Here is a 40391-nt window from a genome sequence, read left to right on the forward strand (position 1 = left end):
CACAACAGGTGTCGTAGGAGGAATCATCTTCGGTTTGGCTTATGCACCGATTGTTATTACAGGTATGCACCACAGCTTTATAGCCGTAGAAACACAATTACTTGCGGATGTCGTTAAAACGGGTGGATCATTTATCTTCGTTATCGCGGCGATGTCAAACATTGCGCAGGGAGCAGCTACACTTGCAGTACTAAAGGCAACAAAAAACGGCAAGATCAAAGGAACGGCTTCAGCTGCCGGAATCTCGGCATTATTAGGAATTACGGAACCAGCGATGTTCGGGGTTAACTTGAAATTACGCTATCCATTTATCGGTGCCATTATTGGTTCTGCCATCGGATCAGGCTTTGTAACAATGTTCAAGGTTAAAGCCACTGCACTAGGAGCTGCTGGTATCCCAGGAATTATCTCGATTCGCCCAGATTCCATTATTTCATATATCATCGGTATGGCGATCGCATTTATCACAGCATTTATCGTCACAATTGTTTTAGCAAAAAGAGACGAAAAAAAAGCAGTTAAACAATCATCTGGTCAAGCAGCAGCATAGTAAAAAAGAATGAAAAGGAGAATCCCGTGATTCTCCTTTCTGTATTAGGAGTGAATCACCATGGAATGGACAAAAGAGCAGCGATATAGAAGCATGGATGACGTGACCGATGAAGAAATACAAGCATTAGCCAAACTAGTGAATCAATGCCCATGGCGGCAGTCTTTTCATATTCAGCCGGTGACAGGATTGTTAAACGATCCGAATGGCTTTAGTTATTTTAACGGGGAGTATCATTTATTCTATCAATGGTTTCCGCTTGGGCCAGTTCATGGGTTGAAGCATTGGTATCATACGAAGTCTAAAGACCTCGTTCACTGGGAGAATGTTGGAATGGCCATTGAGCCGTCGAATGAATTTGACAGCCATGGGGCATATTCCGGAAGTGGAATTGAGCATGAGGGGAAATTATACTTACTGTACACGGGCAATACGCGCGATGAAAATTGGGATCGACACCCCTATCAATGTCTGGCTATAATGGATTCGAATGGAAGCATCGTCAAAATGGATGCGCCTGTGATTGCAGATGCTCCAAGCGGCTATACCGATCATTTTCGCGATCCAAAGGTTTGGAAACAGGGGGATCTCTTTTATACGGTAATTGGAGCCCAAAGGGAAAATGAGACTGGATCTGTCGTTTTATACCGGTCCAGGGATTTAAAAGATTGGCAGTTTGCGGGTGAAGTGAAGACAGGGTTAGGTGAAGATTTCGGTTATATGTGGGAATGTCCGGATTACTTTGAGCTGGATGGACAAGGTGTGTTCCTTTTCTCTCCACAAGGGTTAAAAGCGGAGGGTGAAAGCTGCCAAAATATTTATCAATCAGGGTATGTAGTTGGAAGACCAATAGATTTAGAGAATATCGAATTAAAGCATGGGCCATTCTATGAGCTGGATCGCGGTTTTGATTTTTACGCGCCGCAAACAACGGTAGATCATCAAGGGCGCAGGATTTTAGTCGGCTGGATGGGATTGCCGGAAATTGACTATCCTACTGATAAAAATGGCTGGGCACACTGTCTAACAATTCCTCGAGAATTAACAGTTAAAGAAGGAAAACTCGTCCAGCAGCCAGTCGATGAGCTGAAAATGCTGCGTGGGGAAAAGGTAGAAACAAGCCGAAAGGTTGAGAATGAAACGGTTTGTTTGGATAACTTTAAGGGAGACGTGTATGAGCTTCATGTAGAATTCTCTGATAGTACGGCTGAGGAGTTTGGTTTGGAACTCCGGGTTGGAGAAAATGAGAAAACTATTATTAAATATGATTGTGCTGCGAAAAAGGTTGTGTTTGATCGGACTGAGTCAGGCGAACCCTTTGCTGAGGAATTTGGTACGATTCGGAAATGTAAATTGGACGCTGAAAAGATTTCGTTCCGTATCTTTGTTGATGTTTCCTCTATTGAAGTGTTTGTAAATGGTGGAGAGGAAGTATTTACAGGAAGGATTTTCCCTGGTAAAAATAGTAATGGAGTCCGTGTATTTTCCTGTGGCGGCCAAACGAATGTACAGGCTGTTAAATGGGATATTAAGTAGGCTATTCAATGTACGAGAGGTGAAAAAAATGGGAAAGCTTTATTCAATTGGTGAAGTGTTGATTGATTTTATTCCCCTTCAAAAAGGGGTTGCCTTAAAGGATGTTGTCTCCTTTGAGAGGGCACCAGGAGGGGCACCGGCAAATGTCGCTGCTGCCGTAGCCAAATATGGACAGAAAGCAGCGATGATTTCTAAATTAGGCAATGATGCGTTTGGCAGCTTTTTAGTCGAAAAGCTTGTCGAGGCTGGTGTTGAGACAGACAAAGTATATCGCACTGGTGAGGCGAATACGGCCTTGGCTTTTGTTTCGTTAAAAGAAAACGGGGAACGTGATTTTTCGTTTTACCGTAATCCTTCCGCTGATTTGCTGTTAAGCGAGGATGAAATCGACGCAGCATGGTTCCAAGCAGGGGATATTCTCCACTTTTGTTCGGTTGATTTAGTAGAAAGTCCGATGAAACAGGCACATAAGAAAGCAATCGAAGCTGTTTCAAATGCTGGCGGATTGGTCAGTTTTGACCCAAATGTGCGACTTCCGCTATGGAAAGACCCAGAGGACTGCCGTAAGGCTATTCTCGAATTTTTGCCGACTGCTGATATCGTAAAGGTTTCCGATGAAGAACTTGAGTTTATTACGGGAATAAAAGATGAGTCGGCTGCGGTACAATCTTTGTTCGTTGGAAACGTGAAAGCAGTTGTCTTCACTAAGGGAGCTGCCGGAGCAGATTTGATTTTAAAAGATCAGAAGTTTGAATCGAGCGGATACTCTGTTGAACCAGTGGACACAACTGGAGCCGGTGATGCGTTCATCGGCGGGTTTTTATATCAATTACTAGAATTGCATGCGAATCCGGAAAATATTGAGGAAGTGCTGCGAAACCACCAGGCCTCTATCCTCCAATTTGCTAATGCCAGTGGCGCCCTTACTACAACAGGAAAAGGAGCTATCTCTGCATTGCCAACAAAGGGGGAAGTTGAGGAACTTATAGGATAGTGATACAGGGATACATTATAATTTGATCAATGGGCTGCAAAATGAACTAAGCTTTATAAGGCCTAAATCTATCAACATCCGATTGAAGAGCTTGAAGAGAACTTTGAGAAGTTTAATGTGTGACGGGTTCGGTGGAGGATGATTGTTAATTTTTCCATGGAGCTTTTTTGAAAGGAACCTATGGCAATATAAGCATAGGTTCCTTTTCTTTTGTCCTTTTTAGTGAATGATTAATTTTTTATCCTAAACTTTTCTTTCTAGTAAAGCGTAAACTACTGAATATCTAAGTGCTTTTTAATCGTCTCGGACAGCTTTGTTCGTTCTGTCTCAGGGACAATGTAGTAGTAAACACCCTTTTCTTCTTTGCCGCTTCCATTTATTTGGATTTGTTCAAGGTTGTGTCGTGTTTCGGAATAGTTTGTCTGAATTTCTTTCATTTCCTCAAACGTTAAATTTGTTTTTACATTATCGCCAATTACTTCTAATATGCTACCATAGTTTGTGAGAGTTTCAATTTGTACCGCTTCTTTGATGAAAGCTTGAATGATTTTACGCTGGCGTTCTTGTCGGCCAATATCACCCTGTGGATCAAAAGCGCGCATACGAGAATACTTCAGTGCATCTTCACCGTTCAATTCCAGTTGACCGACAGGGAAATCTGTCCCTTCATAGGAAAAGTCTAAAGTGTTTTCCACGGTCACACCGCCAACTACATCTACAAGATCCTTAAAACCATCCATGTTTACTTCCACGTAGTAGTCAATCGGGACATCTAGAAAATTTTCTATGGTTTTAATGGACATATCAACTCCTCCGTAAGTATACGAATGATTGATTTTATCCTTTATACCCTTGCCGATAATTTCGGTGTATGTATCACGAGGAATGCTTACCATTTGAATCGATTTATCTTCCGGGTTTGCCGTTAATAGAATTAATGAGTCTGGACGCCCGCGGTCTCCCTCGCGCTGGTCTACTCCAAATAATAAGATGGAAATCGGATCTCCATCTGCTAACTTAATAACACGCTGCTCTGATTCAGAACGTTTCAGTGGTTCATGTGTTTTTTTGAGCGTGCCGGCAACAGAGTTATAAACGGAAAATCCGTATGCGCCTGCACCTATAATAAGAAGGAAAATGACTCCAAGTGTTATTTTTAAGCCCAGCTTTCTTTTTTTAGGAGGCGGGGATATCTGTTCCTTTTCCATTTAAACACCTTCCTTTGCAGTAATATCGTTTATTTTAGCATCTAAAAAAATTTACTTGTATTCGACAAAATAACTAGAGAAGCGACAAAATAACAATAATCCTCTTTAACAGTAGATTTTACCTAGTCTGGAGGAACCTTTTTTATTAACAAAACATTTCTGCTATATTAATGGTCTATTACATAAACATTAAAGATTGTGATTTAACTGAAATAATTGCTGTGCCCCACTTGATTTTCCTTCGTTAGAAATAAAAAGGGGAAGTTGAAATAGGTATATTGGTAAATAATTAATTCGTTTTTAGGTAATTATGCATAGGAGATTCTTTTGAAGTGGTAATTCCCATGAAAATTAGATAAATTAGCTTATTTCTTCTCGTAAGTCCTCTTGTTACTCTTGTAATGGATTGGAATACTGGCAGAATTTACGACTTTGTTTGCAGCTGTTTCCTTTCAACTTAAAAAACTACGCTATCATTGTGAAATGATGAACAAATTAGTCTGCTTAAATAGCAAATAGGAGGATCCTAATAAGTCGATCTTATAGAAGAAAAAATGATATGAGGGAGGTAACAAAATGACAAAAAGGACCTTCCGTAGCCGAAGTAAAAATAATAAAACCCATTTGCACCTTGAACCCGGCCAAACAGATTTTATTTTTGAAAGTGAATCTAGTAAAAGATGGAATCTGCTGATTATTTTCTTTGCTCTTCTAGCTATTCTATTCTGTCTGGTGATCTTTTTTTCTGGTTTAGGCCTTTATGCAAATCCCCAGATTCCTAAATTGGAGACAACTGAAACGGATGAATTTTCGCACATTATTCCATCTGAGACCATGACTTCCCCTCAGGTTGCATCTTTAAATACCGATATGAATAAAAAATTTCTCCAGCAGGACGTTGCCTTTAAGGATGATGTTTTTGCATTTTATGTGAACTGGGACAGCAACAGTAAGCAATCGTTAATGGGAAATATTGACACTATCGATGTTCTAATCCCGCAGTGGTTGAGTTTAAATGCTGATCTAGAACTTGAAAGTGATATTCAACCGGATATAGTAGAGCTCGCTAAGAAGAATGATGTTAAGATTGTGCCGTTAATTCACAACATACAGAATGGCAAGTGGAATCAGGAGACAGTTCATCAACTTTTAAATTCTCCTGAAGCAAAAGCGAAATTAATTCAAAAACTGCATGAAATGATAAAAAAGCAGGGCTTTGATGGAATCAATATCGATTTTGAGAATCTAAACAAGAATGACCGGGATTTATTAACCCTGTTTATAAAGGAACTATACACGGTATTTCAGGCTGACGGTCTCTCTGTTTCCATTGATGTTCCGGCTGCCAGCGAGGCGTTTGATTACAAAGAGCTGGAAAAGTACGTTGATCAGTTGATTGTGATGGCTTACGATGAGCATGTGAACAATCCAGGCACCATTGCTTCTTCATCCTGGTTTAAAAAAATTCTCGCAAAATTACCAAAGGAAAAGCTGATAGTTGCGCTTGGAAATTATGGATATGACTGGGAATGGGAAAGCCAGCAGCCTGGAGAAGTCGTTTCCTTTGATGACGTCACAAGACTGGCTGAAAAAGCCGACTTAAACATCCAATGGGATGATATGAGCCATACTCCTTATCTTAAATATATGGACAACAACAAAGTGCATGAAATATGGTTCCTAGACAGTGCAACTTTCTACAACCAATTGAAAATGTCTGCCGAGGCAGGAGCGCAGGGAATTGCACTTTGGAGGCTGGGATCGGAGGATCCATCTGTTTGGGATATTCTTAAAGGACATAAAACGGAAGAATTGCTAACTGTCAAGAATGGAGGAAATATATACAGCACTGGAGAAGGGAATATCTACCGGGCAAAAGAGAGTTGGAAAGAGGGGGAACGCAGCCTTCGGTTTGATAACGCTGGCTTTATTACAAGTGAAATCTATATTACCAACCCAGTATCCTCCGAGTTTGAACGTTTAAGCCAACCGGAAGACAAAGAGATTGTCCTTACCTTTGATGACGGGCCCGATCCTAAATATACAGAACGTATTCTAGAGATCCTGAAACAATACCAGGTTAAGGCTTCGTTCTTTGTCATTGGCGATAAAGCAATACAAAATCAGGATATTGTTGAACAAATTTATCGGGATGGCCATGAGATTGGTAATCATACGTTTTCCCATCCAAAAACAATTGGAATGTCCGATGAGGAGTTAAAGCTTGAACTCAATAGTACTCAACGCATCATTCAAGGAATTACTGGACGTACCACCTCGTTATATCGGTCTCCATATGGAGATGAAGAGGCAAAGTATATGCCATCACATTTTCAAAAATTACTGAATGTGACCCAAATGGGGTACGTCACCGTCAATTATGATATAGATTCAAAGGACTGGAAGCTGCGTGATAGCAAAGAAATTGTCGAGAATGTTTTGAGTCAGGCATCAAGCGGCGATATTATTTTACTTCACGACGGCGGCGGAGATAGGCAGGCAACCGTTGAGGCACTGCCTGAAATCATCGAACAGTTGCAGAATAAAGGATATAAATTTGTTACAGTCAGCGACCTAATGGATAAAGCTAAAAGTGATATCATGCCCTCTGTCCAAGAGGTGGAGAAACCGATTATACAAAGCTATAAAGTGATGCTGTTCAATATAGCAAACTTCAAAGAGGGTATTTCCTTTTTGCTTTACGGTGTGATGTTCATTCTAGCTCTGCGCCTTTTGCTTATAGGCAGTTTAGCTATTATACATAAGAAACATGTCAGTCATCCTGTCGGGCAGATTACACCGTTTGTAAGTGTCATTATTGCGGCCTACAATGAAGAGAAGGTCATAGGTAGAACCATCGAGTCAATCCTGAAAAGCGATTATCCTAACCTAGAAGTTATTGTAGTCGATGATGGTTCCAAAGATCAGACTTCCTTGGTTGTAAACAGTAAGTACGAAACTAATAAAAAGGTTCTTCTTTTGCAAAAGAAGAACGAGGGAAAAGCCTCTGCTATCAATCTTGGAGTTACGAAGGCAAAGGGAGATATCATTGTTGCCATTGATGCAGATACCATTATTCCTCCTGATTCGATTTCAATGCTTATTCGGCATTTTGCTGATGAGAATATTGCCGCGGTATCTGGAAATGTGAGGGTTGGGAACAGGGAAAACCTGTTAACTGCCTGGCAGCATATTGAGTATGTGACTGGATTTAATTTGGAGAAGCGCGGCTTTGCCACTCTTAATTGTGTCCCAGTCGTCCCGGGTGCTCTAGGGGCGTGGCGCAAACAAGTGGTAAAAGAGCTAGGCTATTTTACCAATGATACTCTTGCGGAAGATACTGATATGACATTGAAAATCCTCCGCCAAGGCTATAAAGTTGTGATTGATGAACGGGCCTATGCATATACGGAGGCGCCTAGAACCATTAGAGATTTCCTAAAACAGCGATTCAGGTGGACTTTTGGAATTTTACAATGTTTTTGGAAGCATAAGAAAGCCATTGGGGGAATAAAGCATAAATCACTCGGATTCATTGCCCTCCCGAATTTACTTATATTTCAATTTATTGTTCCTTTCTTTGCTCCGCTTTTAGATATATTGTTTATTTTAGGAATTCTAGCAGGTGATGTCCAAAAATCCTTATTGATTTTTACCTGTTACTTATTGGTCGATTTCCTTATTTGCTTAGTTGCTTTTAGGATGGAGAAGTTAAGCTTTAAACCGCTCATTTCTCTGTTTTTGCAAAGAATTGTCTACCGCTACTTATTACTATGGGTAACGTGGAAATCCATTTTTGCTGCACTAAAAGGAACCCGTGTTGGCTGGGGGAAATTAAAGCGGGCAGGAAATTTGACGGTAGAGCCACGATTGAAAGAAAAACAGATTATCTAGATTTCCAAGGCATTTATAATATCTACGGGGAAGGTGAAGGTCACCTTCCTTCTATTTTACTTAAACCCTGATGGTACTATTACTATTTTCATCTCAAATTACCTCCAAATCCTTTTAATCCATTTGAATATACGCTACTAAACTTAAAGGGATTTTAAGAGGGAACAAATGAGTTTCTTCGAAGGATTTGAACCGGTTAATGGCGAAGTACTTAAGCGGAGTCAATCCCTTTTTGGAATTATGAGGTGCATAAATTGGAAAAAAGAACGAGTTTAAGAGTTTACATCATGACAATAGCGGGTGCGGTATGTTGGGGGCTTATTGGTGTATTTATTACTCCATTATATAACCGCGGCTTCACGGCTTGGGACGTAGTAGCCATTCGAGGTGTTTTTACTTTTGTTATTTTGATTCTAGTTATGTCTGTATTTTATCGAGATCAGCTGCGTACTAGATTAAAAGATCATATTTTTTTCGCGTGTGCAGGAATTTTTAGTATCGCATTCTTTAATTTCTTTTATTTTGAAGTTTTTTCTCAATCGAGTTTATCTCTTGCCGTTACACTTTTATATACCGGTCCACTGTTTGTAACCATCCTGTCCCGCCTGTTTTTTAAAGAACCCCTGACAGTTCGTAAAGGCTGGGCGCTGGCTCTTGCTATTACAGGCTGTGCATTTGTTGTCGGCCTGCTGCCTCTCGGCCAAGAAGGTATACAGATGAAAACCTTGTTAATGGGGATTCTATCTGGATTTTGTTATGCATTGTACAGTATTTTCTGTAAACCTATTACGAAGCGGTATTCTGCATTGACCATTACAACTTACACTTTTTTTTATACGAGTATATTCATGTTACTTACAAGTGACATCCTAAAGAAAACCGGTCAATTTAAATATGCAGATGTTTGGATATCAGCAGTGTTGTTATCGTTGGTGGCAACGATTGCCGCTTTTGTTCTGTACACTACAGGTCTAAAGCATTTAGAAGCTAGTAAGGCTTCCATTTTAGCCACAATCGAACCCATAATTGCCGTACTATCGGGAGTACTTTTTCTAGGGGAACATCTGAATGGATGGCAGGTATTAGGAATCGCATTGGTTTTATATTCTGCCATTCTTGTCGCAGATAGCAGGGCAAAGGCGAAGAAACCTGTTGATACGATTATAAAAGAGGAAACGACAATATAATACGACTAGAACAGGAAAAATGCGTATATGATGTATTAGAAAAACTAGTTATTTCCTTTTCAACTAACAATCAATTCTTTCCACATCTCCAAAATAGAGATAGCCTTCCATCGTTTTCTAAACTGAAGGGAGGCTTTTTATTATTGTCCACTTTTTTCAACTAACGGAGCTTATGGTCTCATTTTTGTTTTAACAAGGAACGAACTTTCCATTAACTCAGTATAAATAAGGAATAGGAGTGAGATGGATGGATTTTTCAAGTGAAAATCGAAACCTGATTCTAAAGGAAATGGCACAAGAGAAATATGATGTCCTTGTTATTGGAGGGGGTATAACAGGCTGTGGAATTGCATTAGATGCAGCCACGCGTGGAATCAAGACAGCTATAGTTGAAATGCAAGACTTTGCAGCGGGTACATCAAGTAGATCAACGAAATTAGTTCATGGCGGTTTGCGTTATTTGAAACAATTTGAGGTAAAAATGGTCGCGGAAGTTGGAAAAGAAAGAGCCGTTGTTTATGAAAATGGCCCACATGTGACCAGCCCGGAGTGGATGCTCCTTCCGATTCATCAAGGAGGTACCTTTGGTAAGTTCTCTACATCTTTAGGTTTATTCGTTTATGATATTTTAGCAGGTGTTAAGAGCGGGGAGCGCCGAAAAATGTTTAGTGCTGAAGAAACACTTAAACATGAGCCTTTGCTCAAAAAGGAAGGGCTTAAAGGCGGAGGTTATTATGTGGAATATAAAACGGATGATGCACGGTTAACGATTGAGGTTATAAAAGAAGCAGTGAAGCAAGGTGCTGTTGCTGTTAATTATACAAAAGTCGAAGAGTTTATCTATGAAAATGGTAAAGTAAAAGGTGTTAAAGTTGTTGATCAAGTAACAAAGTATTCCTATGTCATTCATGCAAATAAGATTGTCAATGCTGCTGGACCTTGGGTAGATTCATTGCGTGAAAAGGATCAATCAAGAAAAGGAAAATCACTACAGTTAACAAAGGGTATTCACTTAGTAGTTGACCAAAGTCGTTTCCCTCTCAACCAAGCAATCTACTTTGATACACCAGATGGTCGAATGGTATTTGCAATACCTAGGGAAGGAAAAACCTATGTAGGTACAACAGATACGGTGTATAAGGGGGATCTTATCTATCCAAGAATGACAACTGAAGACCGTCAGTATGTAATAAATGCCATTAACTATATGTTTCCTTCATTGAATATAACGGCAAAAGATATTGAATCCAGTTGGGCAGGATTACGCCCATTAATTCATGAAGATGGAAAAAGCCCATCCGAAATTTCACGTAAGGATGAAATCTGGACATCTGATTCAGGACTTATTACGATTGCTGGCGGGAAACTTACAGGGTATCGTAAAATGGCTGAGTTAGTAGTAGATTTACTAGTAAAGAAATTTAAGGAAGAAGAAAATAGAACGTTTCCTTCATGCCTTACCAAAACATTACCGATTTCAGGCGGAGATGTTGGAGGTTCAAAGAAATTCCAAAGATTTGTAACCGAAAAGGTCAAAAAGGGAATGGCTTATGGCCTGACAAGGAAAGAAGCCGAGAAGCTTGTAACAAGGTATGGCTCGAATATCGATAAGGTGCTTGAGTATAGAAGTGGTTATGATGCTGAAAGTGATATACCGCTGTATGTATACTTACAAATTATCTATTCCATTAAACACGAAATGACTACAAAACCTATCGACTTTTTCTCCAGAAGAACAGGTACTCTGCTTTTCGATATTCATTGGGCAAAAGAGTGGAAGGGCAAAGTGGTTGATACAATGGCTTCTGTTTTAAGATGGGAGGCAGAACAGAAAGTGTTATATCAAAATGAGCTGGAAAAGCACTTAAACGATGCAAATACAGCGATTGATGAGGAAGCTGAGTAGAGGGTAAGCTGAAAATTAGTTTTTCCATTTACAGCCTATTTTGTTATGTAAAAACACCTCCGATAAATGTACTTGATGAATGCTACATTTTCGAAGGTGTTATACTTTTTAAATGGTATCTGCTTTTTTTACTATTATAATTCTTGCCCGTTTGTAGCGATCACGTTTTTATACCAGAAGAACGATTTCTTCTTACTACGCTCAAGTGTTCCACTTCCATCATCATGCTTATCAACATAGATAAATCCATAACGCTTGGACATTTCGCCTGTTGATGCACTCACTAGGTCGATACAGCCCCATGGAGTGTATCCCATTAAATCTACACCATCTTCAATGGCTTCACCCATTGCTTCGATATGGCTTCTTAAATAATCAATACGATAATCATCATTGATTGAGCCATCCTCTTCCACTTTATCATAAGCGCCAAGTCCATTTTCTACGATAAATAACGGCTTTTGGTAACGGTCATATAATTGGTTAAGAGCAATCCGAAGTCCAGTAGGGTCAATTTCCCAGCCCCAATCACTTGCGCTTAAGAATGGGTTTTTAACACCGCCAATTAGATTGCCTTGTCCGATTTCCTCTGGTGTTTTATTCTTTTTATCTGTACGTGACATATAGTAACTAAATGAAATGAAGTCAACAGTGCCTTCCTTAATAATTTCTAGGTCACCATCTTTGATTTCCAGATTAATGCCGTTTTCTTTAAAGAAACGTTTTGCAAACGCTGGATATGCTCCTCTAATCTGAACATCTCCACAATAATTGTTAAAAAGGCGCTCCTCTTGTAGGGCATGCATAATGTTTTCAGGGTTGCAATCATAGGAATATGTCGGTGCATAAATAAGCATGCAGCCGATTTGGCTTCCTGGAATAATTTCATGACCTGCTTTTACTGCAAGGGCACTTGCTACGAATTGATGGTGAAGACCTTGGAAGCTATCTTGGAGTTTAGTTTCTTCTGTCTCTGGTGAGAAACCAAGTCCAAGAAGCGGCATATGTGTTGCACCGTTGATTTCGTTAAATGTTAACCAGTATTTTACTTTGTTTTTGTAGCGGTTGAACAAGGTTGTTGCATAACGCTCGAAGAAACCGATCACTTCGCGGTTACGCCAGCCGCCATATTCTGTGATTAAATGAAGCGGAATCTCATAGTGAGAAATGGTTACAACCGGTTCAATATCATATTTTTTCAATTCATCGAATACACGGTCATAAAATGCTAATCCTTCTTCATTAGGCTGCAGCTCATCACCTTTAGGAAAAATACGGCTCCAAGCAATACTCATGCGATATGTCTTGAATCCCATTTCAGCAAAAAGAGCGATATCTTCTTTGAAACGGTGATAGAAGTCAATACCATCATGGTTCGGATAGACATATTTTTCTTTATTGATCTTAAAGTCAAAACCAGTTTCTCCAATAACCTTTAATCTTACCTTTCCACCAGGCATTACATCTGCGAGGTTCATTCCTTTGCCGCCTTCAAGATAGGCACCTTCTAATTGGTTAGCAGCTGTTGCGCCGCCCCATAAAAATCCTTCTGGAAATTGATAGGTTGATTTATTCATCTAAAATCCCTCCATTTTTTTGGTTACGCTTACGGCTTACCTAAAAAAGCAAATAAAAAAACCTAAACCACGTAATGAAGACATAATAGTCTCATAGATAACGTGATTTAGGTTTTGCCTGCATAACCAGTAACAATCCTAAAAGGTTGTTTTGTTTAATTGCGTCTACTATAACATCATTTTTTTGATCTAGCAAGGATTTTTGTAAACGGTTATTTTTTAAAAATTTATATATATATAAGAGACTTCCTGGTAATCTATAAAATTATTATTTTTTTAAAAAGAAAGCGTTGACACGTACCAAATACCCGTGATAAATTACACGTATCAAATAAAACTTAACAAAATTCCTTCGCAGGAATGTTACCTTAAGTGGGCATAACCTGATCTGATTAGAATACGACACGCTCTTTGCTATGAGTGTGTGCTGTATCTAATCAGGTCAGGTTTTTTATTTGATAAAAATTAAATTCAGATAAAAATAAAATCAAATAAAGAAGGAAGGGTCAAAAAATGAAATATGAGCAATTAGCAAAAGATATTCTCACGAATGTCGGCGGAAAAGAAAACGTTTCCAGTGTTGTTCACTGTGTTACACGCTTGCGTTTTAAGTTAAAAGATGAAAGTAAAGCAAACACAGAAGTGTTAAAGAATATGGATGGTGTTGTAACCGTCATGAAAAGCGGCGGCCAATATCAAGTTGTTATTGGTAACCATGTCCCTGACGTGTATGCCGCTGTTTTATCAGTAGGAAATCTAGGGGCTGCGAGTGAAAACAGTGATTCAAGCAGTGATGAAAAAATGAGTTTAGGTGCAAGATTTATTGACTTGATTTCAGGTGTTTTCCAGCCAATTCTTGGCGTATTGGCTGCAACTGGTATGATCAAAGGGTTTGCTGCTTTAATTTTAGCGTTAGGTTGGGTTGAAGCAACTTCAGGAACTTACCAACTAATGAACATTGCCGGAGATGGGTTATTTAACTTCTTGCCAATCTTTTTAGGATATACAGCAATGAAGAAATTTGGCGGTTCACCGTTTATTGGGATGGCGATCGCTGCAGCATTGGTACACCCAACATTAGCGACATTAACGACAGGAGAAGTTTCTAAGACGCTTTTCCAAGGTACAATCTTTGAATCGCCAATTCATATTACATTCTTAGGAATTCCTGTTATTTTGATGAGTTATGCATCAAGTGTTATTCCAATCATTCTTTCTACCTTTGTAGCGTCAAGAGTAGAAAAAGGCTTAAAGAAGATTATTCCAGATGTAGTAAAAACTTTCGTAGTTCCATTCTTTACAATTGTTATTATGGTACCGTTAACATTCTTGGCTATCGGACCAGTCTCTACATGGGCTGGCAGCTTGTTAGGTGCAGCGACTTTATGGATTTATGAATTAAGCCCAATCGTAGCAGGTTTAGTTCTAGGTGGATTCTGGCAAGTGTTTGTTATTTTCGGTCTTCATTGGGGCCTTGTTCCAATCGCTATTAACAACTTGACTACTATGGGTAACGACCCAGTTTTAGCAACAACTGTTATGGTATGTTTTGCACAAATCGGTGCAGTATTAGCAGTTATGCTAAAAACTAAAAACAAATCATTAAAATCACTTAGCGTTTCATCTTTCATTTCAGGTATTTTTGGTGTTACAGAACCAGCTATTTATGGTGTTACATTACCGCTTAAAAAACCATTTATCATGAGCTGTATTGGTGGTGCAGTCGGTGGTGGTATCATTGGTGCTACAGCAGGTAAATTATGGATGTTTGGTGGAATGGGTATATTCGTTTTCCCGGCCTTTATCAAACCAGGTTCAGGACTTGATATGAGTTTCTATGGATCGATTATTGCATTGGTTGCAGGTTTTGCAGTTGCATTTGTTTTAACGTATTTGTTTGGTGGAATTAATCAAGAGAAATCTTCAAAGACAGCAACTGAAACAACAGCAGCTTCCAAGGAAGTGGCAGTAACAAAAGCTCAACTTGAAGAAGTAGTAAGTCCATTAAATGGAGAAGTAAAGGCTTTAGCAGAAATTGAAGATGCTGCATTTTCTTCCGGTGCTCTTGGACATGGTGTAGCAATTGAGCCTAGCCAAGGCAAGTTATTTGCTCCTGTATCCGGAACGGTATCAGCATTATTCCCAACGAATCATGCGATTGGCATTACAACTGATTCTGGTGCAGACATTTTAATCCATATTGGAATGGACACCGTTCAATTAGAAGGAAAGTACTTTAAAGCACATACTACTCAAGGTGAATATGTGAAAAAGGGTCAATTACTAATTGAATTCGATATGGAGCAAATTAAAAAAGCAGGCAAGCCGTTAACAACGCCGGTCGTTGTGACGAATCATAAGGAATTTGGCTTAGTGCTGACAAATCACAAGCGTGTACAATTCGGAGATTCGTTATTTAACTTAGCAGTAAAATAATAACCCTGCAGGAGAAAGGAAAGGTTTATCTTCCTTTCTTCCTGTTGTTTAGAGAAAGGTAGGATATAATGGCATTTCCAAAAGGATTTTTATGGGGCGGCGCGATTGCTGCTAACCAAGCAGAAGGTGCATATCTAGCAGATGGAAAGGGACTCACAACGGTGGACTTGTTGCCAACAGGGAACAAACGCTGGGAGATTATGTTTGGGAATCTGCCTTCATATGAACCACTTGAAGGGGAATTTTATCCATCACACGAAGCAATCGATTTCTACCATCGTTATAAAGAGGATATTGCCCTTTTTGCCGAAATGGGTTTCAAAGCATTGCGTTTATCAATCTCATGGGCACGTATCTTTCCAAATGGTGATGACGCTGAACCGAATGAAGCGGGACTTCAATTCTATGATAACGTGTTTGATGAATTATTGAAGTGCGGGATTGAGCCAGTGGTTACGATCGCTCACTTTGACGTACCGGTTAACTTAGTGAAGAACTATGGCAGCTGGAGAAATCGGAAGTTGGTTACTTTCTTCGAAAGATATGCAACAACTCTTTTTAACAGATACAAGGACAAAGTAAAGTATTGGATGACCTTTAATGAAATCAATATGCTGCTGCATTTGCCGTTTGTTGGAGCAGGCCTTGTCTTTAAAGAGGGAGAAGATAAAAAGCAGGTAAAGTACCAAGCTGCGCATCACCAATTGGTGGCAAGTAGCTTAGCAGTTAAAATTGGCCACGAAATCAATCCTGAAATGAAAATCGGCTGTATGCTTGCAGCGGGACAAACGTATCCTTACTCATGTAACCCGGATGATGTGTTCGACGCGATGGAAAAAGACCGCGATTCGTTCTTCTTTATCGATGTTCAATCTCGCGGCCAATACCCGGGTTATGCAAAGAGATTTTTTAAGGATAATAACCTAACGATTGAAATGGATGATCAGGATGAAGAACTTTTAAAGAATCACACGGTAGATTACATCGGGTTCAGCTATTATGCGAGCCGAACAACCAGTACGGATCCAGAAATCAATAAGACGACCGCAGGCAATGTATTTGGTTCAATAGAAAATCCTTACCTTGAAAAGTCTGAGTGGGGTTGGACGATTGACCCGAAGGGCTTCCGTATTACGGCAAATCAGTTATATGACCGCTATCAAAAACCTCTTTTCGTTGTTGAAAATGGCCTAGGTGCGGTCGACATTCCAACGGATGATGGACAGGTTAACGACGATTACCGTATTGAGTACTTACGAAAGCACATGGCAGAAATGTCCGAAGCGATTGAAGACGGAGTTGAAATTATCGGCTATACTAGCTGGGGTCCCATCGACCTTGTTAGTGCTTCTACTGGGGAAATGAAAAAGCGCTATGGCTACATTTATGTGGACAAGGATAATGAAGGAAATGGAACGCTCAAACGTTTAAATAAGAAGAGCTTCAACTGGTATCAGGATGTCATTGCTTCGAATGGGGAAAGACTATAGTATATAATGAAGGAAAGCTCGTATGTGGCTTTCCTTCTTTTGAATTATTCCGATCACACTTCTATAAAAAAAGTATAAATACGATATTTGAACATAAAGGTGATCCAATGAAAATAGCCAAAGTATATAATAACAATGTCATCAGCGCATTTAATGAGAAAAACCAAGAGTTAGTGGTCATGGGAAGAGGTCTTGCTTTTCAAAAAAAGCCAGGAGATTTTGTTGACGAAGAAAAAATTGAAAAGACCTTTGTTTTAAAAAATAATGATCTATCAGAAAGATTCAAAACTCTTTTATATGAAGTGCCTATGGAATACATGGAAGTGACAGAGGGTATTATCCAACTTGCCAGAAGCAGGTTAGGCAGAAAGCTTAACGACAGCATTTATGTCTCATTAACGGATCATATTCACTTTGCTGTAGATCGGCACAACAAAGGCTACGATATAAAAAATGCTTTATTATGGGAGATCAAAAGGTTTTATAAGGATGAGTTTTCAATTGGGATGGAGGCACTCAAAATAGTTGAGGAGAAAATAGGTGTCCTCTTGCCGGAAGATGAAGCTGGTTTTATTGCTATGCACATTGTTAACTCAGGATTGAATGAGGAAATGCCAAATGTCGCTAATATTACGAGAGTCATGCAAGATATCCTAAACATAGTAAAATACCATTATAAAATCAGCTTTGATGAGGAGTCCTTGAATTATTTCCGATTTGTGACACACTTGAAATTTTTCGCACAGAGACTATACAGTAAGAACTATATAGAAGACGATGACCCATTCCTGTATGAGTCCTTTAAGCAAAAGCATAAAGAGGCAATAGAATGTGCAGAAAAAATCAATGATTATATCCAGAATCAATTTGACTATAGTCTCACGAATAATGAAAAATTATACTTGGCTATCCATATACAGAGAGTGGTAAATCGTTAGAAAAGGCCTTTCAACAGTTTTTAAGCTGGTGGAAGGCCTTTTTTATAAGCCTGTGTTAAGCTAATTGTTGATTTTGCACCCTGTTGATTGGCGCGGAAGGTAGTGCCGATAAGCCAAGTCTCCATATCCCCCTCCCTAGAACCCCAGCACGTAGTTTTTGAATATTTCGTTTCTTTTTACAGGAATTTCCGAAGAAAAATAGAATACGTGAGATATAATGTTCTATATCAATAGAACAATTGAGGAGGATATAATGTGGCACGTGAACAAATGAATCCAATAATAGAAAAAATTCTTTTAAACATTGAAAAAGTTATGATTGGAAAAAGGAACGTCGCTGAACTCAGCCTGATTGCCTTGTTAGCCGAAGGTCATGTGCTGCTAGAAGATGTTCCTGGTGTCGGGAAAACCATGATGGTCCGTGCTCTCGCAAAATCTGTAAATGCTAACTTCCGCAGGATTCAGTTTACTCCCGACTTACTCCCATCTGATGTAACGGGAATATCGATTTATAACCCGAAGGAAATGGAATTTCAATTCCGCCCGGGACCGTTGATGGGGAACATTATTCTCGCGGATGAAATTAACCGAACTTCACCAAAGACCCAGTCAGCACTGCTTGAGGGAATGGAAGAGGCAAGTGTTACGATAGACGGCGTTACCCATCGACTGCAAAAGCCATTCTTTGTAATGGCGACACAAAATCCAATTGAGTATGAAGGTACGTATCCGCTGCCAGAAGCACAGCTGGATCGCTTCTTGTTGAAAATGAAAATGGGTTACCCCGAAGTGGATGAAGAGATTGAAGTTTTAAATCGAGCACAAAAAATCCCTCCAATTGAAGACCTCCATCCAGTGATTGACCTAGAGGGATTAATCGCTTTGCAGAAGGAAATCAAAGAAGTCTATGTGGACCCAACGATTAAGCGCTATATCGTTGATATTGTTAACCTTACCAGAAAATTTGCCGGAGTGTACCTTGGCGCCAGTCCAAGGGGTTCGATTGCCCTCATGAAAACGGCGCAGGCATATGCCTTTATGTATGGCCGGGACTACATCCTTCCCGACGATATTCAATACCTAGCTCCGTTCGTTCTATCACATCGGATTATTTTGAAATCAGAAGCAAAATTTGAAGGGATTTCGGCAGAAGAAATTGTCAACCGAATCATTGCTAGAATTCCTGTTCCAATTCAAAGGCTTGTGAGGTAATGATGAAAAAGGTATGGATTCCATTCAAAAAAGTATGGAAGTTTGTCGTTTTACTAATTTTGATTCTGCTTACCTTTTCTTATGCTATGTTTCAAGGAGGATTTGTAAGTTGGTTTTTATTTTATAGCTTTCTGCCGTTTGCCCTTTATTGTGTCGGCTTATCCTTTTACTCTTTGAAAGAGCTGGAAATAACTCGACACATACCCAAAAATGATTACAGTGCCGGTGAAGCGCTAAAGGTTACGGTAAATGTAAAGCGAAACTCGTTTTTTCCAATATTTTATCTGCTCATTGAGGATGATTTAGAAGAATCGCTAAAGCATTCCCCGCAGAAAAAGAAAGCAAAGGCATTAGTGTTGCCGGGTTTTAGGAAGCAATTTTCCTATGAATATGTCATTGACGAACTTCCACGGGGAGAACATTTTTTTCATGGTTTTATCGTCAAAACCGGTGATATTCTTGGTTTAGTCGAGAAAGAAAAATCGCAGACAAACGAAAGTAAAATTATTGTCTACCCAGCTTATACAGAAATACTGTACCGCCCTTTTGAAACCCACTTTGATCAAGGCATGACAGCGTCAAGGGAACGGGTACAGCGTGATACTACATTGGCAATCGGTGTCCGGGACTACCAGCCCGGTGATCGATTTTCATGGATAAACTGGAAGGCCTCTGCTAAACGTAATGAAATTATGACAAAGGAATTTGAACAGCGTCAATCTCATGATGTGTTTGTAGTGATGGATTGTGTAGCTGATAAGCATTTTGAAGTTATCGTTTCCTTTACGGCTTCTTTATTACGTGCCGTTCTGAAGAAAGGAGCACAAATAGGGCTCTTAACTATAAGTCGAGATAGAGCATCGTTTCCTATAAGGGGCGGGGAAAATCAACTGCACGAGCTGTTCTACCATTTAGCAAAGATAGAAGCTGCGAGCCCTTCCTCATTTGAAAAAGTGTTAGAGACCGAGGGGATGTTTACCCAGCAAACAGTATCCTTCTTACTTGTATCGGCTCAATTATCGAAGCCTTTAATAGAGAAGGCTGGCTTCCTAGGACAAAGAAAAGGAAAGATTACGCTATTTCTTATAAAAGGAGAAAAGGAGTACCCTACACAACAGGAAAGATCTTTAATTGCCCTGGCAAACGCACGAAATGTACGGATAGTAATGGTTCATGAAGGGCATTTTGATTCAGCCTTTTCGGAGGTGAATGTGCGATGAAAAGAGATTTTCAATCTTTTCTACTGTACATGTTTGGTTTTTTGCTTTTATGGGAATGGCTCCGTCCCATCGAGCAATTAACTACTACTGATCATGTTGAAATGTTTGTCATCTTTATTCTGTTATCCTTTACACTAGCCTTTCTTAGAATGAAGTGGATTTGGCAGATGATCATTAAGGTGTGGTTTATCGCCTTTTCAATTAATATGTTTCATTATGGGGAAGGCTTTTATCAATTTAGTTGGTTATCTTCTTTTACTAATGACTTAACCACTAATGTTACTATGATTGTCTCTCGCAATTGGTTAGGGTTGACCAATGAATTTAGATCATTTTTGTTGTTTATCCTCCTTTGGTTAATGGTGTACTTAGTCCGCTATTGGCTTTTGAACCGAAAAAGAATTTTCATTTTCTTCTTTATGACTCTGATTTATATAACCGTTTTAGATACATTTACATTATATAGTGCAAAAACGTCCATTATCCGGACTGTTGTAGTCGGTTTTGCAGTGATGGGAATGTTAACTTATTACCGGATTCTTGTTAAGGAAAATGTTAATAGTAATTCTATTGCTGCGCGAAAATGGATGAGACCATTAGTTTTAATGATTGCTTTTAGTGTAATTATTGGCATTATTGCTCCAAAATTTGCACCAATATGGCCGGATCCCGTTCCATACCTTAAGGCTGCCAGTAATAAAGGCGGGGAAGAGGGGCCGGGCAATGGGATTGCTAAAGTGGGTTACGGTACAGATGATTCCCGTCTAGGGGGTCCTTTTATTGGGGATGATAGTATCGTATTTCGGAGCGAAGCAGAAGAAAAGAATTATTGGAAGGTAGAAACGAAGGACCATTATACAGGTAAAGGCTGGATCCCTTCAGAATTGAATCCGTACCGAATAGGAGGAGAGGATTTAATACCTGTTTCTCCTATCCCTGCAACTGTTGAAACCCGGGATGAGAGTGCCTCCTTATTTATGTTTATGGATTATGATCACCTCATTTATCCCGCTGGTATCCAAAGGGTACAATTTCAACGTAATTATATTTTAGAGATTGAGGCAACAAAGGAAAAAATCTCAATATTAAACGGCTTCGACTCTTCTCCAGTCGCTCCTGATTCCTATTCAGTGGAGTATAAGGTACCGGAATATCGGGCATCTGAACTAAGGGAAACAACAACGGCAGATCAAGGACAGATAGACGCAGAATTTCTCGCAAGATATACGCAATTGCCTGAAAATATTCCTAAACGGGTGAGAGAGCTGGCTCAGAGTATAACGGAAAAAGAAACAAACTGGTTTGATAAAGCAAGAGCTGTGGAGCGTCATTTTGGCGATTCGGGCTTCACCTACAGTCAAAGTGATGTAGCCGTTCCGGGAGAAGATGATGATTACGTTGACCAATTTCTATTTGACACCAAAATAGGGTATTGTGATAATTTTTCCACTTCCATGGCGGTTATGCTCCGATCGATTGGAATTCCAACACGCTGGGTAAAAGGTTATACGGGCGGGAAGTTTCTAGAATATAGCGAAGAACATTCTTCAAAACAGATTTATGAAATTACCAATAATAATGCCCATTCCTGGGTTGAAGTCTATTTTCCTAACCAAGGATGGGTTCCATTTGAACCAACAAAGGGATTCAGCAATAGTGTTTCAATTGATTTTACAAATGATGATGGAACAACTCCTGCAGCCGAAACTACTGCTCCTCCAGCACCAAAGCCGCAGCAGAATGCAGAGGAAAATAGCGGCAGTTCCCAGAAAACAGAAACAACTTTTTCATTTAATGGTTTCTGGCTTAACCTAGAATCAGTTTTCCGCAAAAACTGGAAATTAGTGCTATTTGTGGTTGTGGTAATTATTGGTGCTGCAGGTCTAATGTATAGATTACGAGGAAAGTGGATCCCGCGTTTATATTTGCTTCAGTTCCGATTAAGAAAAAAAGATGAAAATATCGGTAAAGCATATCTTATCCTTTTAGATCAATTAGAGCGTTATGGCTTAAAGCGTAATCAGAATCAAACATTGAGAAGTTATGCCCGATACATCGACACCTTCTTTGCCTCTAGAGAGATGTCTAAGCTGACGGATAGATATGAGCAATATCTATACCATCAAAAACTCACTGAGGGAAGTTGGAAGGATTCACGTGAATTATGGGAAAATTTAATTAAAAAGACAATTGCTTGACCGATAAAACAACCTATTGTTACAATAAGGCGTAAATTTGTAAATTTAATCGGTTTTCCTTCATATATCCTCGAAGATAGGGTTCGAGAGTCTCTACCGGGTTACCTTAAATAACCTGACTATGAAGGCAGAAATTTCTGCTATAGCAATTGTGAGAAAGCTAGAATTCTGCCTTCCTTATTTATTTGGAGGGGGAATTCTAGTTTTTTTTTGTTATTAAAGCAAATACTAACCTTATTATTTCGGAAGAGGTGGACGTGTTGACAAATAATACAGATATGATTGTGGTTTTAGACTTTGGAAGCCAGTATAACCAGTTAATTACACGCAGAATTCGTGAGTTCGGTGTTTACAGTGAACTTCATCCTCATACAATTACGGCTGAGGAAATTAGAAAAATGAATCCAAAGGGAATCATTTTTTCAGGCGGGCCGAATAGTGTTTACGATGAAAATTCTTTCCGCTGTGATGAGGAAATCTTTGAAATGGGTCTTCCTATCTTAGGAATTTGCTATGGAATGCAATTAATGACAGTTCACTTTGACGGTAAGGTGGAAAAAGCCAAGAACCGCGAGTACGGAAAAGCTGTCATGAATATCCAAAATCAAAATAAACTGTTCCATGACTTACCTGGGGAGCAAGTGGTTTGGATGAGTCATGGGGATTTAGTGGTGGAAGCACCAGCCGGTTTTACGGTGGATGGAACAAACCCACACTGTCCGATCGCGGCAATGAGTGATGAGGCGAGAAAGCTTTATGCCGTTCAATTTCATCCAGAAGTTCGTCATTCCGTATATGGAAATGAACTTCTAAAGAATTTCGTCTTTAATGTATGTGACTGTAAAGGCGATTGGTCTATGGAAAATTTCATTGAAATGGAAATGGCAAAAATTCGTGAGCAGGTCGGCAACAAAAAAGTACTATGTGCGCTTAGTGGCGGTGTAGATTCATCTGTTGTAGCTGTTCTTATTCACAAAGCAATCGGAGATCAATTAACATGTATTTTCGTTGATCATGGTTTACTTCGTAAGAATGAAGCAGAAAGTGTTATGAAGACCTTTGCTGAAGGCTTCCATATGAATGTGATTAAAGTCGACGCAAAAGAACGCTTCTTATCTAAATTAGAAGGCGTATCTGATCCTGAGAGAAAACGAAAAATTATCGGCAACGAATTCATTTATGTATTCGATGATGAAGCAACTAAGCTTGAAGGAATTGAGTTTTTAGCTCAAGGAACACTTTATACAGATATTATTGAAAGTGGAACTGCCACTGCACAAACGATTAAATCCCACCATAATGTCGGCGGGTTACCTGAAGATATGCAATTCAAATTAATCGAACCGTTGAATACATTGTTTAAGGATGAGGTTCGTGCGCTTGGTACAGAGCTTGGAATTCCGGATGATATTGTTTGGAGACAGCCTTTCCCTGGACCAGGTCTTGGAATTCGTGTCTTAGGAGCAATTTCTGAAGATAAGCTTGAAATTGTTCGTGAATCTGATTGGATCCTCCGTGAAGAAATTAAGAAGGCAGGACTTGATCGTGAAATCTGGCAATACTTTACGGTGCTTCCTGACATCCGCAGTGTTGGAGTTATGGGCGACGCGCGTACTTATGATTATACAATTGGAATCCGTGCCGTTACGTCCATTGATGGGATGACATCTGATTGGGCACGTATCCCATGGGATGTGCTCGAAAAAATTTCAACTCGCATTGTTAACGAAGTAGCTCATGTTAACCGAGTGGTTTATGATATTACCAGCAAGCCGCCTGCAACTATTGAGTGGGAATAATTAAAAATCACACTTCTAAAAACGAACGTTTTTAAATATAATTTTAAAAACGTTCGTTTTTTATGTTTACAAGCGAGGGGATCCCTGATAAGATTAAGGAGAAGTAAATAATTTGTCGAATAAACTCGTATAATCTTGGGAATTGGCCCAAAAGTTTCTACCGAGCCACCGTAAATGGCTTGACTACGAGGCAGTGTTTAAACGGAGGGTAATCCTCTTTATTTCACTAGCCCTAAGTCAAGCGTTCCGGTAGATTTCGGAACGTTTTTTTGTTTTTAATAAAGATAGATTCCTAGGGGGAAGAAAAAATGCAAAAATATTTCATGTTTAAGGAATTAGGGACGAATTATCGCCGTGAAATTATTGGCGGCGTGACCACCTTCTTGGCAATGGCCTATATATTAGTGGTTAACCCGCTGACATTAACACTATCAAGTGTACCGGATTTACCAGATGCAATGCGAATGGATTACGGGGCAGTCTTTGTAGCGACAGCATTGGCTGCAGCGATTGGTTCCATTGTTATGGGACTTCTAGGGAAATTCCCGATCGCCTTAGCGCCTGGTATGGGATTGAACGCGTTCTTTGCCTATACAATCGTGTTAGCTAGCGGCATTCCATGGCAGCATGCATTAGGTGCGGTATTTATTTCAGGTGTATTTTTCTTTTTATTAACATTAACTGGTTTACGTGAGAAACTAATCAACGCAATTCCAATCGAGCTAAAGCACGCCGTTGGCGCAGGTATTGGTTTATATATTACTTTTATTGGATTGCAGAGTGCAGGTATTGTAGTAAACAATGATGCGACACTTGTTGGATTGGGTGATTTGACAGCCGGACCAACATTACTGGCTATTTTCGGAATAATTGTTACGGTCATTATGATGACTAGAGGAATTAATGGTGCAGTATTTTTTGGAATGATTATTACTGTTATTGTGGGAATGATATTTAATTTAATTGACACACCAGAGAAAATCGTCGATACTGTCCCAAGTTTAGCACCTACATTTGGAGCTGCATTTTCTTCGTTAACAGATAGTTCGTTTTACACAATGACCATGCTCGGAATTATCTTGACTCTATTGTTTGTTGACTTCTTCGACAATGCTGGAACACTTGTAGCAGTAGCGAATCAAGCGGGTATGATCAAAGACAATAAATTACCACGTGCAGGCAGAGCATTACTTGCTGACTCAGTAGCGACAACTGTCGGTGCAGTACTTGGTACTTCTACAACAACATCTTATATTGAATCATCTGCTGGGGTAGCGGCAGGGGCGAGAACAGGATTTGCTTCACTTGTTACTGCAGCATTGTTTATACTATCACTGTTTTTCTTCCCATTATTATCAGTGGTTACGGCAGCAGTTACAGCGCCAGCGTTAATTATTGTTGGGGCATTGATGGTGGGTTCGTTAGGGAAAATTGAATGGACAAAATTCGAAGTGGCTGTTCCAGCCTTCCTTACAATGATTGCCATGCCTTTGACGTACAGCATTGCTACAGGGATTGCAATTGGGTTTATCTTTTACCCAATTACAATGATTGTTAAAGGGCGTATGAAAGAAATACATCCAATTATGTACTTTTTCTTTGTTATTTTCGTTTTATACTTCTTATTCCTATAAGTAAGTTAAGGGAGCCTGTGAGCAAACACAGGTTCTTTTTTTATAATTGAATTATTAATCCAAAACGAGAAGCATTAAGTATAAGTGATAGCTGTCGAATATTGTCGTTGACTTCTTGTTTTGTCTCTTATAACATGAGAATTATAAGGTAATTCGGACAAAATGAGGAGGAAGGCAGTGGTAAAGCTATTAATTGATAAAGTATTAAATAACAATGTTTTAATTGCCGAACATCCTTCCTATGAAGAAGTTGTCTTAATCGGTAAAGGAATAGGCTTTAATCGAAAACATGGGGATTTTATTGAAACAGATTCAGTTGAAAAACTGTTTGTACTTAAAAATGAAAAGGAACAACAAAATTATATTAAATTGCTTCCTTTTATTGATAATGATCTGCTAGAAGTTATTATTTCTGCTATTGGATTAATCAAGCAAAGAACCCAAACTCAGTTGGATGAGCATATCCATGTTGCCTTAACTGATCACTTAATGTTTGCAATCAATAGAGTTTCGAAAGGCATGGAAATGAGTAATCCATTCTTGGTAGAAACAAAAACGCTTTATCGCCATGAATACGAAATTGCAGCTGAGGTTGTTGAATTTATTAATAAAAAAACAGGGATATCTCTGCCAGTAGGGGAGATTGGTTTTATTGCTCTTCATATTCACAGTGCCATGACAAATAGAAATTTATCTGAAGTTAATCAGCATTCACAGCTAGTCAGCAGGCTGGTAAAAATGGTGGAAGAACAGTTTGAAATCGATATTGATAAAGAAAGTATTGATTACATGAGGCTTGTGCGACACCTTCGATTCACCATTGAAAGAGTGGTTAAAGGGGAGAAGGTAGATGAGCCAGAAAAAATATCTTTTCTATTGAAACAAGAATATCCTGTGTGTTATAATCTATCATGGAAGCTCATTAAAGTGATGCAACAAACATTAAAAATGAAGGTATTTGATGCGGAGGCTGTTTATTTAACCATGCATTTGCAGAGAATACAGAAAAAATTTAAATAGCTATTATTTTTTACGTGTTACTGATTCGATCAGGCATGAGTGAAAAGTATTAATTGAAACCAAGACATTTGGGTAATCTATACCCATAGTCTAATTTTCAATTGAACTTTTACTCATGCCTTTTTTGTGTTTTTCGGTAAATGAAAACGCTTAATGAGCTATATAAAAATTGGAGGTATATAGTATGTTTAAAAAAGCTTTTGGCGTCTTGCAAAAAGTCGGTAAAGCATTAATGCTCCCGGTTGCGTTATTACCGGCTGCGGGTATATTACTTGCTTTAGGAGCTGCACTCCTAAATCCGGCACTTTTAGAAATAGCACCATTTTTAGATAATAGTACGGTTGCATTGATTGCTTCTGTTATGCAAAATGCCGGAAATATTATCTTTGGAAACTTACCGCTCTTGTTTGCAGTTGGTGTTGCTGTAGGGTTGGCTGGCGGCGAAGGTACCGCAGGTCTGGCGGCTATTATCGGTTACTTAGTTATGAATGTCACAATGGGAACAGTACTGGGTATTACAGCTGAGGATGTTAATGGCTTAAGCTATGCAAGTGTACTTGGGATACCTACTCTTCAAACAGGAGTATTTGGTGGTATCATCGTCGGGATATTAGCAGCTTCAATGTACAATAAGTTTTTTGAAATCGAACTTCCATCATATTTAGGTTTCTTTGCAGGTAAACGTTTTGTACCAATTATCACTGCGGCATCTGCTCTTGTTTTAGGGATTTTGATGATTTTCATCTGGCCGCCAATTCAAAATGGTTTAAATGCATTCTCACAAAACATGGTTCACGCAAACTTAACGATTTCTGCCTTTATTTTCGGTGTGATTGAACGATCATTAATTCCATTTGGTTTACACCATATTTTCTATTCTCCGTTCTGGTATGAATTTGGAGAATATGCAACAAAAGCAGGGGAAGTGGTTCGTGGAGATCAACGTATCTTCATGGCACAAATCACAGATAATGTTCAAAATTTAACGGCTGGAACATTTATGACTGGTAAATTCCCATTCATGATGTTTGGACTGCCAGCAGCAGCGCTAGCGATTTATCATGAAGCTAAGCCTGAAAAGAAAGTTTTTGTCGGAGGATTAATGGCATCTGCTGCTCTAACTTCTTTCTTAACAGGTATTACAGAACCGATTGAATTCTCATTCTTATTCGTAGCACCAATTCTATTTGCTATCCACGCGATTTTCGCAGGATTCTCGTTTATGATTATGCATATTTTAGATGTTAAAATCGGGATGACGTTCTCGGGTGGTTTAATTGATTACATCTTATTTGGATTAATTAACCCGCAAACAAATGCGTGGATTGTTATACCGGTAGGTCTTGTTTTTGCAGTTGTATATTACTTCGGTTTCCGATTTGCAATCCGAAAGTTTAATTTGAAAACTCCAGGACGTGAGTTAGAAGAAGAAGAATCACAAACAACAGCAGGTAAAGCTGGTTCGGGCGATTTGGCTTCTAACATTTTGGAGGCAATGGGTGGTAAAGGAAATATTGCTCACCTGGATGCATGTATTACTCGTCTTCGTGTTTCTGTTAATGACATTAAAAATGTTGATAAAGACCAATTAAAACGATTAGGTGCTGCGGGTGTTTTAGAGGTAGGAAATAATATACAAGCCATCTTTGGACCTCGTTCCGAAACCATTAAGGGTCAAATGAAAGATATAATGAATGGTAAAAAACCGAGTGCAACTGTACAGGCGCCTGAAAAAGGTGTGGAGCAGCAAGTTGAGGAAATTAATCCAAAGGCACTTCAAACTGCACGCAGTAATGAAGATGAAGGAATTATGGCTCCGTTAAAAGGTGAATTGAAGCCAATTACAGAAGTGCCAGACCAAGTATTTGCAGGGAAAATGATGGGTGACGGCTTTGCGATTGTCCCGGCAGAAGGTACAGTTGTATCGCCTGTTAACGGGAAAATAGTTAACCTATTCCCGACTAAACATGCGATTGGGATTCTTTCTGACACAGGACGTGAAATTCTAATCCATGTTGGAATTGATACGGTAAACCTTAAGGGTCAAGGGTTTGAAACTTTAGTATCTGAAAATGATATTGTTGAACAAGGTCAGCCGTTATTAAAAGTTGATCTGGAATATATTAAAGAGCATGCTACATCAACCATTACACCAGTTGTCTTCACTAACTTAGCTGAAGGTGAAAAGGTAGTGATTGAAAAACCAGGTCAAGTTAATCTGAAGCAAACAGGTATTATTAAAATTACGAAATAAGGTGAAGCCGACTCTTAGAATGAGAGTCGGCTTTCTTCTATATAGATAAGTTATATTATTGGGGTGTGAATTAATTTTAAATTTACTGTTGACGTCATTTGGGAATAGTGTTATTATATTTTAGCAGTCGTTAATGACGAGTTAACAACAGGCAAGCGTTAAAAACTTTTTTAAAAAAGTGTTGACGCTAAGTTAACGAAATGATATAGTAATAGAGTTGCTTCTGAACGATGGTGTTCGCGAAGTAATAATTGTTCTTTGAAAACTAAACAAACAAGAACGTCAACAAAAATATTAGTTTCTACTATAGAAACTAGCCAACGTAACAAATGAGCTAATCAACTTTCTTGGAGAGTTTGATCCTGGCTCAGGACGAACGCTGGCGGCGTGCCTAATACATGCAAGTCGAGCGAATCATGAGGTGCTTGCACCTCTTGGTTAGCGGCGGACGGGTGAGTAACACGTGGGCAACCTGCCTGTAAGACTGGGATAACTTCGGGAAACCGGAGCTAATACCGGATAATCCTTTTCCTCACATGAGGAAAAGCTGAAAGTCGGTTTCGGCTGACACTTACAGATGGGCCCGCGGCGCATTAGCTAGTTGGTGAGGTAACGGCTCACCAAGGCGACGATGCGTAGCCGACCTGAGAGGGTGATCGGCCACACTGGGACTGAGACACGGCCCAGACTCCTACGGGAGGCAGCAGTAGGGAATCTTCCGCAATGGACGAAAGTCTGACGGAGCAACGCCGCGTGAGCGATGAAGGCCTTCGGGTCGTAAAGCTCTGTTGTTAGGGAAGAACAAGTACCGGAGTAACTGCCGGTACCTTGACGGTACCTAACCAGAAAGCCACGGCTAACTACGTGCCAGCAGCCGCGGTAATACGTAGGTGGCAAGCGTTGTCCGGAATTATTGGGCGTAAAGCGCGCGCAGGCGGTCCTTTAAGTCTGATGTGAAAGCCCACGGCTCAACCGTGGAGGGTCATTGGAAACTGGGGGACTTGAGTACAGAAGAGGAAAGCGGAATTCCACGTGTAGCGGTGAAATGCGTAGAGATGTGGAGGAACACCAGTGGCGAAGGCGGCTTTCTGGTCTGTAACTGACGCTGAGGCGCGAAAGCGTGGGGAGCAAACAGGATTAGATACCCTGGTAGTCCACGCCGTAAACGATGAGTGCTAAGTGTTAGAGGGTTTCCGCCCTTTAGTGCTGCAGCTAACGCATTAAGCACTCCGCCTGGGGAGTACGGCCGCAAGGCTGAAACTCAAAGGAATTGACGGGGGCCCGCACAAGCGGTGGAGCATGTGGTTTAATTCGAAGCAACGCGAAGAACCTTACCAGGTCTTGACATCCTCTGACACTCCTAGAGATAGGACTTTCCCCTTCGGGGGACAGAGTGACAGGTGGTGCATGGTTGTCGTCAGCTCGTGTCGTGAGATGTTGGGTTAAGTCCCGCAACGAGCGCAACCCTTGATCTTAGTTGCCAGCATTCAGTTGGGCACTCTAAGGTGACTGCCGGTGACAAACCGGAGGAAGGTGGGGATGACGTCAAATCATCATGCCCCTTATGACCTGGGCTACACACGTGCTACAATGGATGGTACAAAGGGCTGCAAGACCGCGAGGTTTAGCCAATCCCATAAAACCATTCTCAGTTCGGATTGCAGGCTGCAACTCGCCTGCATGAAGCCGGAATCGCTAGTAATCGCGGATCAGCATGCCGCGGTGAATACGTTCCCGGGCCTTGTACACACCGCCCGTCACACCACGAGAGTTTGTAACACCCGAAGTCGGTGGGGTAACCGCAAGGAGCCAGCCGCCTAAGGTGGGACAGATGATTGGGGTGAAGTCGTAACAAGGTAGCCGTATCGGAAGGTGCGGCTGGATCACCTCCTTTCTAAGGATAATGCAGTCCTATCGGACTGATAAGAAGTTGACCGTTACTTGTTTGTTTAGTTTTGAGGGAGCAATTCTCTCAAAGCTTTTTTTAATCGTTCTTTGAAAACTAGATAATTGTAAGAAGAAGTCAAAGTAAAACCGAGAATCGCCATTTTAGTTTTTCTCTCTTATTAATTTAAGAGTATAACCATTTAGGTTAAGTTAGAAAGGGCGCACGGTGGATGCCTTGGCACTAGGAGCCGATGAAGGACGGGACTAACACCGATATGCTTCGGGGAGCTGTAAGTAAGCTTTGATCCGGAGATTTCCGAATGGGGGAACCCACTGTTCGTAATGGAACAGTATCTTTACCTGAATACATAGGGTATTGAAGGCAGACCCGGGGAACTGAAACATCTAAGTACCCGGAGGAAGAGAAAGCAAACGCGATTCCCTGAGTAGCGGCGAGCGAAACGGGACATAGCCCAAACCAAGAGGCTTGCCTCTTGGGGTTGTAGGACACTCAACATGGAGTTACAAAGGAACGGGGTAGATGAAGCGATCTGGAAAGGTCCGTCATAGAAGGTAAAAACCCTGTAGTTGAAACTTCGTTCCCTCCTGAGTGGATCCTGAGTACGGCCGGACACGTGAAATCCGGTCGGAAGCTGGGAGGACCATCTCCCAAGGCTAAATACTCCCTAGTGACCGATAGTGAACCAGTACCGTGAGGGAAAGGTGAAAAGCACCCCGGAAGGGGAGTGAAAGAGATCCTGAAACCGTGTGCCTACAAGTAGTCAGAGCCCGTTCATGGGTGATGGCGTGCCTTTTGTAGAATGAACCGGCGAGTTACGATCCCATGCAAGGTTAAGTTGAAGAGACGGAGCCGCAGCGAAAGCGAGTCTGAATAGGGCGAATGAGTATGTGGTCGTAGACCCGAAACCAGGTGATCTACCCATGTCCAGGGTGAAGTCCAGGTAACACTGGATGGAGGCCCGAACCCACGCACGTTGAAAAGTGCGGGGATGAGGTGTGGGTAGCGGAGAAATTCCAATCGAACTTGGAGATAGCTGGTTCTCTCCGAAATAGCTTTAGGGCTAGCCTCACGTTGTAAGAGTCTTGGAGGTAGAGCACTGTTTGGACTAGGGGCCCTCATCGGGTTACCGAATTCAGACAAACTCCGAATGCCAAAGACTTATCCGTGGGAGTCAGACTGCGAGTGATAAGATCCGTAGTCAAAAGGGAAACAGCCCAGACCACCAGCTAAGGTCCCAAAGTTTACGTTAAGTGGAAAAGGATGTGGAGTTGCTTAGACAACCAGGATGTTGGCTTAGAAGCAGCCACCATTTAAAGAGTGCGTAATAGCTCACTGGTCGAGTGACTCTGCGCCGAAAATGTACCGGGGCTAAACGTAACACCGAAGCTGTGGATTGACACCGTTGGTGTCAGTGGTAGGAGAGCGTTCTAAGGGCGTTGAAGCTAGACCGTAAGGACTGGTGGAGCGCTTAGAAGTGAGAATGCCGGTATGAGTAGCGAAAGATGGGTGAGAATCCCATCCACCGTATGCCTAAGGTTTCCTGAGGAAGGCTCGTCCTCTCAGGGTTAGTCGGGACCTAAGCCGAGGCCGAAAGGCGTAGGCGATGGACAACAGGTTGATATTCCTGTACCACCTCTTTATCGTTTGAGTGATGGGGGGACGCAGGAGGATAGGGTAAGCGCACTGTTGGATATGTGCGTGTAAGCAGTTAGGCTGGTGAATAGGAAAATCCGTTCACCTTAAGGCTGAGCTGTGATGCCGAGGGAAATATAGTACCGAAGTTCCTGATTCCACACTGCCAAGAAAAGCCTCTAGCGAGATAAAAGGTGCCCGTACCGCAAACCGACACAGGTAGGCGAGGAGAGAATCCTAAGGTGAGCGAGAGAACTCTCGTTAAGGAACTCGGCAAAATGACCCCGTAACTTCGGGAGAAGGGGTGCTTTTTGAGGTGAATAGCCTCGAAGAGCCGCAGTGAATAGGCCCAGGCGACTGTTTAGCAAAAACACAGGTCTCTGCGAAGCCGCAAGGCGAAGTATAGGGGCTGACGCCTGCCCGGTGCTGGAAGGTTAAGAGGAGGGGTTAGCGCAAGCGAAGCTCTGAATCGAAGCCCCAGTAAACGGCGGCCGTAACTATAACGGTCCTAAGGTAGCGAAATTCCTTGTCGGGTAAGTTCCGACCCGCACGAAAGGCGTAACGATCTGGGCACTGTCTCAACGAGAGACTCGGTGAAATTATAGTACCTGTGAAGATGCAGGTTACCCGCGACAGGACGGAAAGACCCCGTGGAGCTTTACTGTAGCCTGATATTGAATTTTGGTACAGCTTGTACAGGATAGGTAGGAGCCTGAGAAACCGGAGCGCCAGCTTCGGTGGAGGCGTCGGTGGGATACTACCCTGGCTGTATTGAAATTCTAACCCACACCCCTGATCGGGGTGGGAGACAGTGTCAGGTGGGCAGTTTGACTGGGGCGGTCGCCTCCTAAAGAGTAACGGAGGCGCCCAAAGGTTCCCTCAGAATGGTTGGAAATCATTCGTAGAGTGTAAAGGCACAAGGGAGCTTGACTGCGAGACCTACAAGTCGAGCAGGGACGAAAGTCGGGCTTAGTGATCCGGTGGTTCCGCATGGAAGGGCCATCGCTCAACGGATAAAAGCTACCCCGGGGATAACAGGCTTATCTCCCCCAAGAGTCCACATCGACGGGGAGGTTTGGCACCTCGATGTCGGCTCATCGCATCCTGGGGCTGTAGTCGGTCCCAAGGGTTGGGCTGTTCGCCCATTAAAGCGGTACGCGAGCTGGGTTCAGAACGTCGTGAGACAGTTCGGTCCCTATCCGTCGTGGGCGCAGGAAATTTGAGAGGAGCTGTCCTTAGTACGAGAGGACCGGGATGGACGCACCGCTGGTGTACCAGTTGTCTTGCCAAAGGCATCGCTGGGTAGCTATGTGCGGACGGGATAAGTGCTGAAAGCATCTAAGCATGAAGCCCCCCTCAAGATGAGATTTCCCATAGCGTCAAGCTAGTAAGAACCCTGAAAGATGATCAGGTTGATAGGTCAGAGGTGGAAGCGCGGTAACGTGTGGAGCTGACTGATACTAATCGTTCGAGGACTTAACCAATTTAAGGTGAACTCGTTTTTACACACTTCTTCTGAAATTATCTAGTTTTGAGGGAATGAAACCTCAAAATAAATAGTCTGGCAGCAATGGCGAGAAGGTCACACCCGTTCCCATACCGAACACGGAAGTTAAGCTTCTCAGCGCCGATGGTAGTTGGGACTTTGTCCCTGTGAGAGTAGGACGTTGCCAGGCGAAAGACAGAAATGTTCTTTCTGTCTTTTTTAATCCCCATTTTAAAAAATGGAAAAAACTTTCAGTTGTTTAATAACACCGATGGTGTTATGATATAAAAGTCGCTCAGAAAACGACCTTATCAGTTTTAACTTACTTCTAGTAAATTGGAAATATTTTATAATTGATATAGTAGTAGAAATGCGATACACTAACATTCCTGTCATATTGACAGATGATATTGTTCTTTGAAAACTAAACAAACAAGAACGTCAACAAAAATATTAGTTTCTACTATAGAAACTAGCCAACGTAACAAATGAGCTAATCAACTTTCTTGGAGAGTTTGATCCTGGCTCAGGACGAACGCTGGCGGCGTGCCTAATACATGCAAGTCGAGCGAATCATGAGGTGCTTGCACCTCTTGGTTAGCGGCGGACGGGTGAGTAACACGTGGGCAACCTGCCTGTAAGACTGGGATAACTTCGGGAAACCGGAGCTAATACCGGATAATCCTTTTCCTCACATGAGGAAAAGCTGAAAGTCGGTTTCGGCTGACACTTACAGATGGGCCCGCGGCGCATTAGCTAGTTGGTGAGGTAACGGCTCACCAAGGCGACGATGCGTAGCCGACCTGAGAGGGTGATCGGCCACACTGGGACTGAGACACGGCCCAGACTCCTACGGGAGGCAGCAGTAGGGAATCTTCCGCAATGGACGAAAGTCTGACGGAGCAACGCCGCGTGAGCGATGAAGGCCTTCGGGTCGTAAAGCTCTGTTGTTAGGGAAGAACAAGTACCGGAGTAACTGCCGGTACCTTGACGGTACCTAACCAGAAAGCCACGGCTAACTACGTGCCAGCAGCCGCGGTAATACGTAGGTGGCAAGCGTTGTCCGGAATTATTGGGCGTAAAGCGCGCGCAGGCGGTCCTTTAAGTCTGATGTGAAAGCCCACGGCTCAACCGTGGAGGGTCATTGGAAACTGGGGGACTTGAGTACAGAAGAGGAAAGCGGAATTCCACGTGTAGCGGTGAAATGCGTAGAGATGTGGAGGAACACCAGTGGCGAAGGCGGCTTTCTGGTCTGTAACTGACGCTGAGGCGCGAAAGCGTGGGGAGCAAACAGGATTAGATACCCTGGTAGTCCACGCCGTAAACGATGAGTGCTAAGTGTTAGAGGGTTTCCGCCCTTTAGTGCTGCAGCTAACGCATTAAGCACTCCGCCTGGGGAGTACGGCCGCAAGGCTGAAACTCAAAGGAATTGACGGGGGCCCGCACAAGCGGTGGAGCATGTGGTTTAATTCGAAGCAACGCGAAGAACCTTACCAGGTCTTGACATCCTCTGACACTCCTAGAGATAGGACTTTCCCCTTCGGGGGACAGAGTGACAGGTGGTGCATGGTTGTCGTCAGCTCGTGTCGTGAGATGTTGGGTTAAGTCCCGCAACGAGCGCAACCCTTGATCTTAGTTGCCAGCATTCAGTTGGGCACTCTAAGGTGACTGCCGGTGACAAACCGGAGGAAGGTGGGGATGACGTCAAATCATCATGCCCCTTATGACCTGGGCTACACACGTGCTACAATGGATGGTACAAAGGGCTGCAAGACCGCGAGGTTTAGCCAATCCCATAAAACCATTCTCAGTTCGGATTGCAGGCTGCAACTCGCCTGCATGAAGCCGGAATCGCTAGTAATCGCGGATCAGCATGCCGCGGTGAATACGTTCCCGGGCCTTGTACACACCGCCCGTCACACCACGAGAGTTTGTAACACCCGAAGTCGGTGGGGTAACCGCAAGGAGCCAGCCGCCTAAGGTGGGACAGATGATTGGGGTGAAGTCGTAACAAGGTAGCCGTATCGGAAGGTGCGGCTGGATCACCTCCTTTCTAAGGATAATGCAGTCCTATCGGACTGATAAGAAGTTGACCGTTACTTGTTTGTTTAGTTTTGAGAGAACAATCTCTCAAAATATTTTGTTCCTTGAAAACTAGATAATCGTAAGAAGAAGTCAAAGTAAAACCGAGAATCGCCATTTTAGTTTTTCTCTCTTATTAATTTAAGAGTATAACCATTTAGGTTAAGTTAGAAAGGGCGCACGGTGGATGCCTTGGCACTAGGAGCCGATGAAGGACGGGACTAACACCGATATGCTTCGGGGAGCTGTAAGTAAGCTTTGATCCGGAGATTTCCGAATGGGGGAACCCACTGCTCGTAATGGAGCAGTATCTTTACCTGAATACATAGGGTATTGAAGGCAGACCCGGGGAACTGAAACATCTAAGTACCCGGAGGAAGAGAAAGCAAACGCGATTCCCTGAGTAGCGGCGAGCGAAACGGGACATAGCCCAAACCAAGAGGCTTGCCTCTTGGGGTTGTAGGACACTCAACATGGAGTTACAAAGGAACGGGGTAGATGAAGCGACCTGGAAAGGTCCGTCATAGAAGGTAAAAACCCTGTAGTTGAAACTTCGTTCCCTCCTGAGTGGATCCTGAGTACGGCCGGACACGTGAAATCCGGTCGGAAGCTGGGAGGACCATCTCCCAAGGCTAAATACTCCCTAGTGACCGATAGTGAACCAGTACCGTGAGGGAAAGGTGAAAAGCACCCCGGAAGGGGAGTGAAAGAGATCCTGAAACCGTGTGCCTACAAGTAGTCAGAGCCCGTTCATGGGTGATGGCGTGCCTTTTGTAGAATGAACCGGCGAGTTACGATCCCATGCAAGGTTAAGTTGAAGAGACGGAGCCGCAGCGAAAGCGAGTCTGAATAGGGCGAATGAGTATGTGGTCGTAGACCCGAAACCAGGTGATCTACCCATGTCCAGGGTGAAGTCCAGGTAACACTGGATGGAGGCCCGAACCCACGCACGTTGAAAAGTGCGGGGATGAGGTGTGGGTAGCGGAGAAATTCCAATCGAACTTGGAGATAGCTGGTTCTCTCCGAAATAGCTTTAGGGCTAGCCTCACGTTGTAAGAGTCTTGGAGGTAGAGCACTGTTTGGACTAGGGGCCCTCATCGGGTTACCGAATTCAGACAAACTCCGAATGCCAAAGACTTATCCGTGGGAGTCAGACTGCGAGTGATAAGATCCGTAGTCAAAAGGGAAACAGCCCAGACCACCAGCTAAGGTCCCAAAGTTTACGTTAAGTGGAAAAGGATGTGGAGTTGCTTAGACAACCAGGATGTTGGCTTAGAAGCAGCCACCATTTAAAGAGTGCGTAATAGCTCACTGGTCGAGTGACTCTGCGCCGAAAATGTACCGGGGCTAAACGTAACACCGAAGCTGTGGATTGACACCATATGGTGTCAGTGGTAGGAGAGCGTTCTAAGGGCGTTGAAGCTAGACCGTAAGGACTGGTGGAGCGCTTAGAAGTGAGAATGCCGGTATGAGTAGCGAAAGATGGGTGAGAATCCCATCCACCGTATGCCTAAGGTTTCCTGAGGAAGGCTCGTCCTCTCAGGGTTAGTCGGGACCTAAGCCGAGGCCGAAAGGCGTAGGCGATGGACAACAGGTTGATATTCCTGTACCACCTCTTTATCGTTTGAGTGATGGGGGGACGCAGGAGGATAGGGTAAGCGCACTGCTGGATATGTGCGTGTAAGCAGTTAGGCTGGTGAATAGGAAAATCCGTTCACCTTAAGGCTGAGCTGTGATGCCGAGGGAAATATAGTACCGAAGTTCCTGATTCCACACTGCCAAGAAAAGCCTCTAGCGAGATAAAAGGTGCCCGTACCGCAAACCGACACAGGTAGGCGAGGAGAGAATCCTAAGGTGAGCGAGAGAACTCTCGTTAAGGAACTCGGCAAAATGACCCCGTAACTTCGGGAGAAGGGGTGCTTTTTGAGGTGAATAGCCTCGAAGAGCCGCAGTGAATAGGCCCAGGCGACTGTTTAGCAAAAACACAGGTCTCTGCGAAGCCGCAAGGCGAAGTATAGGGGCTGACGCCTGCCCGGTGCTGGAAGGTTAAGAGGAGGGGTTAGCGCAAGCGAAGCTCTGAATCGAAGCCCCAGTAAACGGCGGCCGTAACTATAACGGTCCTAAGGTAGCGAAATTCCTTGTCGGGTAAGTTCCGACCCGCACGAAAGGCGTAACGATCTGGGCACTGTCTCAACGAGAGACTCGGTGAAATTATAGTACCTGTGAAGATGCAGGTTACCCGCGACAGGACGGAAAGACCCCGTGGAGCTTTACTGTAGCCTGATATTGAATTTTGGTACAGCTTGTACAGGATAGGTAGGAGCCTGAGAAACCGGAGCGCCAGCTTCGGTGGAGGCGTCGGTGGGATACTACCCTGGCTGTATTGAAATTCTAACCCACACCCCTGATCGGGGTGGGAGACAGTGTCAGGTGGGCAGTTTGACTGGGGCGGTCGCCTCCTAAAGAGTAACGGAGGCGCCCAAAGGTTCCCTCAGAATGGTTGGAAATCATTCGCAGAGTGTAAAGGCACAAGGGAGCTTGACTGCGAGACCTACAAGTCGAGCAGGGACGAAAGTCGGGCTTAGTGATCCGGTGGTTCCGCATGGAAGGGCCATCGCTCAACGGATAAAAGCTACCCCGGGGATAACAGGCTTATCTCCCCCAAGAGTCCACATCGACGGGGAGGTTTGGCACCTCGATGTCGGCTCATCGCATCCTGGGGCTGTAGTCGGTCCCAAGGGTTGGGCTGTTCGCCCATTAAAGCGGTACGCGAGCTGGGTTCAGAACGTCGTGAGACAGTTCGGTCCCTATCCGTCGTGGGCGCAGGAAATTTGAGAGGAGCTGTCCTTAGTACGAGAGGACCGGGATGGACGCACCGCTGGTGTACCAGTTGTCTTGCCAAAGGCATCGCTGGGTAGCTATGTGCGGACGGGATAAGTGCTGAAAGCATCTAAGCATGAAGCCCCCCTCAAGATGAGATTTCCCATAGCGTCAAGCTAGTAAGAACCCTGAAAGATGATCAGGTTGATAGGTCAGAGGTGGAAGCGCGGTAACGTGTGGAGCTGACTGATACTAATCGTTCGAGGACTTAACCAATTTAAGGTGAACTCGTTTTTACACACTTCTTCTGAAATTATCTAGTTTTGAGGGAATGAAACCTCAAAATAAATAGTCTGGCAGCAATGGCGAGAAGGTCACACCCGTTCCCATACCGAACACGGAAGTTAAGCTTCTCAGCGCCGATGGTAGTTGGGACTTTGTCCCTGTGAGAGTAGGACGTTGCCAGGCGAAAGACAGAAATGTTCTTTCTGTCTTTTTTAATCCCCATTTTAAAAAATGGAAAAAACTTTCAGTTGTTTAATAACACCGATGGTGTTATGATATAAAAGTCGCTCAGAAAACGACCTTATCAGTTTTAACTTACTTCTAGTAAATTGGAAATATTTTATAATTGATATAGTAGTAGAAATGCGATACACTAACATTCCTGTCATATTGACAGATGATATTGTTCTTTGAAAACTAAACAAACAAGAACGTCAACAAAAATATTAGTTTCTACTATAGAAACTAGCCAACGTAACAAATGAGCTAATCAACTTTCTTGGAGAGTTTGATCCTGGCTCAGGACGAACGCTGGCGGCGTGCCTAATACATGCAAGTCGAGCGAATCATGAGGTGCTTGCACCTCTTGGTTAGCGGCGGACGGGTGAGTAACACGTGGGCAACCTGCCTGTAAGACTGGGATAACTTCGGGAAACCGGAGCTAATACCGGATAATCCTTTTCCTCACATGAGGAAAAGCTGAAAGTCGGTTTCGGCTGACACTTACAGATGGGCCCGCGGCGCATTAGCTAGTTGGTGAGGTAACGGCTCACCAAGGCGACGATGCGTAGCCGACCTGAGAGGGTGATCGGCCACACTGGGACTGAGACACGGCCCAGACTCCTACGGGAGGCAGCAGTAGGGAATCTTCCGCAATGGACGAAAGTCTGACGGAGCAACGCCGCGTGAGCGATGAAGGCCTTCGGGTCGTAAAGCTCTGTTGTTAGGGAAGAACAAGTACCGGAGTAACTGCCGGTACCTTGACGGTACCTAACCAGAAAGCCACGGCTAACTACGTGCCAGCAGCCGCGGTAATACGTAGGTGGCAAGCGTTGTCCGGAATTATTGGGCGTAAAGCGCGCGCAGGCGGTCCTTTAAGTCTGATGTGAAAGCCCACGGCTCAA

The 40391-nt window shown here is 42.5% G+C and carries 18 protein-coding genes, 7 rRNA genes and 2 riboswitches (2 of these 27 cut by a window edge); of the genes, 23 read left to right on the top strand and 2 right to left on the bottom strand.

The genetic code is table 11. The features are described 5' to 3' along the window. The 3 genes in view from QNH29_RS01695 to QNH29_RS01705 are tightly spaced (at most 60 nt apart) and all read left to right on the top strand, a layout consistent with a single transcriptional unit that may run on beyond the window. On the top strand, positions 1-550 hold the final stretch of the coding sequence (locus QNH29_RS01695; RefSeq protein WP_283865510.1) for a sucrose-specific PTS transporter subunit IIBC. The gene continues 902 nt to the left of window position 1, outside the view; the window shows 550 of its 1452 coding nt (coding positions 903-1452); its start codon lies off the left edge, out of view; it ends in the stop codon at positions 548-550. Positions 551-610: 60 nt separating this feature from the next. Next, positions 611-2086 carry a glycoside hydrolase family 32 protein gene (locus tag QNH29_RS01700; protein ID WP_283863154.1) on the top strand — a complete coding sequence of 492 codons (1476 nt, stop codon included), beginning with the start codon at positions 611-613 and terminating at the stop codon, positions 2084-2086. Between the two features lie 28 nt (positions 2087-2114). Continuing rightward, on the top strand, positions 2115-3080 hold the full coding sequence (locus QNH29_RS01705; RefSeq protein ID WP_283863155.1) for a carbohydrate kinase family protein: 966 nt from the start codon (positions 2115-2117) through the stop codon (positions 3078-3080). 272 nt (positions 3081-3352) lie between these two features. Here QNH29_RS01705 and QNH29_RS01710 read toward each other — a convergent pair whose 3' ends face one another. Beyond that, a complete protein-coding gene (locus QNH29_RS01710; protein WP_283863156.1) occupies positions 3353-4288 on the bottom strand; it encodes an LCP family glycopolymer transferase in 936 nt (311 codons plus the stop codon). Between the two features lie 576 nt (positions 4289-4864). Here QNH29_RS01710 and QNH29_RS01715 point away from each other — a divergent pair. The 3 genes from QNH29_RS01715 (at position 4865) to QNH29_RS01725 (ending at position 11275) form a co-directional block, all read left to right on the top strand. Then, positions 4865-8182 (top strand): trifunctional glycoside hydrolase family 18/polysaccharide deacetylase/glycosyltransferase family 2 protein, encoded by a 3318-nt coding sequence (locus QNH29_RS01715; protein ID WP_283863157.1) that lies wholly within the window; start codon positions 4865-4867, stop codon positions 8180-8182. Between the two features lie 254 nt (positions 8183-8436). Then, a complete protein-coding gene (locus tag QNH29_RS01720; protein ID WP_283863158.1) occupies positions 8437-9369 on the top strand; it encodes a DMT family transporter in 933 nt (310 codons plus the stop codon). Between the two features lie 247 nt (positions 9370-9616). After that, positions 9617-11275, top strand: a complete 1659-nt coding sequence (locus QNH29_RS01725; RefSeq protein ID WP_283863159.1) for a glycerol-3-phosphate dehydrogenase/oxidase — start codon at positions 9617-9619, stop codon at positions 11273-11275. Positions 11276-11409: 134 nt separating this feature from the next. Here QNH29_RS01725 and QNH29_RS01730 read toward each other — a convergent pair whose 3' ends face one another. Further along, complete coding sequence (locus tag QNH29_RS01730; protein ID WP_283863160.1) at positions 11410-12852, bottom strand: glycoside hydrolase family 1 protein; 1443 nt, start codon at positions 12850-12852, stop codon at positions 11410-11412. Positions 12853-13365: 513 nt separating this feature from the next. On the opposite strand from QNH29_RS01730, the gene QNH29_RS01735 reads away from it, so the two are divergent. The 17 genes from QNH29_RS01735 to QNH29_RS01815 form a co-directional block, all read left to right on the top strand. Continuing rightward, complete coding sequence (locus QNH29_RS01735) at positions 13366-15288, top strand: beta-glucoside-specific PTS transporter subunit IIABC (RefSeq protein WP_283863161.1); 1923 nt, start codon at positions 13366-13368, stop codon at positions 15286-15288. A gap of 68 nt (positions 15289-15356) precedes the next feature. Continuing rightward, positions 15357-16778 carry a 6-phospho-beta-glucosidase gene (locus QNH29_RS01740; RefSeq protein WP_283863162.1) on the top strand — a complete coding sequence of 474 codons (1422 nt, stop codon included), beginning with the start codon at positions 15357-15359 and terminating at the stop codon, positions 16776-16778. A 107-nt stretch (positions 16779-16885) separates the two neighbouring features. Continuing rightward, a complete protein-coding gene (gene licT / locus QNH29_RS01745) occupies positions 16886-17716 on the top strand; it encodes a BglG family transcription antiterminator LicT (protein WP_283863163.1) in 831 nt (276 codons plus the stop codon). Positions 17717-17986: 270 nt separating this feature from the next. Further along, entirely contained in the window at positions 17987-18928 is a 942-nt protein-coding gene (locus QNH29_RS01750) for an AAA family ATPase (protein ID WP_481858809.1), read from the top strand. Further along, positions 18928-20148 carry a DUF58 domain-containing protein gene (locus QNH29_RS01755; protein ID WP_349654879.1) on the top strand — a complete coding sequence of 407 codons (1221 nt, stop codon included), beginning with the start codon at positions 18928-18930 and terminating at the stop codon, positions 20146-20148. The genes QNH29_RS01750 and QNH29_RS01755 overlap by 1 nt, the downstream gene beginning before the upstream one ends. Beyond that, the gene (locus tag QNH29_RS01760; RefSeq protein WP_283863165.1) at positions 20145-22346 is read left to right on the top strand and encodes a transglutaminase TgpA family protein; all 2202 of its coding nucleotides are present in this window, start codon (positions 20145-20147) and stop codon (positions 22344-22346) included. Before QNH29_RS01755 ends, QNH29_RS01760 begins: the two co-directional genes overlap by 4 nt. 40 nt (positions 22347-22386) lie before the next feature. Further along, positions 22387-22488, top strand: a riboswitch (purine riboswitch). Positions 22489-22624: 136 nt separating this feature from the next. Next, positions 22625-24145 (top strand): glutamine-hydrolyzing GMP synthase, encoded by a 1521-nt coding sequence (gene guaA, locus QNH29_RS01765; RefSeq protein ID WP_283865512.1) that lies wholly within the window; start codon positions 22625-22627, stop codon positions 24143-24145. Positions 24146-24250: 105 nt separating this feature from the next. Next, positions 24251-24351: riboswitch (purine riboswitch) on the top strand. Between the two features lie 102 nt (positions 24352-24453). After that, positions 24454-25779 carry an NCS2 family permease gene (locus tag QNH29_RS01770; protein WP_283863166.1) on the top strand — a complete coding sequence of 442 codons (1326 nt, stop codon included), beginning with the start codon at positions 24454-24456 and terminating at the stop codon, positions 25777-25779. Between the two features lie 177 nt (positions 25780-25956). Then, a complete protein-coding gene (gene glcT, locus QNH29_RS01775; protein WP_283863167.1) occupies positions 25957-26799 on the top strand; it encodes a glucose PTS transporter transcription antiterminator GlcT in 843 nt (280 codons plus the stop codon). 184 nt (positions 26800-26983) lie between these two features. Further along, positions 26984-29053 (top strand): glucose-specific PTS transporter subunit IIBC, encoded by a 2070-nt coding sequence (gene ptsG, locus QNH29_RS01780; protein WP_283863168.1) that lies wholly within the window; start codon positions 26984-26986, stop codon positions 29051-29053. A gap of 344 nt (positions 29054-29397) precedes the next feature. After that, a 16S ribosomal RNA gene (locus QNH29_RS01785) occupies positions 29398-30947 on the top strand. 196 nt (positions 30948-31143) lie between these two features. Further along, positions 31144-34078 (top strand): 23S ribosomal RNA (locus tag QNH29_RS01790). Between the two features lie 76 nt (positions 34079-34154). Further along, a 5S ribosomal RNA gene (gene rrf / locus QNH29_RS01795) occupies positions 34155-34270 on the top strand. 313 nt (positions 34271-34583) lie between these two features. Next, positions 34584-36133, top strand: a 16S ribosomal RNA gene (locus QNH29_RS01800). 189 nt (positions 36134-36322) lie between these two features. Beyond that, positions 36323-39258: ribosomal RNA gene (locus QNH29_RS01805) — 23S ribosomal RNA — on the top strand. Positions 39259-39334: 76 nt separating this feature from the next. Beyond that, a 5S ribosomal RNA gene (rrf, locus tag QNH29_RS01810) occupies positions 39335-39450 on the top strand. A gap of 313 nt (positions 39451-39763) precedes the next feature. Continuing rightward, positions 39764-40391: ribosomal RNA gene (locus QNH29_RS01815) — 16S ribosomal RNA — on the top strand; it runs 922 nt beyond the window's last position. Together the 16S, 23S and 5S rRNA genes form the textbook arrangement of a ribosomal RNA operon.

Source organism: Neobacillus sp. DY30 (assembly GCF_030123065.1).
Lineage (GTDB): Bacteria > Bacillota > Bacilli > Bacillales > Cytobacillaceae > Neobacillus.

Bases quoted from the DNA above. Each gene is read 5' to 3' on its own strand.
- QNH29_RS01770 (WP_283863166.1), top strand. From the start codon at position 24,454: ATGCAAAAATATTTCATGTTTAAGGAATTAGGGACGAATTATCGCCGT.
- QNH29_RS01755 (WP_349654879.1), top strand. From the start codon at position 18,928: ATGATGAAAAAGGTATGGATTCCATTCAAAAAAGTATGGAAGTTTGTC.
- QNH29_RS01730 (WP_283863160.1), bottom strand. From the start codon at position 12,852: ATGAATAAATCAACCTATCAATTTCCAGAAGGATTTTTATGGGGCGGC.
- QNH29_RS01760 (WP_283863165.1), top strand. From the start codon at position 20,145: ATGAAAAGAGATTTTCAATCTTTTCTACTGTACATGTTTGGTTTTTTG.
- licT (WP_283863163.1), top strand. From the start codon at position 16,886: ATGAAAATAGCCAAAGTATATAATAACAATGTCATCAGCGCATTTAAT.
- QNH29_RS01710 (WP_283863156.1), bottom strand. From the start codon at position 4,288: ATGGAAAAGGAACAGATATCCCCGCCTCCTAAAAAAAGAAAGCTGGGC.
- QNH29_RS01715 (WP_283863157.1), top strand. From the start codon at position 4,865: ATGACAAAAAGGACCTTCCGTAGCCGAAGTAAAAATAATAAAACCCAT.
- QNH29_RS01750 (WP_481858809.1), top strand. From the start codon at position 17,987: ATGAATCCAATAATAGAAAAAATTCTTTTAAACATTGAAAAAGTTATG.
- QNH29_RS01725 (WP_283863159.1), top strand. From the start codon at position 9,617: ATGGATTTTTCAAGTGAAAATCGAAACCTGATTCTAAAGGAAATGGCA.
- QNH29_RS01705 (WP_283863155.1), top strand. From the start codon at position 2,115: ATGGGAAAGCTTTATTCAATTGGTGAAGTGTTGATTGATTTTATTCCC.
- ptsG (WP_283863168.1), top strand. From the start codon at position 26,984: ATGTTTAAAAAAGCTTTTGGCGTCTTGCAAAAAGTCGGTAAAGCATTA.
- QNH29_RS01700 (WP_283863154.1), top strand. From the start codon at position 611: ATGGAATGGACAAAAGAGCAGCGATATAGAAGCATGGATGACGTGACC.
- QNH29_RS01735 (WP_283863161.1), top strand. From the start codon at position 13,366: ATGAAATATGAGCAATTAGCAAAAGATATTCTCACGAATGTCGGCGGA.
- guaA (WP_283865512.1), top strand. From the start codon at position 22,625: ATGATTGTGGTTTTAGACTTTGGAAGCCAGTATAACCAGTTAATTACA.
- QNH29_RS01740 (WP_283863162.1), top strand. From the start codon at position 15,357: ATGGCATTTCCAAAAGGATTTTTATGGGGCGGCGCGATTGCTGCTAAC.